Genomic DNA, 55179 nt, shown 5'->3' on the forward strand with positions numbered 1-55179 from the left:
GGCCTCGCTGATCGTCCTGGACCTGGCGCCGGTCTTCGCCCTGACGGGACAGGACACCGACACGACGATCGCTCTGGATGTGGAAGAGAACGACGATCAGGTTCTGGCCGACCGCATTCAAATTCAGCAGGCGCTGGCCAATCTGGTGCGCAACGCCGTGGACGCCGTCATCGGACGCGAGGGCGCGCGCGTGACGGTGACCGGCCGGACGCTGGGCGCGGACGGCTATGAGATCGCGGTGTGCGACAATGGCGACGGCATCCCCGAAGACAGAATCGACAGCATCTTTCATCCGATGGCGACGACTAAGGCCGGCGGCATGGGTCTGGGGCTGTCGGTCACGCGTTCAATCGTCGAAAGCCACGGCGCGACCCTGGTCGTCAGCCGGAATTCTCAGGGTGGAGCGACCTTTTCGTTTCGTTTGCCGCGTCCCACGGAGTCCGAAATCTGATGAGCCCGCACTCCGTTTTCATCATCGACGACGACCCCGCCATGCGCGACGCCTTGGTGCTGATGCTGCGCGGGGCTGGGTATCGGGCGCGCAGTTTCCTCAGCGCCGACGACTTCCTGACCAATCTGCCCGAAGACCGCAGCGCCTGCGTCATCACCGATGTGCGGATGCCGGGGCTTCAGGGTTCTGAGCTGGTCGGGCGTCTGAAAACCCTGCGCGGCGACACCTGGCCGGTGATCGTCATCACGGGTCATGGCGAGGTGACGCTGGCGGTTCAGTTGATGAAGGCGGGCGTCGTGGATTTCGTCGAAAAGCCGTTCGATCCGCAGCGAATGCTGGACGCGGTTTCCAGCTGTCTGGCCTCCCTGACCAGTCTTGAGGCCGAGCGGATCGCGCGAGAGGACGCCAAGGCCCGACTGGACACCCTGACCCCGCGCGAGCGTCAGGTGTTCGACGCCCTGATCGACGGCTGCTCCAACAAGGAGATCGCGCAGAGGCTGGAGATCAGCCCGCGTACGGTGGAAATCTTTCGCGCCAAGGTGATGACGAAAATGCAGGCCGCGAACCTGTCCACCCTGGTCCGGATCGGAATGCGCGCCGGCGACGCTTGAGCCGGACGAGATTCGTCGCCACCTTAGTCGCGACATGAGCGACCGGTCCGCAGGCCTCGCCCCGTCCCGCGTGACTGCGGTCCTGGGGCCCACCAACACCGGCAAGACCCATCTGGCGGTCGAGCGGATGCTGGGTCACGCCTCGGGCATGATCGGCCTGCCGCTGCGCCTGCTGGCCCGCGAGATCTATGAGCGGATCGTCAAACAGCGCGGCGCGGCGGCCGTCGCCCTGATCACGGGCGAGGAAAAGATCGTCCCACCGCGCCCGCACTATTTCGTCTGCACCGTCGAGGCCATGCCGCTGGAGCGATCGGTCGAGTTTCTAGCCATCGACGAAATCCAGCTGGTCGCCGATCCCGAACGGGGCCACGTCTTCACCCAGAGGCTGCTGCACGCGCGCGGCCGGTTCGAGACGATGTTCCTGGGCGCCGGAACCATGGAGCCGCTGATCCGCCGCCTGGTCCCCGGTGTCGAGATCGTGACGCGCGACCGGCTGTCCACCCTGTCCTATGCGGGGTCCAAGAAGCTGACCCGCCTGCCCCGCCGCAGCGCCATCGTCGCCTTCTCGACCGATCGGGTCTACGCCATCGCCGAACTGATCCGGCGTCAGCGCGGCGGCGCGGCTGTGGTGATGGGCAGTCTGTCGCCCCGCACCCGCAACGCCCAGGTGGCCCTGTATCAGTCGGGCGAGGTCGATTTTCTGGTCGCCACCGACGCCATCGGCATGGGGCTGAACATGGACGTGGACCATGTCGCCTTTGCGGGCCTGAGAAAGTTCGACGGGCGGCGCACCCGCTGGCTTTACGCCCATGAAATCGGCCAGATCGCCGGGCGGGCCGGCCGGCATCTGCGCGACGGCACCTTCGGCGTCACGGCCGAGGCCGAGGATCTGGACCCCGATCTGGTCGAACAGGTGGTCGAGCATCGGTTCGATCCGATCGAGGCGGCGGAGTGGCGGAACGCCCGGCTGGATTTCGACACCCTGCCCGATCTGCTGCGCTCGCTGACGGTGACGCCCCAGCGATCGGGGCTGAGCCTGACGGCGGAGGCGCTGGACGAGACCCTGCTGCGTCGTCTGATCAAGGACGAAGAGATCGCGCGGGTGGGCCGTTCGCGCGGGGCGGTCATGCGTCTGTGGGAGGCGTGCCAGTTGCCCGACTTCCAAAAGACGACGCTGGATGAACACGCCCGGCTGGCCAAGGACGTCTTCCACGCCCTGACCGGCAAGCGGGGTCGGCTGACCGACGACTGGATGGCGCCGCGCTTCGCCTTCGTGGATCGTGACGACGGTCAGATCGACCAGCTGTCGGCGCGGCTGTCGGCGGTGCGTACCCTGTCCTACATCGCCAACCGGCCGGACTGGGTCCACGACGCGCAAGGCTGGCGCGACAAGACCCGCGCGCTGGAGGACCGGCTGTCCGACGTGCTGCACGAGCGGCTGACCGCGCGGTTCGTGGATCGCCGCACCACCGCCCTGATGCGGGCGCTGAACGTGCGCGAAGACACTTTTGCAGGCGTCGCCGATGACGGCGAGGTCACGGTCGAGGGACAGGTCGTCGGCCAACTGGAAGGCGTGCGCTTTCAGATGGAAAAGGGCTCTTCGGCCCGGGAAGACCGCACCCTGCGCCAGGCGGCCGTGCGTGCGGTGACGCCCGAGATCAATCGACGGCTTGGGCGCCTGGCGGCCGAGACCGACGACGGCTTTTCGGTCACGCCGGACGGGGCGGTGCTGTGGCGCGGCGTGCTGACGGCGCAGATCGCCGCGACGCCGCAGGGCGTCGATCCGTTTACGCCCTCCGTGCGCCTGCTTGGCGATCTGGGACCGACGCCCGCCCGCGAGCGCGCCCAGCGCCGGATCGAGGCGTGGCTGGCGGCGGAAGCGGGCCGTGCGCTGCGCGATCTGCGACGGCTGCGTCAGGCGGTGGAGTCGGGGGCATTGAAGGGCCTGCCGCGCGGCGTCGCCTTTCGCCTGATCGAGGCCGGGGGTGTGATCGACCGGCGCGAAGTCGAGCGCGATCTGGCCGCGCTCAGTCAGGTCGAGCGCCGTACGCTGCGCAGTTTCGCCATCCGCATCGGGGTGCATTCGGTGTGGCTGCCCGGCCTTCAGAAGCCGCGCGCCCGACATTTCGCCCAGGCCTTCGTCGCCGCGCCGTTGATCCCGGCGACGCCCGATCTGATCCCCGCGCCGGTGGAGCCGCCCTCGGCGCGGCTGTTGTCCGCGCACGGATTGCGATTGGCGGGACGGTGGCTGGCGCCGGTCGAGACGTTGGAGAAGATGGCCGAGCTGCGGGCCGCCAATCACGGCCGGCTGTCCGACGAGGCCCTGACCGATCTGGGGTGGCGCGCCGATCAGGCCAAACAGATCATCGCCGCCCTGAAGGTCGAACGCGCCCGCCTGCCCGACAAGCCGGGCGCAGCGCCGAAGATCGTCAAGGACTCACCCTTCGCTGCGCTCGCCGCCCTGAAGGAGGCGCCGCCGGCGCGGCCCAAGCGTCGTCGTCCGCGTCGAAAGGCGAAGGCTTGAACGAGAACGCCTGTCGCATCGACATCTGGTTGTGGCGGGCGCGGTTCGTGAAGACGCGCGGCCTGGCGGCCGGTCTGGTGGAGCGGGGGGCGGTGCGGCTGACGCATCAGGGACGAGAGACGCGGCTCGACAAGCCCAGCCGGTGCGTTCACGTCGGCGACCTGCTGACCTTCGCCCAGAACGGACACGTCACAAGCCTGAAGGTCGAGGGGCTTGGCGAAAGGCGCGGACCGGCCGAGGAGGCCCGCGCCCTGTATTCTCTTACGGTCTAAACGGCCTCAAGTCGCGCGCAGCGCGGCAGGCCTACTTCTGGATGACGAACTCGCCTTCGATGTGCAGCTTCACCTCGTCGGAGACGGCCGGCAGGGCGTAGTTGATGCCGAAGTCCGAGCGCTTGATGGTCGCCTCGCCGTCGAAGCCGGCCTTGTACGCGCCCATGACGGTTCCGGCGCCGTTGAACTCGACCTCGATGGTGACGGGCTTGGTCACGCCCTTCAGGGTCAGATCGCCGACCACGGTCGCTTCGTTGGCGTCATCGGCGTCGACCGTGACCGAGCGCGAGACGAAGGTCGCAGTCGGATATTTGGCGGTGTCGAAGAAATCGGCGGTTTGCAGGTGGGCCTTCAGACGGTCGTCGTTGGGCGCCACGTCGGTCAGCGGGATCGTCGCGGTCAGCGTCGAGGCCGAGGGGTTGGCCGGGTCCAGCTTCAACACCGCCTTCACGTTCACGAACTGGCCCGTATAGGTCGACAGGCCGAAGTGATTGACCGACCAGGTGATCTTGCCGTGGCCGGAATCCAGATCGTAGTTCCCGGCGGTGACTTCGGCGGGGTTCTTGGTCAGAGCGGCCTGGGCCACGACCGCGCCGCCTGCGACCAGGCTGAGGGCGGCCGCGCCGACGACGGCGTATTTCATGAAGGGGGTGCGCATGGAGAACTCCTGTCGATGGGGCAGATATGCAATCAATACAGTTGCGATTAGGCGTCGTTCTGTCAAGGCGCTGCGAATGGCTCTCGCCTTAAGCCGCGCTGTTGACAGTTGGTTGCGTGGCCGCCATGTCGCAGGCCTCCCGCCCACAGACCGACACCCGTTTCTCGCCCAATGACCTACATCGTCACCGACGCCTGCGTGAAATGTAAGTTCATGGACTGCGTCGAGGTGTGTCCGGTGGACTGCTTCTACGAGGGCGAGAACTTCCTGGTGATCGCGCCGGACGAATGCATCGACTGCGGCGTGTGCGAGCCGGAATGCCCGGTCGACGCCATCGTGCCGGACACCGAGGACGAGCCCGACGGCAAATGGCTTCAGGTCAATGCCGAATACGCCAAGGTCTGGCCCAACATCACCGTCAAGGGCACGCCCCCCGCCGACCGCGAGCAGTACGAGCGCGAAACCGGCAAATACGAGAAATACTTCAGCCCCAAGCCGGGCAAGGGTTCCTGATTTAAGGACTGGCGGCGCTCAAGCCTTGCCGTATTTGCACGTCCGCCCTGTGGACGTTTTGAAATTCCGCAGATTTGTGATAGGTTCTGTTTCATTGGATCGGGCGGTCCGCGAAATCTTCGCGCCGCCCGTGTTTGCGACAGAATCCCGCCCTAGACGGGATCGGCCAGAGGTTTGGTGATCCGTTTCCGCTTTTGACGCCCAACATCATCCCCTCCGACGGAGCGATCCGGCGGATGAGATCCTGTTTGCGTTTCCTGCGCCTTCGTTTCGCCCGGCCCTGACCGGGAAAGGACGATTATGACGAGCAAGACTGGTCTGGAGTTCAAGGTTGGCGACGCGGTCGTCTATCCGGCGCACGGCGTCGGCAAGGTGGCGGCGATCGAGACCCAGGAAGTCGCGGGCATGTCGCTGGAGGTCTATGTCGTGACCTTCGACCACGAGAAGATGACCCTGCGCGTCCCGACCAAGAAGGCCGTCACGGCCGGCCTGCGTTCGCTGGCCGCCGACGACGTCGTGACGAAGGCCCTGACCACCCTGAAGGGCCGCGCGCGCATCAAGCGCACCATGTGGTCGCGTCGCGCCCAGGAATACGAAGCCAAGATCAACTCGGGCGACCTGATCTCCATCGCCGAAGTGGTTCGCGATCTGCACCGCGCCGACACCCAGCCGGAACAGTCCTATTCGGAGCGCCAGCTCTATGAATCGGCTCTGGACCGCATGGCGCGCGAAGTCGCCGCCGCCAACAAGATCGACAAGGACGCCGCCGTCGAGCTGCTCGCCAAGTCGCTCAGCGCCAAAAAGCCGATCCCGACCGCCGAAGCCGCCTAAGCTTCGAGTCTCGGACTAAAGTAAAGGCCCCGGAGCGATCCGGGGCCTTTTTTGATGCGTCGCAGAGCCGGGGTCAGAAGTATTCGGCGTTGGCCGGGCACTGGGCGCTGATGCGGCGCGCGGTGATGCTGGCGGGAATGTAGGGGGTGCCGCGCACGATCTGGGCGCCGCCGCGGAAGCTGAAGCTGGTTTCCGTGTAGGTCCCATTCAGGCGAACAGCAATGCGACGGCCCTTGCGGTCCTGGCAGGTTCCCTCGAAACGGGCATTGCCGTTGCCGACCACGCGGGTCGGATAGGTGCAGCGCCACTTGTTGGTCGACAGGCCGCCGAAGAATCGGTTGATCTCGCTGGGCCGCACGCACTTCTGCTCGGTGTCGCGCTGGCCCACCGCGCTGGTGGTGTATTCCCAATAGCCGGGCAGGACTTCGGACTGAGCCGCAGTCTGGGCCGGGGCGATGGCGGGCGAGGCCAGCATGAAGCCGCCGGCCATCACCGGGGCCAGGACGGCGAGCGCGCGCTTGGGCAGGCGATCGATCAAGGACGGACGGGACATGGAAGCCTTCTGTTCTGCTTGGGTCTCTTTTGAGGTCGTCATCATATGGGTCATACAGGGCGGCGTTTGAATGACGGCTGAACGAGGCGTGGGGACGATGGGTCCAGACTCGGCTTGACGGCGAACCGCCTCTTCCCTTATACGGCCCCCTCTCGCGCGGGCTGGTTCCCGCGCGCAACTGTTTCATGCGTCCTCTCCCACGCTCGGGCTGGACGCCGCACCTTAAGGATCTGACGATGTCGCGTCGTTGCGAACTCACCGGTATCGGCCCCATGGTCGGCCACAACGTGAGCCACTCGAACATCAAGACCAAGCGCCGCTTCCTGCCGTCGCTGAAGACGGTCAAGGTCACGTCGGAAGCCCTGGGCCAGACGTTCAGCCTGCGCATCTCAAACGCCGCGCTGCGCACCCTGGACTACAAGGGCGGCCTGGACGTCTTCATCGTCAAGGCCCGCGACGAGCAGCTGTCGATCGCCGCTCAGCGCATCAAGCGCCAGATTCGCGCCAAGCTGGCCGAACAAGCCGCCGCCTGATCGGCGACCGCGACATAGAGTTCTGGAAGAGGCCGGTGGAAACACCGGCCTTTTTCTTTGCGCCATTGCCCGCTCGCGCTAGCCTGTCACCTAAGAGAGGGACGGCTTTATGCGCATCAAGATTTTGCTTTTGGCCGCAGCCAGCGCCCTGACGCTGTCGGCCTGCGCCACCGTCGCCCAGCCGGCGCCGACGCCGCGCGAATCGACCGCCTTCACCTTGGCCACCGATCAGCCGCTGACGCCGGAACAGCAGGCGATGCAGTTCGACAAGGCCGATTTGTCGATCAAGGTCCTGCCCGACGACAAGGCCATCGACGCGGTCGCCGTGCTGGACTTCACCGCAAAGGCGCCCCTGACCGCTCTGGTCGTCGAACTGGACACCCTGCTGACCATTTCCTCGGTCCAGATCGACGGAGTCGAGGTCGCTGTCGATCGCTGGTCCAACCCCGAAGGCCGGCTGACGGTGCAGTTGCCCCACATGTTGGCCACGGGCCGGTCGGTAGCCCTGCGCGTCGCCTACGCCGGCCAGCCGCGCGTGGCGCCCCGTGCGCCTTGGGACGGCGGCTTCGTCTGGTCCACCGCGCCGTCGGGCGAGCCGTGGATCGCCACGGCGGTTCAGGGCGAGGGCTGCGACATCTTCTGGCCCTGCATCGACAGCCCGCACGGCGAACCGGGCCGGGTCGATCTGCACATCACCGTGCCATCCGCCCTGTCGGCGCCGTCCAATGGCCGCTTCCTGGGTACGGTCGATCACGGCGACGGCTGGACCACCTGGAACTGGTCGGCGAAATCGCCCAACACCTACGCCATCGCCTTGAACGTGGGGCCATACGAAGAGGTCTCGGGCGACTACGCCAGCCGGTTCGGCAACACGATCCCGATGCGCTACTGGCATCTGAAATCGGACACCCCCGAACAGGTTCAGGCCCTGTTCGCCCAGTTTCCCAAGATGCTGGACTTCTTCGAAGCCACCGTCGGCCCCTTCCCCTTCGGCGACGAGAAGATGGGCGTGGTCGAGACCCCGCACCTGGGCATGGAGCACCAGACCATCAACGCCTACGGCAACAGCTACAAGATCGACGGTCGGGGCTACGACTGGCTGTTGCAGCACGAGTTCGCCCACGAATGGTTCGGCAATCAGCTGACCAATCAGAACGCCGACGACATGTGGCTGCACGAGGGGTTGGGGTCATACATGCAGCCGCTCTATGCCCGCTGGCTGCTGGGCGACCGCTATATGCAGCGCGAACTGGCCAATCAGCGCGAGGGTTTGATCAACAAATATCCTGTCGTTTCAGGTACGCCCAAGACCGAAGACGAGGTCTACAAAGGCGACGTCGGGCCGGGCAATGACATCTATTCCAAGGGATCGCTGATCAGTCATTCGCTGCGGATGTTGATCGGCGACGCCGCCTTCCACGATGCGGTCACGCGTCTGGTCTATGGGCGAGCCGACCCCAGACCAGGCAACTTCGCGCCGCTTTATCGTTCGACTGGAGACTTCCTCGCGATCATCAACGATGTTACGGGCCGGGACTACGGCTGGTTCTTCCGCGGCTATCTCTACAACGCCGCCCTGCCGATGCTGACCCAGACCCGCGACGGCGATGTGCTGAAGCTGGAGTGGACGACGGGCGACGGCGGCGTCTTCCCCATGCCGCTGGAGGTCGAGATCGACGGGCGCGTTCAAACCGTGGCCATGACCGGCGGGCGGGGCCAGATCGCGGTTGCGGCCGGCGCCCATGTCCTGATCGATCCGCAGAACAAGGTGCTGCGCCAGATGGACGTGATCGACGAGCTTCAGGCCTATAAGGCGGCGCAGAAGCCGAAGTAGCGGCCGGTCAGGCCTCGGCCACCGTCACCGACTGGCGCACCATCTGACAGCGCTCCTGCGTCGTCAGGAAGGCGATGTCCGCCGCATCGCGCCCGCAGGCGATCCGCACCAGGCCTTCGACCGGCGCCAGGCCCGTCGGATCGACCAGCCACCAGCCGTTATCCAGCCAGACCTCGAAGATGGCGTGAAAGTCGGGCGGGCTGAGTTGGTGGGCGAAAGCGCTGACCGCGCGCGCAGGAATGCCCGACGCCCGACACAGTGTCATGCCTAGATGGGTGAAGTCGCGGCACACGCCGGCCCGGTCGATGAAGGTGCGCGCCGCCGTGGTTTCGGTGTCCGACACGCCGTGCTCGTAATCGACGTTCTCGGTGATCCAGTTCAGGATCGCCAGCACACGCGCGCCGCCCGCCGTGTCGCCGAACTCGCGCGTCACGAAGCGGCCGAACTGATCCGACGGGCAATAGCGGCTGGGCTGGAGATAGGGCAGGACCTCGGCGGGCAGCTCGCCCCAGTCATGCTGGGATACGCTAGGCGGCAGGCCCTTCAGCACGCCGTTTTCGACCACCGCCTCATAGGTCAGCTTGACCTCGCCCTCGACATGGCAACGCAGGGTGCGGGCGCCGAAGTCGACGTCCTCGTCCTCATGGAAATCAACCGGCGGGTCGAAGGTCAGGGTTTCTTCCAGAATGTCCTGACCCGGCCAGTGCGCGACCTGGATCTTGTAGATGGCGTCCGTCGGCGGATCGAAACGATAGACGAGTTCGGCGCGGACGCGCAGTTTCATGAAAATCTGCCGATCAAAGGGAGATGAGAAGGTTGCTGGTGAACGCCACGCGGTCTGGGCCGTTCCGTGGTGGTCCGCGCCTTCTGGCCTGTGCAAATCGACAAGACAAGACAGTGTGTTAATCTGAGCCCCATGATCGCTTCCCCTGTCCTTCTCGCTCTTCGGGAAGCCACCGCCTCAGCCCACGAAACCCTGGAAGTCCAGGCCCACATCGAGCCGCGTCTGGCGGACCACGCCACGCGGCCGGCGACCGTGGCGGCCTTTTACCGCTTCCATGCCGGACTGGAGCCGCTCAGCCATCCGCTGGTGGCGGCGTTGAACGCCGAACTGGGCGCCGGCTTCGAACCGCGATCACGTGCGAACGGGATCGCCCAGGACCTGACGATACTGGGTCAGCGCATTTCTCCGCCCGCGCGTCCGGCTGCGCCCGCCTCGGCCGGCGAAGCCCTGGGCTGGGTCTATGTGGCCGAAGGTTCGATGCTGGGCGGTCGGATCATTCGACGCCGGCTGGCCGCCGAGGGTCGCGATCTGGACGGCCTCGGCTTTCTGGATCCTTATGGCGAAGAGACCGGCGCACGCTGGCGAGCCTTCATGGATTTGCTGGACCGGGCCTGCGTTAGCGGCCACGTCACGATCGATCAGGTGGTGAAGGGCGGCATCGACGGTTTCGCCTTCGCCCACCGCACCTTGCAACCCCAGCCGCAGGAGGCCGCGGCATGACCGAGACGCTCGACCTGGCCGACGCCGCGCTGAACGAGTGCGATCGCGAGCCGATCCACATTCCTCAATCGATCCAACCGCACGGCTTCATGCTGGTGCTGGATCTGCAATCCCTGACCATCCGACAGGGGGCGGGCGCGATCGAGGAGTTGACGGGCCGCAAGGTCTGGATCGATCGCACCGTCGCCGACGTGTTGGGCGATGTCGCCGACCGGGCCGTGCGCGCCATGGCCGCGCATCAGGAGGCCGGCTTCGCCTGTCGCTGGCGCGCGACCAATCGTCTGGAATACGACGTCGTGGTGCATCGTGCGCCGGGAACCACTTCTGGCACGATCAACGATCTGATGATCATCGAGGTCGAGCAGAGCTCGCAGCAGGCCCGCCTCGGCGTCGATCTGATCGCCAACCTGGACGCCGCCGGCGCCGCGCTGGAACGGGCGGTGACGATCCAGACGGTGTGCGAGCGGGCGGCGGACGCCTTCCGTCGCCTGACCGGTTTCGACCGGGTGATGATCTATCGCTTCCAGGACGACGAGGCGGGTCAGGTCGTGGCCGAAAGCCGCGCCGATGGGTCCGGCTCCTTCCTCAACCATCATTTCCCCGCCACAGACATCCCACAGCAGGCGCGCGCCCTTTATCTGCGCAACCCGGTGCGGGTTATTCCGGACAGCCGCTATACGCCCCAGCCCCTGCGCCCCATTGCGCCCGGCGAGGCGCCGCTGGACATGAGCGACAGCGGCCTGCGCTCGGTGTCCCCGATCCATCTGCAATATCTGCGCAACATGGACGTTCGGGCCTCGGCTTCGGTTTCGATCATCGTCGATGACGCCCTGTGGGGGCTGGTGGCCTGCCACAACGCCTCGCCTAAACTGCTGCCCTATGAGCTGCGCGTAGGCTGCACGGCCCTGGCGCGTAATCTGGCGCGACAGCTGAAGTCCAGGACCGACGCCGACCTCTATCGCGAGCGCACGCGCCTGCGCCGGATGGAGGACGAACTGCTTTCGCGGCTGTCGCCAGACCGGCCGATGCGAGAAGCGCTGGCCGAAAAGGCCGACGCCCTGATGCAGCTGACCAGCGCGGACGGTCTGGCCATCGTCAGCGACGGGGACATCCAGACCTTTGGCCATACGCCGCCCGAAGACGGCGTGCGCGCCATCGCCGCCTGGGCGGCGGGACGGCCGGGCCTGCGCCCCGTCTCGTCGCACAACCTGGCCTCGGTTCTGCCCGCCGCCGAGGCCTGGAAGACACACGCCAGCGGTCTGCTGGCGGTGACCCTGCCTCTGGATCAGCCGGTGTCGCTGCTGTGGTTCCGTTCGGAGGTGCTGGAAACGGTGCGCTGGGCCGGCAATCCCGCAACGGCGGAGAAGACTGGCCCCAACGCCATTCTGACGCCCCGCGCCTCGTTCGAGAGCTGGTCGGACACCGTCTCGGGCCGCGCGCACCGCTGGGGCCCCGCCGCCGTGGAATCCGCCGCTCGGCTGAGGGACGCGCTGGCCGACTACGCCGCGGTCCATCAGATCCGACGGCTGAACCGATCGCTGCAGGACCGCCTGTCCGAGCGCGACTTGCGGCTGGAGCAGCAGCAGTATCTGATCCGCGAGGTGAACCACCGGGTTCAGAACAGCCTGACGCTGGTGTCCAGCTTCCTAGGCCTTCAGGCGCGAGAACAGGCGGGCGGCTCGGCCGCGACCGCGCTGAACGAGGCGCGACGTCGCGTGCGCGCCGTCTCTGCGGTCCACAGCCGGCTGTATCTGAGCGATCAGGTCACGACCATCGACATGAGCCGCTATATCGGCGAGCTGATCGGCGATCTGGGCTCCAGCATGGGGCCCGACTGGGCCGCCGCCATCGAAACCGATCTGGACCCGGTCTGCATCGAGCCAGGGCGCGCCATCACCATCGGCCTGATCCTAACCGAACTGATCATCAACGCCCAGAAATACGCCTATGGCGGCAAGCCTGGTCCGCTGCGGATCGCATTCCAGGAAGACGGTGCCTTCTTCCGCATGACGGTGGAGGACGAGGGCGCCGGCGGGCATCTGGCCGGCAAGGGTTTCGGCTCGATGATGATCAAGAGCCTGGTCGGTCAGTTAGACGGAACGATCGACTATCGCGACCGCGCGCCAGGCCTCAGCGTCGTGTTGCGGTCGCGGATCGACCCGCTCGTTTAAGGGGCGGCCTGACGGCGCCTGTGGCGTCAGGTCGCAGGGCGCCGTAAGAGCCGGGCCATGTCCGCTATGGCCTTTCGTCCCTCCTCGCGCGCCTTTGCGCTGATCGTTCTGCTGATCGCGGCCAGCGTGCTGGGCCTGGCGCCCATTCTGGTGCGGTTGACCGAGACGGGGCCGGCGGCGGCGGGGTTCTGGCGGTTCCTGTTCGCCCTGCCCCTGCTGACGATCCTGGCGGCGCGCGAGCCAGGCGGCGTCGGCGCGCCGTCGAAATGGGCGCTGCTGGCGGGCCTGTTCTTCGCCCTGGACCTCAGCTTCTGGCACTACGGCATCGTCATGACCTCGGTCGCGAACGCCACGGTGCTGTGCAACCTGACGCCGGTCGTCGTGACCCTGTTCGGCTGGTTTGTGCTGAAGGAGCGGCCGCACCGGCTGTTCATCCTAGCCCTGGCCCTGGCCATGGGCGGCGCCTTCGCCATGGCGGCGGGTGCCGATGGCGGCCAAGGGACCAATCCCATGCTGGGCGACCTGTTCTCACTGTCGGTGGCGGTCTGGTACTCGGGCTATTTCCTGGCGGTGCAGGCGGCGCGGCGCACGGCCGGCGCGATGCGGGTGACCTTCTGGGCGACCCTGCTGGGCGCGCCCCTGCTGTTGATCGTCGCCCTGGCGCTGGGCGAGGCCGTCATCCCCGCCGGACCGGCCGGCTGGGCCGCCTGCATGGCCATGGGCGTGATGCACGTCTTCGGACAAGGAGGCGTGGCCTGGGCGCTGGGCAAACTGCCGGCATCGGTCACAGCCGTGACCATCCTGATCCAGCCGGTTGTCGCGGGCCTGCTGGGCTGGTGGATCTTCGGCGAAACCCTGACGCCGGTTCAGGCCCTGGGCGGCGCCCTGGTGCTGGGCGCCATCGTCCTGGCGCAGCGGTCCCAACGCAGCAAGACCGTCCAAGCCGCCGAGACCAAGCCGCAGGACGCATCAAACGGGCTCAAGTAGCGCGAGGCGGGTAGCCCGAAAAAACAAAACGGGCGCGGGAGAAACTCCCGCGCCCGCCTCTAAGCCTTGAAGGCTGGATCGACTTAAAGGACCTTGAGGTCGATCGCCGAAGTCTTGCCGCGCTGGTTTTCCAGCTCGTATTCGACCTTGGCGTTCTCATCGAGGCCCTGAAGTCCGGCCTTTTGAACGGCGGTGACGTGAACGAACACGTCGGAGCCGCCGCTATCGGGCTGGATGAAGCCGTAGCCCTTGGTGGGGTTGAACCACTTGACCGTGCCGGTCGCCATGTCTGCGTCTCCGTAAACGCGCTTTTCCAGGCGGATCCCCCTCGAGGTGACCCGACAATCCATCTGGACAGCTCGTTCAGGCGAAGGAGCGAAACGCGGGTTTGGACCCCACGCGAAATCCGGACTGCAGCGATGTTGTCACCCGGCTTTTCCAGACGGTCAACAGCAAAGCGAGTCGCACCGGACGCATTCAGGCTTAACGACAGAGGCCCCGCGCAGCCCCGTCGATGTGGAGATGGTTGGCGTGGGCGGCGTTGTAGTCGGGGGTCAACACCGTCGAGAACAGCTGGCAGGCCCCGTCGCGCAAGGCGTGCAGGAAGCGGCCGCCCGGCTCGCCTGCGGGCCCATCGCCGCGCCAATCGTTCAGAACGCTGACGGTCCGACCGTCCTTCAAGGTCACCGCTGCGACATCCAGCGCATTGGCCTTGGCATGTTCGCTGGGCCGCTCGGCCTCGTCCTGCGAGCCGTAGATGCGGCGGCATGAATAGGTGCCGTAGTTCTCCACCCGCGCGGGCGCCGAGCCCATAATGTCGCGCGAGGCCGGGCGCAGCACCTGTCGATCCCAGATAACGTAGCGGACCGCCAGCGGGCACTGCATGACCACATCGGCGGGGGCCAGCGGCGTCACCTCGCCGCCCGTGATCCGCACCGCCCCGCGCACCACGCAGAAGCCGCCGTCGTCGCGGTCAGGCGCGCGTTCGACCTGAACCCCCGCATTGCGCAGCGCCTGCATACAGGCCTCAGTCGCGCCCTCCACGGCCTCGGGCGTGGCGGCGGTCGGCATATCGAAGGCGGCGACCTTTGCGGTGGTTGCGCGGCCCAACGGACGATCCAGATCCAGCGGCTTCCACGGCAGGTCCTGGGGCGGAGCGAAGGCGTTCAACAACGCAAAGCCGGCGCAGACCAGCAGCGCCAGCTCCCACACCAGATTCCACATGTCCGCCAGATCGCGCTTCATTCGGCCCCTCGCAGGCCGGACGGGCCCGCCGCCTTAACGCCCAGCTTCGCAGTCGGCTCCCTCGCCCTTGCTCTCTGCCGGCCCTCGGCCCACTCTCTTGCTATGGGAAAGAAATCCGACGCCTATGACGCCGAGCTGGAGCAGATTCAGCTGGCCATCGTCCAGACCCAGGCCTGGAGCATCGAGCATGGCTCGCGCGTGGTCATCGTGCTGGAGGGGCGCGACACCGCCGGCAAGGACGGCGCGATCAAGCGCCTGACCGAACATATGTCGCCGCGCCAGACCCGCGTCATCGCCCTGCCCAAACCCAGCGACCGCGAGACTAGCCAGTGGTATTTCCAGCGCTATGTCCCGCACCTTCCGGCCGCGGGCGAGACGGTGATCTTCAACCGGTCCTGGTACAACCGCGCCGGGGTCGAGCCAGTCATGGGCTATTGCACGCCCGAGCAGTACGCCCAGTTCATGACCGACGCCCCGCGCTTCGAGCGGATGCTGACCGACGACGGGATCATCCTGATCAAGATCTGGCTGGATATCTCGCGCAAGGAGCAGGCCAAGCGGCTCAAGGAACGCCGCGAGGATCCGTTGAAGAAGTTCAAGCTGTCGTCGCTGGACGCCGAGGCCGAGGCGCGGTTCGACGCCTATTCCGACGCCCGCGACCGGATGCTGGACGAGACCGACCGCGACTATGCGCCCTGGACCGTCGTCGCCACCGACGACAAGAAGACGGCGCGGCTGAACATCGGCCGCTACATCCTGTCGGTGCTGAGCCACACCAGCATCGACATCAAGAAGCCAGATCCCGACGTCGTGTTCAGCGCCGGAAAGGCCAAGGGCAAACTGGCGCGCTGAAGCGCCTCAGGCCGTTCTGACGATCCCACCAGAGGCCGCCACCGGCCAGGGCGTCAGCCGCCCGCCCGCGCAGGGGCCGCCCTTGCATTCGCCGGTCAGCGGCTCGAACACCGCCCCGTGCCAGCCGCACAGGATCAGCGCGCCGTCTGGCGTCAGATAGCGGTCGATCTCCATGGCGATGGGAAAGCCCGCATGCGGGCAGCGATCGACCCAGCCCGCGACCTGACCGTCCTTCCTGACCACGAAGCCGTGGAAGAAGGCCTCGCCGATCTGCAGCACAAAGCCGCGCGAGCCGGGGTCGGCGATGTCGCCCTCGGCGCACAGGGCCACGCCGGGCGGTGTCTTCCAGACCCGTTTGCGCTCGGCCGGCGCCTCGGCCGCTTCAGACACGCTCGGCCTTCAGCGGGCGCGACAGCAGGCCGTCGATCAGACCATCGACATCAATCTCACCGGCCAGCAGCGCGGCGACCCCTTCCGAAATCGGGATTTCCACGCCCAGACGCGCGGCCAGTTCGCGAACCGCCGGCGCGCTTTCATAGCCTTCCGCCACCGACCGTTTGCCGGCCAAGGCCTGTTCGACCGTCTGGCCCTGACCCAGGGCCAGACCCAGGCTCATGTTGCGCGACTGGGGGCTGGAGCAGGTCAGGACGAGGTCGCCCAGGCCGCACAGGCCCGCCACCGTCTCCGCCTGCCCCCCCATGGCGACGGCGAGGCGGGTCATTTCCGCAAAGCCGCGCGTGATCAGGGCGGCGTGGGCGCTGCGGCCCAACTGACGGCCCTCGGAGATGCCGCAGGCGATGGCCAGCACGTTCTTCAGCGCGCCGCCCGCCTCGGCGCCAACCAGATCGGTCGCCAGATAGGGCCGGAAGCCCGGCGCCGACAGGGTGTTGAGCAAGGCCTCGCCCAGCCCCTGATCGGCGCAGGCCAGGGTCACTGCGGTCGGCAGGCCGCGCGACACCTCGCCCGCGAAACTGGGACCGGACAGGACGGCGGCGGGGGCGTCCGGCAGGGTCTCGGCCAGCACCTCGGTCATCAGCTTCATCGTGCCGCGCTCGACGCCCTTGGAGCACAGCACCACCGGCACGCCGGCGCGATAGTGTGGCGCAAACGCCGTCAGCGTGGCGCGCATATGCTGGGCCGGCGGCACCGCCAGGATCACGTCGCAGTCGCCCAGATCAGCCAGATCGGCGGTGAATTTCAATTCGTCGGCCAGCGCCACGCCGGGCAGATAGAGGTCGTTGGCCCGCGTCGCCCGCAGCGTCTCGACCAACTTCTGCTCGCGCGCCTGCAAGGTCGTGTCCAGTCCGGCCCGAACGCACACCTGCGCCAGAGCCGTGCCCCAGGCGCCCGCGCCGATGACCCCTGCCGTGCGGAATTCCATGCGCCCTCCCGAGGCTTGTTTATCGTTCACGCCTTGGCGCCCTTGCGGCCCGGCTTGTGCGAAGGATCGGACAGGGCGCGCGCTTCGTCCAGCGGCCATCGCGGCCGGGCGACGACGTCAATGTCGCTGGTCAGGCCCAGCGCCAGCCGTTCCGCCCCCGCCAGGGCGATCATCGCCGCATTGTCGGTGCAATAGGCCATGGGCGGCGCCAGGAAGTCGAAGCCGTATTTCGCCGCCGTCGCCTGCAAGGTCGCGCGGATGGTCTTGTTGGCCGCGACCCCGCCTGCCACCACGAACAGACGGTGGTCATGCGTCTCCGCATAGGCCGCCAAGGCTCGCTCAGACCGATCCGACAGCTGGCGCGCGATGGCGTTTTGCACCGCGTCGGCCAGATCCGCCCTGTCCTGCTCGGTCTGGCAGGTCTGGGCGATACGGAAGGCCGCCGTCTTCAGGCCCGAGAAGGAAAAGTCGCAATCCTTGCGGCCCAAGAGGGCGCGCGGCAGATCGATCTTCGACCCGTCGCCCTGCATGGCCAATCGTTCCAACGCCGGTCCGCCCGGATAACCCAGGCCCAAGGCCTTGGCGATCTTGTCGAAGGCCTCGCCGGCCGCGTCGTCGATGGTGGCGCCGATCCGGCTCATGTCACCGACGCCGCGCACCTCCAGAAGCTGGCAATGGCCGCCCGACACCAGCAGCAGCAGGAAGGGATAGGCCACCTCCGCCCCCAGCCGGGCCGACACCGCATGCCCCTCAAGATGGTTGACCGCCACCAGCGGCAGGCCGCGCGCGAGCGCCGCCGCCTTGCCAAAGCTGAGGCCCACCATAACCCCGCCGACCAGACCCGGCCCGGCCGTCGCCGCGATCCCGTCCAGCCCGTCATAGCCCATATCGGCCTCGGCCATCGCGCGTCGCGTGACCTCGGCGATCATTTCGACATGGCTGCGCGCCGCGATCTCGGGCACCACGCCGCCATAGGCCGCGTGATCGTCGATCTGGCTGTGAACGACCGAGGACAGCACCTCCGCCCGCCCGCCGGTCAGGCGCACGACCGAGGCGGCGGTTTCGTCACAACTGGTCTCCAGGCCCAGCACCGTCAGCGGACCGGGACGAGGGAGGACATCCCGTCCAGTTGCTGACTTGGCACCGCTGCTATAGTCGGCGGACATCTCCATCGGGTCGAGGTAGCGACCCGGCGACCGGTGCGCAACGCTCATGACCTTTCCTCTCCGCATCGGCACCCGGCGCTCCAAGCTGGCGCTCGCCCAATCCGGCATGATGCAGCGCGCCATCGGCCGCGCCCTGAACGTGCCCGAGGCCGAGATCGAGGCCGCCGTTCCTCTGGTCGAAATCGTCACCACCGGCGACCGCATCCAGGATCGCCGCCTGCTGGAAGTCGGCGGCAAGGCTCTGTTCACCAAGGAGATCGAGGAAGCCCTGCTGGCCGGCCGGATCGACATCGCCATCCATTCGATGAAGGACGTCCCCGCCGAACAGCCCGAGGGCCTGTGCATCGCCGCCATCCCCGAGCGCGAGGACGCCCGCGACGCCTTCATCAGCCGTGACTTCGACAGTTTCGACGCCCTGCCCTTCGGCGCGCGCCTGGGCACCGCCAGCCTGAGACGGCAGGCCCAGGCGCTGGCCCTGCGGCCAGACCTGAGGGTCGAGATGCTGCGCGGAAATATCGACACCCGCCTGCGTCGCGCGGCCGATGGCGATTTCGATGCCATCCTTCTGGCCGTCTCGGGCATGACGCGCCTGGGCGTCACCGACCATATCCGCGAGAAACTGTCGCTGGACGCCTTCCTGCCGGCGCCGGGCCAGGGCGCCCTGGCGATCCAGACCCGCGCCGCCGACATCGACGCGCCCCTAAACGCCCAATGGGTCGCCGCCCTGAACCATCCCGAGACCGCCCTGTGCATCGCCGCCGAGCGCGGCGCCATGACGGCGCTGGAGGGGTCGTGCCGCACCGCCGTCGGCGCCTTTGCCCGCATCGAACACGACACCCTGCATCTGACCACCGAAATGCTCAGCCCGGACGGCTCCGCCCGCTGGCGCCGCGTCGGCGACCTTTTCCAACCGACCGAAGCCGACGCCCGCGCCCTGGGCCAGCGCTTGGGCGGCGAGGTCCACGCCTCGGCCGGCGATCAGGAAGTCGATCCCGCGACCCTGGACGGATGAGCCCTTTAAACGAAGAAGTTGGAGCCGCCCGCGTCTGGATCACCCGCGCCGAACCAGGCGCCGCGCGCACCGCCGCCCGCCTGCGCGACATGGGATACGAACCGATCGTAGCGCCCCTTCTGACCATCCAGAACCTGACCCCGCCCGTTCCCGATCTGGCGCCGTTCGCCGCCCTGGCCTTCACCAGCATCAACGGCGTGACCGCCTTCGCCGCCCTGACGCCCCGCCGCGACCGTCCGGTCTTCGCCGTGGGCGATGCGACCGCCCAAGCCGCCCATGATGCGGGGTTCACAAATGTCCGCTCAGCTTCCGGCGACCTGCACGCCCTCGCCCGCCTGACCGCCAGCGCCATCGCCAACGCCGCCGTCCTGGTCCCTCAAGCGGAAACCCCCGCCGGCGATTTCACCGCCGCCCTCACCACCGCCGGCGCCCGTAACGTGTCGGTCCATTCGCTGACAGTCTATCGCGCCATCGAAACGTCAGTCGCAGCGCCCGCACTGTTCGACGCCGTTCTGATCCACTCCCCCCGCGCCGGAAAAGCCCTCACCAAGCTTCATCACGCCCCCTTGGCCCAGGCCGTCCTCGCCTGCATCTCTCTCGCCGCCGCGGCCCCGCTCGCCGCGCTGGGCCTGACGCCCGTTGTGGCAAAATCGCCCGACGAGACCTCATTGCTCACGATCTTGAACGCGGCGCTTGGCAAGCGCGATCCGGCCGTATAAAGACCCCGTCTCGCGCGGACAGCTTCGTCCGTCGCAACCGGGCCGCTTTAGCTCAGCCGGTAGAGCACATCATTCGTAATGATGGGGTCAGGTGTTCGAGTCACCTAAGCGGCACCACTTTCTTCTGAATGGAATTTCGGCCCGTCCGGGCTGGCTTACCCCAGTATATGAACGGACGTGCTGGTTATCCGCACGCCGAGAATGCTGATGTCCAATGTCTTCAGAGCTCTGGAGACATCGTCAGGAATTGGAAGATCGCTGGGGCAAACGAGATATTTCTTACACTCAGCCGCCCCGCCATGAACGAGCAACTGCCCGATGGCGGCATAAAGGTTTTGCCTGCCCGTCGAGGTCTTTATTTCATACGCTTCCAAGAGCTGTCCGCTGCGCCCGACGCCGAGGTCCAATAAAACGCTTTTGACGATCCGACCGTCGTTTGGCCCCAACGTCTTGCTTCGCCAGTCCCGAACAGCACGCACAATATCGCCATGCCTCGACACATAGTCGATCCGGCTAGAACGCTTTCCCGTTCGACGGCCTGACGCTTCGTCGAAATAGTCAGAGTAAGCCTGCACCCGGTTTCGAAACTGCAGATTATCTGCCCCGCCTGCCGATACGAAGGCCTTGAAGGCGGCGACCTCATCAACGTAGCTCACAACAGACTGGGCGGCTGTTGCACCATCAAGTGGCGTGACCACGATGCCCAATCGCACTCGCCCGTCGCTATCAATAGCCCGCTCCAGCGGCCGGTCCGACCAAGCCAGAAAGGCCGTTCGGCCCACCCCTTTCTTGCCTCCGCCCACCCGGCCTGAATGAAGAAGATAAGCTTCTCCACTCTCGACATGTCGTGCGAAGAACCCCGCAACCATGTCGTCACGCCCAACCAGAGGCGTGTTCACTTCCACGGCTATATGCAGTGACCCGGTGGGCTTCATCAGCCCGAACCAATTCAGCGTTCTAGGATGGCTAGCGTCTTCAATCTTATGCTCCCGAAACCAATAATTCTCGTCGGTGTGAATCCGAGCATCGAAAACCGTTGCGGATGGGTAGCCGATATTGCGAAGGCGGTTGGTATCGAACGTTTTGCGCAGGGTACGTGATAGCGACAATTGAGCTTTGGCTATTTCCCTTCGCCCCTCAATCAATGTGAACGTCATATGTTCTACAACCTACCCAGCCTCGCCTACGGTGCCAGACCCATGGGCCAATGCAGCTTCAACTTCAACTTTCAGTTGCGAAATCAAAACTTTTGAACGGCAACGATAAAATGGTGTTCGATGTCAGGCCTAGGAGAAACTTTCAGCCGCTGATCGATTATTTGAACCGTCAGACTGCAAGAGAAATACCGCTCACGTTTTCGGAAATCGAAGCACTTATCGGTCTCTTTCCGCTTTCGGCCCAAACCCGCTATCAGTGGTGGGAGAACGGCAATCCCACAAACAATCGTCCACAACGGCAAGCTTTGTTGCAGACGCCCTACGACTCCAGGCTGGAGCCAGAGCGACGTGTCGTGTTCTTCAGGCGGCCCCTCTAACCGCTGCGGCAACGCCCAGTTCGTCTCCGTCCACGTCCAGAAGCTCCCACGTCTCGGCTCCGAGGGCCCTGGCTATCCCCTGCATTGTTGTGATGGTGGCAGCGACTTTTCCCGCTCGATCTTGCCGAGATAGCTGACAGAGATTCCCGCCAATCCCGCCAAATCGGCCTGAGACTGATTGACAGATTCACGCCATTCCTTGACCCGATCACCAACGGCGGCGGTGAACAAATCAGCGGCGGTAGGTCCGTTTGACATTGGCAGCCTCCGTGAGGCTGCCCGTCAGCCTTCTCGGGCCGCTTCCTCGTCGGGGGCGATGAGGGCAACAGGCGTGGTGCCGAGCGCCTGAGCGATTTCGTACAAGCTGACGATGGTCGGGTTTCGTAGCCCCCGCTCCATGTCGCTTATGTACTGCTGAGCGAAGCCTGACTTAACCGCCAACTGCTCCTGCGTCAGTCCGGCCAGCAAACGAGCCCTCTTGGCATTTCGGCCGAGCAGCCGCCGCATATCCATGCGGCCACCGTTGACCCGCCGGCACGACCAAGTTTATCAACTATAATATGTGTTCCGTGATGCTCGCCGTTGTCTGACCCTTATGGACAGGGGACAAAGCCTGCTCACAGCCAGGAGGGGACGGATGACGATCAAGAAGAGCGACGACCAGGAACCTGAGCACCCGGCGTTGTTCGCCACGATCCACCACCGCAGTGACGAGCGGCCAGACGGCTACACCCAAGAAGACATTGCCGAGCTCAATCGAGCAGCGAACGCCGGAAGACGCTCGAACAAACAACGCAACATTTGGATCGCCGTCGGCACGGGCGTCACGCTGTTGGTTTTGGCGGGAACTCCCTGGGCGTTAATGGCGTGGGACAATATTGAGGCCGAGCCTGCCGTCCCAATGGTCGATATGAACGTGGCGGCACCCGATGTCCCAAGCGTTGCTCCGCCCCCCGAGGACTATCCCGCCGCATCCTACTTGGAGGTGCGTGGTCTCCACATCGGCCAAAGCAGGGATGAGGTCCTATTCAACACCGAAAACAGAGGCATGATCGCCGTTGAGAACAGTGGAAGCCCCCTGATGGAGATGCATTTTGGGCTTCCTTCCCATGAAAGCGGAATGACACTCTACCCGGCGACCCCAGAGTGTAGCGAAGAACTCGACCGGCGAGACGCAATGACACCGGACGAGAGGAACTCTCTGGCAGCCATGCAAATGAACGCCTGCAAGTTAGCCGGGAGGGTGCTTTTCGACGCCAACGGCAATGTGGAAGCCTTCTATCTCACGCCTCGGGGATTCGAGATTGAACAGATATCCCTGCAGGATTTCGCTCAGGCTGTTGTCGATAATCACGGCATCGATAGCCTCAAGCCCGAGCAGCAGCGACTGAGGACATTGGGTTTCGATGGCTACTGCACCAACATGCGGGGTGTTGGGTTGGCGGACGTCCGTGTGAACGTCTCGGACTGTGGCTTCATGCGAGTTCAGGTCGAACGGTCCTCGACCAGCGCCGCCAACTTCTCCTGAGTCATCCTTACGGCGAAAATCGATTCTCCGGCGTTTTGAACCGCCTTTAAGAGATGATGCGGAGCGTCTGACCGCCAGCGTCTCATGCGAGTTCAGAGCGGAGAAAATCGTCCTGCGACCAAAAAATAATTCTCTTCGACATCGTACATGAGGGGTCAAGGACGGTGTTGCCGCAAAACCACGGCCCGTTTTGCCGCTCCGCACCCTTACGCCACGGGCATTTGCGGCTCTCTTAAAAACCGAACATGAGGGGTTGGCGGGAGGCATGTCTCGGAGCGCCCGTCAAGACCACACCTTGCTATTTGCTCAGTTTTGAAGTATATTCTGCAAGTCAAGTGAGCATCTCGACCCCTTAAATCCCGCTACTTCAATACCGCTTGGGCCAAAATCCTGGCGCTCACTTCCACACGTCCAATTCCAACCAGTCAGAGCAAATTTTAACTTGTCGAAAGACGAGAGCGAAGACCTATGCCTTGAGCCTTACAATGAAGAACGCCACCATTACATTCTCAGTAGCGGCAACCGCCACTATAGCTGACGGCGAGGCAAGGGTTCTCATTGGCCAGAACAAGCCCCGAATGGTGGTGGACTATCGGGATCGCCTGAGAAAACACTGCGAACCATTTTTTGGCAGCACACCGCTCAGCAAAATCGACTCTCGGAAACTGCGAGAATTCCGTGACGTTCTGGCCGCCAAGGGGCTTAAGGCGACATCGATCGCAGCCATCCTATCATTCGTCAGCAAGGTTCTGCGGATGGCCCACGACGACGGGCTGATCCGTCAAATGCCGGCGATCCCGAGGCCGCCTCAGAAGCCAAGCCCACGTCCAGCATTCAATCGGGACCAATATCATCGTCTTTTGGCAGCGCTCAAACTTATCGAGAAGGGCAAGCCGACGATCAGTTGGAGAGCTGCGCCTATTGATCGTGAGCTGCGTGACTTGGTGACCTTCATGGTCAACGGCTTTTTCCGCCCTGGCGACAGGTTTGCGCTCCAGCACAAGCACGTCACCATCGTCCCGGGCGACAAGGACGGTCCAGCCTATCTGCGAATAGACGCCCCAGCTTCGAAGGGACATTCCGACCCGATCATCACCATGCCGGTCGCCGTCTTCATCTATGATCGGATTCTCAAGGGGCAGAAGTTGCGAGGCCTGGGCAGGCCAAACGACTACTTGTTCCTTCCGGCCCGCTTGAACCGATCATACGCTCACGAGATCATACGTCGGCAGTTCCGGCTCACCCTTATTCACGCCGGTCTTCTGACGGCGGTGAACGGCGACGAGCACAGCCTGTATTCCCTCCGCCACACGGCCATCACCATGCGTCTCCAGCAAGGGGATGTAGATCTCGTCACGCTGGCCCGTGCCTGCCGAACCAGCGTGGAAATGATCGATCGCTTTTACGCCAGCTCCCTCACCGCCGAGTCCAACAGGGACAAGCTGTTCAGCTTCAGACGGCCCACCCGATACCTCGATGTCAGCGCCCCTCCGGCCTGACGTGGACGTATGCCCGGCCTACCCAGGCCAGAACCATCAGCTTCACATTTCAGGAGATTTCCAATGAAGCACACTTGCGACTTCATAGACCCACATTGCCCGCCATTTCGTCACCAAGACAAATTGACTGTAAAAATTTTAGATAGCAGGGCGGGACCGCCGCCCGGCGAATACCTGCGCCCCCTCCAACGCCTTGGGTATCTCCCGCTCACGTCGTCAGGTCCCCTGCCCGCCTCAGCCAAGCTGACCCGACTCATGCCGGTGGAGACCAGTGGCGATGCAGTCGATTACGTTGCCATGGCGGCAAATCAGCTGACAGCAGAACTGGGAAAGCCGCACCTCGCAATGGAGAGCAACGGTGAGAAAATGGCGCTTGTAGCCGAATGGACGAGCGACCCTCTTTGGGTCTTATCCATCGCCGCTGCGAAGGCCGGAACGATTCACGCCTCCCCAGCCGCAATTGTCCAAGTCAGCCTCCGCTCCCAATAGGAAGTGATCAGACCAGCGGGTTTCGCCTGCCGGTCTGACCAGGCCTCCCGCTTTAACCGCCCGCTTCACTTTGAGCGCCACGGAAACGGGCTTGCAATGCGTCCGCTGCAATAGCGAGGGCACTGTCGAGTTCACCCGCCAACACTTCCTGCCGCAGTGGTGGGAGAAGTTTCTGTAGGTGAGCGAGCGACGGCACGATCAAGACATCCTTTCCGTCTTTCACCTGTAACCGGGCAGATCCGTATCGGATCGAAAACTTCACAACTCCATCGTCGTCAATCCACCACCAGGGCACCACCCGCCGACGCTGTTCGATGTCCACGACCTCATCAGATTCAAGATCTCGGGCTCGTTTCATTCGGACCTTCTGATAGACGCCGCCTGCTTGAGCCGCCTCCAAAAGCTGAAGTTGGTCCGATAGAGCTGCGGCTAGCTTCTTCCTGCGAACTCGAACTGGGTCGTATCCCTTCGTCCGATCGTCGCTCACCGCCAATTTCAAGTTGCTCAAAACACTCATGTGACCTCCTTCGTTCGGCGGCCCTCTCCATCCCTCACGGATGAAAGACAACAGTCGGAACGCACCTCCGAACCGTATTTAGCCGTCGCCCCCGTACTCACGTCCCAAAGGTTCGAAGCCATTTTTATGGCGTTGATTCATCCTCCCGCTGGCCGGAAGTCGGCAAAACCGCCTGACGTTGGTTAGGCGGTTTTGTACGGCGCTCATGGAGGTACGGATGAAGGCGGTCGCCTACTATCGGGTTAGCACAGCATCGCAAGGACGAAGCGGTCTCGGCCTAGAAGCTCAGAAATTGGCCGTGGCCGATCTGGTCGCACAACGTTGCATGGTGCTCCTAGGAGAGTTCATCGAGGTCGAAAGCGGAAAGCTAAACGCTCGTCCTCAGCTAAGCCACGCCCTAAGTCAGGCCAAACTCACTGGGGCCGTTTTGGTCATAGCCAAACTGGATAGACTTTCCCGTAATGCAGCCTTCCTATTGGCGCTCAGAGACAGCGGCGTCCGGTTCATCGCCGCCGACATTCCCGACGCCAACGACCTTACAATTGGGGTGTTAGCTGTCATTGCTCAGGCCGAACGAGAGGCAATTTCTCGTCGGACAAGAGAGGCGTTGGACATGGTCAAACATCGTCTTTCCGATGGCCGATCGTACGTGTCCTCACGCTCAGGTCGCAATGTGTCCCATTTGGGCAATCCCAACGGGATCGCGGCGATTCAGAGAGCAAACAAAGGAAACACTGCCGCCGTCGCAGCCGTGAGGGAAGGAGCGGAACAAAGAGCCAGAGACTTTAGGTCAACGATGACCCATTTGCCAAAAGGCGACGTGACTTCGCCGTCCCTAATAGCTCGTCATTTAAACGAAATGGGAATATTAACGGCGAGGAGAAAAACCTGGCACCCCTCAACCGTCATCAACATTCTACGGCGCATTGGTACCTAATAGTCAATTGTAACAGATGCCTGTGGCAACTAACTACCGATAAGCTAGACTTTCCAAAGCTGGCTGATACCGTGCTATAAGTCCGGCTGCCGGGTCAGCATCACGGAAGAAGGCAGCGGAATCCACACCTTTCTTATGTGTTAAATCAGCCGCCTTACGAATTTTGTCGACGGTTTCAGTGTTAACTTGCTTAGACCATCCTGGAAAACCAACTGTAACTATTTTTACGTTCACAGATTCTTTCGCACCAAATCCGAAAAGCTTTCTTCTTTCGGACCGGCGCACCACATCAATATAGTTTCCCGATGGATTGCTTAGCTCAAGTCCATACTTAGACAGTATGGAACTAAGCTCCCTGAATGTAACAATATATTTCGTCTTGTCTACTCTTCGAAAATTTTTCTTAAAGTATTCCGCTATGAATATTACGGCGGCATCCGATTTCGATCGGGTTTTAAGCAACGATAAATATTTTGCCCGTTTACTGTATCCGCCCTTCGCTATTTCAACGGTGAAATCCTCGAACGCTTTAGATGTAATTGTAGGAGTAAAACCCTTCAAATGCAGGGAATATAGAGCGATCAGAAATGCGGTGCGTTTATTGGCATCGTGGAACGGGTGATCTTTGACGAGACCATAAAAAAGCGAAGCGACCTTCTCAAATTCCGTCTTCCACTTAGTGACGTTGAAGAATGTCGCCTGCTGACGCCCGACAGCGGACTCAAGTAGCCCTAAATCTCTCGGCCCCGGCTGGAACAGCCCCGTCCCTGCCTCTGTGAAAAAATCGCATATGAGGTAGTGGGCTCGCAGCACATCAAAAAGACCGATCACGCAGTGGTCTGCAAACGGATCCTTATCCTCATACGTCTCGCAAATTCTAGCTATCGCCTCACGGCTTAGCTCGGAGAGAGCGGCTTCCTTCTCAAGAACCGTAGCAATCACGAACACACCCCTGCTTAGCCTCGGCGCAGGAATATATTCCGCAAATCAACCGCTGGCCCCGAATCAAATCCAACGCCAATCATCTCAGACAAGCCGAGGTTGCGGAACCTAGAAAAAGGCGAGGACTGATCAACAAGTCCCAGTGATAAAAAATCCGCACCCGCTCGATGAACGGCAATTTGTGGAATTACAGCCGCTTACGATCGCAGGCGGGCCTCCCCGCGACTTTTACGGCCCTCCCCGCAGGAAAAGTTGCGGGGAAAGCCATTTACACCGTCAAAACTGGCGAGTAGACGTTGTTTCGGACGAGGCCAAAGAGCTTCCAGGCAAATCCGGCCTCGCCCGATAACGTTAACCATTGAAAGCAAGTACAATGATCGAACATGTGAGACCTACCGCTAGAGTCCCCGCCATTCAAGGTCAATTCGGACCTAGGCTTCTTACCTACACCACCCAACTGCCTGCCGGGTCGCTTGAGACGATAATTGGTCACGACCCCCGCTCTAGGCACTGGAAGAAGTTGAGTGATGACCTTTCCCACATCTACACCCACCTCCAGCGAGCTACGACTAAGGCTAGACTTGAGTCCCTTGTCCGCTACATCCGCTATAGGTTCATCGAACGGCCAACTATCATTGGAGCGTTCCCGGCTATAGCTGTGGCTGTTCAGAACCCCACCCGTTTTGAAAAGACGGAGGGCGAAAGTGGAATGGGTGTGCTTCACTTCGACCTCTCCAAACGAAATCGCCGGGTATTGGTCGATGGTTTGGGACGAGCCTCAGCAGCACTGGAATTGGTCGAGATGTCCGAGGCCTCGGACATCTCGATCGACGCACGAGAGGCTATACAAAAACTTCTGAGCGAGTTCACTCTCCCGACCGTGTTCTATGTTCCAGCGGAGGGAACATCTCCCCTCACGCTGAACGAGATGCAGCAGCTGTTCCACGACTTTAACTTCCGGGTAGCGAAGGTCACTGAGCGGCACGCAATCGCTCTCGACCATTCCGATGTCTACATCGCTCTCGCCAACAGAATTGGCGACAGTGACGTTATTAGGCGTCTTGGCGGCATGGAAAGAAAGGCTGCGTCACTTGGGAGCAAGTCTTCCGCAATAATCGTGCAGCAAAATATGCTGCGCTTCGTGCGGGCAGCTACAGAAGGTGAACGATTTGCCGACAGCTCTAACAATCAAGATCTAGCCAATCCCAAGTTGACGGAAGAGACCGTTGAATTCTTTGAAGATCGGATCATTGCCTTCTTGGAGGCAATGGTTGGATCGATGGGCGAAGACGCATTCAGAGATCGAGAAAGCATCCATCTTAGCTCTCCAGGTTGGACAGCGATGGGCGTGGTATTTAACGACTTGGAGGTCAGGCTCAATGTCCCGGACCTCGAAGCCGCAGCCGCTCGCCTAGGCGCTCTGAGCTGGGATAGAAGTGATCCACTTTGGGCTGAAATTGTCCGACCAAAGGTCAACAAGAACGGCGAAACCGTCTTGGGCTTGCTGGGCGGTGGTGGTGCCCAAAACCGGCGCCTAATGACAGACGTTGTACGAAGAGCCCTTCATATCGACGACCTGCTTCGGGACAAGGGCCTGCTTGATGAGGATGGTGCGCCTGAAAACGAGCAGGTTGATCAAGAATCGATCGATCCGCACGAACGGCAGGAGTAGCTCATCAGCTAGAGATAGGGCCTGACGGAAGTTTGGCTCTATCCGCCTGATTGGCCGTTGAGGGGATCCAGCTTTCCAAGTACCCCGGCGCTAGATAGAATCTGGCGATTCGGGACATTGCGCTTGGTAGACGAACAAGACAACGACTTGGCAGTCAATCGGCCGCTGGCCGTCGACCTATTTGCCGGCGGTGGGGGCCTTACCGTTGGGCTTAAGGCCGCCGGCTTCGAGGTGGTCGCTGCCGTAGAGTTGGACCCCAGCGCTGTCGCTACCTATCAAGCCAACCATCCAGACACAGTCGCTTTCGCAGATGATATCCGGACGGTGTCGGGCACTGACATCCTGAAGGTCGCTGGGGATCGTCCAATCGACCTCATTGCCGGGTGCCCGCCTTGTCAGGGCTTCACTTCCCTAACCTCAAAGTGGAAACGAGAGGATCCGCGGAACGAGCTGATCGATGAAATGGGCCGTTTGATCGAAGAGCTTCTGCCAAAAGCAGTTATGATGGAAAATGTTCCAGGCCTTGCGAAGAAGGGTCGGGCACGGCTGGATGCCTTTATAACTAAGCTAGAGGCGTTAGATTACGTTGTAACTTATGACGTGCTGCAAGTCGCTGACTTCGGTACCCCACAGCTCCGAAAACGTCTCGTCCTGATGGCTGGGCGAGGATTCAAAATCGAACTTCCCAAACCGACACACAGTAAGACTGGCAGCGCCGATCTGAAACGCTGGGCATCAGTACGAAGTGCCATTGGCGGCCTTCCTGAGCCATCGTGCTTCCAAGACGTACGAGCTACGAAGGCAAACGACCTAACTGGCTGGCACGTCGTTAGAAGGATGTCGCCCGCCAACGTCGAACGGCTAAAGTGGATTAAACCCGGAGGCGATTGGCGAACTATCCCCGAACGGCTACGCCCCCCGTGCCACCAAGGCGAGTATTTTGGTTTTCGGAACGTATATGGCCGCATGGCCTGGGATGCCCCATCACCCACCATCACGGCAGGCTGCGCTACCTTGAGCAAAGGTAGGTTTGGGCATCCCGATAAGGATCGTACTATCTCAATCAAAGAAGCTGCGTTAATTCAGCAGTTTCCTTCCGACTACAAAATCGACACCAACAAAATTGATCAGGCATGCAGCATCATTGGAAATGCTTTGCCGTGCGGTTTTGCTAATATAATGGCGTCAGTTGTTAGTGAATCATTAACGCAATATCCAGCTCAAAATTACGTTTCTTCTTAGAAGATTTATCGGATAGTTAGCCATTAACACCGGCAACTTTTACATTTCTATCGATTTATTAGCCGTCACTACAAAATAAATATCTAAGTCAATAATTTTATATGCCCAGGTACACGACCACTGCCTGCATCAAGAAAGATTAGTCTTCCCAGCCTTAGAGATATTAGATAGCGATATTCCAATACTTTAATACGGACAACACATCGGCGGTGGGATAGTGCGGTCCAGGATTTGCGATCTCCCGTCGGATGACGGCCAATCTGCGGTAAGCCGATTTTTGAATAGCTGGCGTTAGAGCCACCATGCCAGCCGGCGTTCTTTCCTCGGCACGTGCCGGCCAGCTTTTCGGATAAGCGCTACCGAACTGACCAATCGAAGCCTCCTCTATGTCCGCAACGGCCGTGTGGTCGCACTTCCAACCGTAGAGATTAGTAGCGCAGAAGCGAAGCATAGCCTTGACCTCCGGCATGGTATCCGTGAAAGCCTTTAGAGGAGTAGGCAACAGCACCATGTTAGCCACGCATGAATAGAACCTACGGTCCTGCACGACGACGTTAGACTTTTGATAGGCCCCATCATCCACGCCCCATATATGGCAGCAGGACCAATTTGGTCGATTGGCCTTCCTTAATCCCAGCGCCAAAGTGAGCGCTTGGTTGGCGTAAACATTGCCTTCGACCTTGTGGACCACCGAACCGCTGGAGCGGCTCTTGTTGAGTTGCGGCTCCGACCACCGGCCTTTGTAGAAGGGCTGTCTACGTGCATGCTCAGGGAACCAGACCGGTAATAACCTGAACGTCTCAGGATCAACCCAGCGGGCAGTGCGCTCGATCAACGACATAATCTCTGCGACCCCGATCTCACGCCGCAGGGCATCTAATCCATCATCAACATCCTTAATCGCCATATCCGCCCCTCATCGACTTTGCAGCTCTCAAATTAACCTCCTCGCTTTGCTCGTCGGTGGCCTTCGGCCCTTCACCCTATTTAATAGTCAGCTTTAGACATGACTCTATAATCAAGGCGATCTGGATGGATCGCCAAGCTTGGGACACTGGGGTCAAGGGGAACCGTCTGCGCTCGGCTTTATGGATTATCCCGTCAATTACGACAGGGCAGACGACCGATATGGAAGCGAGCAGTTGTGGAGGTCGACATTGTCGAACCCCTGACTGCTGCGAATGGTTTTGCGGGTATAGCTAGATGCTCCGGCGTAGTCGTAGACATCTTGGGCATCTTGAGCGGTGTGGCGTCGAGCTTCTGGATCCGCATCCACCCACTCTGACACGATCAATGACCCAGCATCCAAAGAGGCAGGGTTGGCTTTCAGGGCCAAGCTTCCTTCCGGCACGCCGACAATAAGGTGGGTGTGCAAGCCTTCATCCAAACTGCGCTCTTGCACGGCATAGACGGCAAGCCGCACCGCCTTTTTGCGAGAATAATGCGTTCCAAAAAGTTTGCCGTTGACCCGATGCAACACCTTGCCGACTTCAGCGGTCATGATGCCTGGCGTGAATGCCCGACGGGTTGTTAGGGTCACAAAATAGCGATCTGGGCAGCTACGAATCGCCCGCTCAAGCTCTGGAAGGCGAGCGAGTTCATTCCAGTTCCGGCCACCATCACCCCGCACGGAAATAGACACACGGGTGGTGTCATAGTGGTTGAAATTTTGAGGTGTGAGGGCGGGCATGATGGAAAATGGGTGTGATGTGGAAATGAGGTTGATGTTGTTGAATTTACCCCACTATTTAGGCCACACGTCCTCCCAGTATGCCGCCCATATCAAAGAAACTTTAGGTAAAATAATCCGACCAAGACCGATTTAAATAGCTGATTTTGCTATATAAATATGCGTCTTATCGCTTTCGTAATGATGGGGTCAGGTGTTCGAGTCACCTAAGCGGCACCACCTTCTCAAGGCATCTCTAGCTTTGACGCCCGGCCGGATAGGCCGGAAGGTGTTTCCGCTTGGAACCGGCGCGGGCAATGGGAAAGGCCGATAAGCCTATAGATTTTCACACTTTCGGCCTTTGCTCGAATTTCGTCGAACTGGGTGAGCGCTCCTCAGGCCCAAGCCTCAACTTCGCGCCAGAACTTATCGGTTCGGGCCGATCAAGATGGGAGCCCTCTACGAAGCGGCTGAGCTAAAATTGGAGGGCTACTTTTCTCACCTTGACTCGTTGGGAGTGTGAAGTCGCATATAGAACAAATGATGAACAAACGAGATTTAGTCTCAAGCTTTTCGCTAGCACGCCACTCTTCTCCTCTCATAAAGCGCAGGTTTGATAGCGACTTAAACGGAGGTGATATGGCACGCGTTCTGGCCGTGCTGACGCCTGCCGGAACACACGAATTCTACGCTGAGAATGCCGCGGACGCCGTGACCGTAAACGGCTTCGGCTTGGGCATGGCTTTGTCGATCACGCCTGGTCAGGGCTTCCTGTGGGCCGTTCATGATCGAGGCGCTGGCGAGAACGGCCACCCGTATGGGGCGGGGCTGCATGAGATGGGCCTGTCACCCAATGAGGTTTTGTTGGTTCGCGCTCGCGACATCCGCACCCTTTTGGGTGTGGGTGAAGACGCCCTGCGCACGCGCGGCATAGGTGTAGTGCTGCTGAGCGCATGGGGAGAAGACCGGGCTCTAAGCCTCACGGCTAGCCGGCGGCTGTCGCTGGCGGCTCGTAATGGCGGCAAGCAGCTTTTTTTGGCGCGTGCAGGGGCCGCACCCCAGCCCAGCGCGGCGGAAAGTCGATGGTCGATAAAATCCGCAGCCTCGACCCCTCTGGAAGGCGGGGCGCCAGGTCGGCCGGCCTTTTCCGCCAAACTTTTGCGTCATCGAGGAAGCGCGGCAGTCGTAGCCTCTCTCATGGAGTGGGATCGTGAAGGACGATCATTCGTCGAGCCGGCGACGTTATCTGGCCGTGTGGTTCCCTTGGCTTCCCAGCGACAGGCTACAACTGAAAGCCTGCGCCGACACGCCTGAAGCGCCGCTTGTGCTGGTGGAGAAGGTCAAAGGCGCTCTGCGGCTGAGCAGCGTCGGCCCTGAGGCGTCGCGCCAAGGGCTGCGTCCCGGCCAGACGCTGGCTGATGCGCGTGCGCGCCTCCCTGTGCTGAAGGTCGCAGAGACGCAGCCCGAAGCGGACGACGCTTGGCTTGCTCAGGTTCTAGAGGACTTCGATCGTTTTTCGCCCATGATCACAATAGATCCGCCGCACGGTTTGATGATGGATGTGACCGGTTGCACACATCTGTTCGGCGGCGAGAAGAAACTGTTTCAACTCGTCCAGTTGCGTGGGCGCGGATTAGGTTTGCAGAGCCGTTGCGCTTTCGCATCCACACCCCAGGCGGCGCGTGCGCTCAGTCGATTTGGACAGCCGCATGACGTGTTCGATTGCGCAACCGAACGCGCAATGGTCCGTCGTCTGACTGTCTCCGCTTTGGAGCTTGATGAACGCGATGAGCTAGCTTTACGTCGGGCGGGCCTGAAAAATTTGGGCGACTTGGATGACCGCCCGCGAGCGCCCTTGGCGGCCCGTTTCGGGGCCGGATTTCCTGCGCGGTTGGCGCGTATCTTGGGTGATGAAGACACACGTATCACCCCGCATCGTCCAACGCCGCCTGTTGTGGTCGATCGGGTCTTCTTCGAGCCCATCTCGACTGACGCTGACGTAAAGCGCGTACTGTCCGACCTGCTTGAGGACACTATGGCTCGGCTGGAGAACGCAATACTGGGGGCGCGCGACTTCGAGGCTGGCTTCTATCGTGTGGATGGTGGTCTGCGGAGGGTAAGACTGAAGGTCGGACGCGCCACACGCGACGCCGGATCGGTGTTGCGCCTGTTCTGCGAGCGCCTGGCGGCCTTGAAGACTCCGCTGGATCCTGGCTTCGGCTTCGACCAGATGCGTATGGTCGCCACAACGGTCGAGCGGCTGGCGCCTATTCAAACAGGGCTGGAAGAGGAATCCGATCCGTCCGGCGACCTGAGCGCCCTGATCGACAGACTGATCGCGCGATTAGGGCCTGAGGCTGTGTTGAGGTTCCAACCTGAGGGTTCACACATCCCCGAGCGTGCAGCGCGCTGGACCTCGGGCGGCGGTGGTCCGGATATCGGTAAATCCTGGCCAGAGCTCGATCCTGATGATCCCCCTCTGCGCCCGCTGCATCTGTTCAATCCACCGCAACCCGTGGAGACACTGGCCGAGGCGCCCGACGGCCACCCCTTCCGCTTCCGTTGGCGACGCGTGGTTCATAATGTCGCTCGCGCAGAGGGACCGGAACGCATTGCAGGAGAATGGTGGCGCGCGCCAGGCCAGCGCACCCGCGACTATTACCGCGTCGAGGATGTAGACGGCCGCCGCTTCTGGCTTTTCCGCCAAGGTATTTATGGCGTCGAAGAACCGCCGCGCTGGTTCATTCACGGCCTGTTCGCATGACAGAACGAGCGCCACAAATTCAACCTGACCCACAGGGCGACTATGCCGAGCTGGCCGTGACCAGCAACTTCTCATTCCTGAGAGGGGCATCGTCGCCCAAACAGATGGTGGCGACGGCGGTCCTGCGCGGCCATGCAGGCATGGGGCTGGCGGATCGCAACACCGTAGCTGGCGTCGTGCGCGCCTGGAGTGCTCTGAAATCTCTTCGCGAACATGGTCTGCTGCCTCCCGACCTGCGACGCGAAGGCTCCGGCCCCGGCGAGACTGCGAAGGACGAAGACCAGACAATCGACCCAGCATTATCTGAAGAGGTCAAACGTCGGGCTCAGCTTTTCAAGCTGATCCTGGGCGCGCGTCTGGTCTTCAATGACGGAACGCCTGACATTCTGGCCTATCCCGAGACACGAAGTGGCTGGGGAAGGCTGACAAGACTGCTGACGCTCGGCAATCGTCGGGCGAAGAAGGGCGAGTGCGACATCGCCTTGCGCGATCTGCTGGCCGCGCCCGAGGACATCCTGCTGATCGTCATGCCGCCCGATCACTTGGAAGGGTTCGAGAGCGTCCTCGATCGTATCGCCGATGGTGCGCCGGGCGCGGTTTGGTTGGGCGTCGCCATGTTGAGACGCGGCGACGACCGACGTCGGCTGATGCGTTTAAGAGCGATGGCCGAGCGAGCAGGGGTTCCACTGCTGGCTCTCAATGATGTGCTTTATCACATCCCTGAACAGCGTGATTTGCAGGACGTGCTGACCTGCATTCGCGACGGAACTACCCTTGAGGCGGCAGGGCGTCGCCTACTGACGAACGCCGAGCGGCACCCCAAGCCTGTCGCGGAAATGAAACGTCTGTTCCATGACGCGCCTCAAGCAGTGGTCGAAAGCTTGAATGTTCTGAATCGTGTGGCGTTCGACCTGTCAGACCTCTCCTATCGATATCCTGAAGAACCTGTCCCTCCAGGTTGGAAGCCCCAAGCTTGGCTGGAGAGCCTGACATGGCGGCACGCCAATGAACGATATGGAGGCGATGTCCCCACCAAACTGGCTGAGCTTCTGCACAAGGAATTGGCCTTCATCGCCAAGAAGGAAATCGCCCCCTACTTTTTGACCATCTATGACATCGTGCGCGTGGCGCGAGACAAGAGCATTTTGTGTCAGGGCCGAGGGTCGGCAGCCAACTCCGCCGTCTGTTACATCCTCGGCATCACCTCGGTTGATCCTGCGGAATCCGAACTGTTGTTCGAGCGCTTTTTGTCGGAGGATCGCAACGAGCCGCCCGACATAGATGTCGATTTCGAGCATGAACGGCGCGAGGAGATCATCCAGCATATCTACGGCCGCTATGGACGCGAACGCGCCGGCATAGCCTCCACGGTCATCCATTTTCGACCCCGCAGCGCCATCCGCGAAGTGGGCAAGGTTTTCGGACTTACCGAGGACATCACGGCGCGCCTGGCGGGCAGCCACTGGGGCAGTTGGGGCTCTGAAATCACAAACCGCCATGTGGAACAGGCGGGATTGGATACGGCCAATCCGATGATCGGTCGCGCCGTCGCGATGGCGTCTCGGCTGCTGAACTTCCCGCGTCACCTCAGCCAGCATGTCGGCGGCTTCGTCCTGACCCAGGATCGGCTGGACGAGATGGCGCCCATCCATAATGCGGCCATGCCCGACCGCACCTTCATCGAGTGGGACAAGGACGACATCGACGAACTGCGCCTGATGAAGGTCGATGTGCTGGCGCTCGGCATGCTGACCTGCATACGCAAAGCCTTGGACTTGATGAAGGTTCATCAGGGCGTTGAGGAGCGTCTCGATACCATCCCGCAGGACGATCCCGAGGTCTATGATATGCTGTGTCGAGGCCAGTCGATCGGCGTCTTCCAAGTCGAGAGTCGAGCCCAGATCAATATGCTGCCCCGGCTAAAGCCTCGGAAACTTTATGACCTCGTGATCCAGGTGGCCATCGTCCGACCCGGGCCGATTCAGGGCGACATGGTCCATCCCTATCTGCGTCGCAGGAACCGCCTGGAGGCGATAGATCTCTCGGGACCATCACCCGATCACGGTCCGCCTGACGAGTTGAAGCAAGTGCTTCGCAAGACCCTTGGCGTCCCTCTGTTTCAGGAACAAGCCATGCGGGTCGCCATGGTCGCAGCCAAGTTCACAGATGCAGAGGCGAACGGCTTGCGCAAGGCCATGGGGACGTTCCGGGGGGACGGGACGCTACACACCTACGAGAACCGGATGGTCGGCAAAATGGTGGAGCGGGGTTACGATCCTGTCTTCGCCCAACGCTGCTTCGACCAGATCAAGGGCTTCGGCTCCTATGGTTTTCCGGAAAGCCACGCCGCCTCGTTCGCGCAACTGGTCTATGTTTCGTCGTGGATCAAGCGACACCACCCAGCGGCCTTTGCATGCGCCCTGCTGAACAGCCAGCCAATGGGCTTCTATGCACCGGCCCAGATCGTGCGCGAGGCGCGTGAGGTCGGAGGTGTCGAGATACGGCCCATTGATGTCGTGCACAGCGATTGGGACAATGGCCTTGAGCCGACGGGCGCTGAACCGGCCTTGCGTTTGGGCCTACGTCAGATCGATGGTTTCAAGGAGAGTTGGGCGAAGGCGCTCGAAGCCGCGCGGAACGAGGCGCCCTTCGCCGACGTCGAGACCTTAGCGTGGCGTGCGCGACTACCGGCTGCAGCGATGCGCAAGCTGGCCGACGCCGATGCTTTTCGATCCCTGGGGCTGGACCGACGCGAGGGGTTGTGGGCGGTGCGACGATTGCCAGACGATAATCCTCTGCCGCTGTTCGCGGCCGCCGAGGCTCTTGAAAGGGGCGCGCGTGAGCTGGGCTGCGAACCCGACGTTAGTCTGCCAATCATGCCTTTAGGCGAGCATGTCGCCGCTGACTATCAGACAATCCGAATGTCGTTGAAGGCGCATCCCATGCATATTCTTCGGCCAGTTTTCGAAGCTGAAGGCGTGCGAACCTGCCGCGATACGGAAGCCAGACGGGGTGGATCGCATGTACAGGTGGCGGGCGTGGTCCTGGTGCGTCAGCGACCAGGCAAGGGCAACGCCATTTTCGTCACCCTGGAGGACGAGACGGGCATTACCAACGTCGTTCTGTGGGCGCGTATGTTTGAACAGTTTCGTCGCGAAGTGATGTCTGCCCGTCTGATGCTGGTCGAGGGCGTGGTCGAAAAAAGCCCTGAAGGCGTGGTCCACGTGGTGGCTCGCCGCGTGTTTGATCGCTCTATTGAGTTGGAGCGGCTGTCCGAAGATCACCGAACCACAGTCCAACTCGCCCGCGCTGATGTCGTCGCCCATCCTCAAGCGCCCCGTCATCCTTCGCATCGCCACCCGCGTGACGTACGCATTCTGCCGGGTTCGAGGGATTTTCACTGAACATCGCGCGGCTTGGTGACTGGCTGACGCAAACGTCCACCAATCCAAAAATAACGCGCCTTTAAGCGGGGGCGCGAAATATCTGGATCAGAAATAGCACTGACAGCCATTCTCGACTTCGACTTGCTCTCCGAAATTATATCGAACTCGCAATCACGAAGTCAGATGTTCGGGTCGCCTATATGGCACCACTTCTCCGAGTGCGATTCGCGCTGGAGGCGGCACCCTGAGGCCAAGACATATCCTCAAGGTTGAATAGTTAACGTTGATGCACGTAGCAATCCCTAGCTGAGCAGCTTTGGCTTGACGGGATCGGTGTTTTGGGGCCATGGCGCCGCATTATCTATGCCCGCAGGCTGACATGAACGACGCAGTTGATCCCGTAGACATCGCCATCGGCGGACGCATCCGCACCCGTCGTGAGGAACTGCGCATCACCCAGGCGCAGTTGGCCGCCGGCGCGGGCGTGACCTTCCAGCAGATTCAGAAGTACGAGCGGGGCGTGAACCGCGTCTCGGCCGCCCGCCTGCTGCAGATCGCCTCGGTGCTGAAATCGACCGGCGCGGCCCTGCTGGGCGAACTGGAAACGGCCGAGGGCGACGAGCTGGCTTTGGCTGCCCCCGGCGTCGCCGAACTGCTGGCGGCCTTCCGCGGCATCAAGGACGCCGCCCAGCGCGACGCCCTTCTGACCGTGGCCAAGGGCCTGCGCGGCTGATCAGGCCCGGTTGCTGGCGCTTTTCAGCAACTGCTCAACCTCATCGCGATGGTCGGCGCCGTCGAGCGCCGCGCCTGCCAACCACGACTGGATGGCGTCCAGAGCGCGCGCATCGCGTCCGTCCGAGCGGCCGGCGTCGGACAGGCTCTGGCGAATGATCTCGATCATGCAGACGGCTTCGACGGCCGAGGTCGGGGCGTGATCGAGAAGCGTGGTTTCCGCCGCTTCCATCGGCGCCAGATCCAGTTCGACAAGCAGGTTCTCGCCGCTGGCGGACAGCGATGACGATCCGACCTGTTTCGCCAGATTGGCCGTTTCCAGCCACGAGCGGAAAAGCGGCATGAAGGCGGGGGTGGTTTGGGTATTCATGACATTCAGACTTTCTGCAGCGCCCGGATCGATCCGGGCGCTGATTTGGGACGGGCGTAGGGGGCGCACTGAGCCTCCCAGACGCCCAAGAGGGCGAGGAGCAGCAGCTCGAACCAGACGACCATTCGGGTCGATACGATCGACCACAGCAGGGCGTCAGAACCAGCGATGCCGGCCAGATGGGTCGAGACCGCGATAAGCTGGGCGCCGGCGGCAAGAAGCAGCCACCATCGGTCGTAACGGAGCGCCAGACCGACCAGCAGACAGAACATGGACACCGACAGGATCGCCACCCCCCATCGGAAATGCCCGATGAACAGGTGATCGACCAATGGCGTGCCCCAGTTGAGCACGACCAGAGCGACCAGGGCGATCCGCTCCGGCATGCGACCCTTCCAGAGCAGAAGCGCCATGACGCCGTAGGTCAGGCACATCAGAAACAAGGACAGCGGCGACCCCATTCCGACGGCGGCGATCAAGCGGCGACGGCGAGAACCGGGGCGAACCCAGTGGGTTTGACCGTCTTGTCTTCGTGCGCACCGTCCATATGCCAGCCGACCTGATGGTCGTCAGCGACCTGGGCCAGCTCGCAGTGACTGGCGATCACGGCGCTACGAACCTCGGCCAGTTGGCTTAGGCCACGCACCATATTGGCCAGGGCTTCCTGTCCAACTTCCGCCGCCAGACGCGCCTCGACCCGACCTTCCAACGCGGTCTGAACCAAGCGGCTGACTTCGATCATCGCCTGATCGACGGCGTGTTCTGCGGTTCTGACCTGCCGCGCCACCCGGACGCCGACGTGCATGTTCTTCATTGGCTCACCTTCCTTTAAGCCGTTTGGTCAGCGCATTTCAGCGGGAGCAAGCCGGTCGAAAAGGGATGGAACCACCATGCCCGCCGTCACGATCCCGATGGCGAACAGAAGGGCGATAGCGGCCCCGGCGACGATGATCCCCACTCTCGCCAGAGCGCCCCGAGGAGGCGCAGGCAGAAGCCAGGAAGTCGTTGGGTCGGAAACCGCATCGTCCGACTGTTCGGCCGACGTGGGATCATTGAGCGTATGGGGGCCGGTGTCGGGAATGAGTATCGACGCCTCTGAGTAGCCAATACTCAGTCGACGCGCCGCCAGTTTGCGGTCCGAAACGCCCAGCTTGGCGTAGGCGCGATGCAGGTGGTTGCCGACCGTGCGCGGCGAGATGCGCAAGCGCGCAGCGATTTCCTTGTCCTCAAGACCTTGGCCGGCCAAGCGGACGCATTCGCTTTCTCTCGTCGTCAGGCCATCTGGCATGGGGACCCCCTGACGCTTATTTACCCTAAAATGGGAGGGAGTCAGCCGATATGCTTACGCCGCAAAGCAGTTTCCAGCCGAAGAGCGGCGCTTCAGATCACTTGAACATATAAGCATATCTTTATATGTCTGTCGGTCTGACACTGACAGGAGCCTCTCTTGGCCGCTCGTTCTTCCTTCCTCTTCACCTCGGAAAGCGTTTCCGAAGGCCACCCCGACAAGGTCGCAGACCGCATCTCCGACACGGTCGTGGACGCCTTCCTGGCCAAGGATCCCGAGGCGCGCGTGGCGTGCGAAACCCTGGTGACGACCCAGCGCATCGTGCTGGCCGGCGAAGTCCGCGCCACCCAGCCGGGCAACACCAAGGAAGAGAACGAAGCCTTCACCCAGAGCATCATCGACAGCCTGGAGCCGCTGGTCCGCGCCGCGGTCAAGGACATCGGCTATGAGCAGGACGGCTTCCACTGGGAGACGGCGGACTACGCCTGCTTCCTGCACGCCCAGTCTGCCGACATCGCCGTCGGCGTCGACTCGACCAATGAGAAGGACGAGGGCGCAGGCGATCAGGGCATCATGTTCGGCTATGCGTCGAACGAGACGCCCGAGCTGATGCCGGCGACCCTGCAATACAGCCACAACATCCTGAAGCGGCTGGCCGAGGTTCGCCACGCCGGCGGCTCGCAGCTCGAGCCCGACGCCAAGAGCCAGGTCACGATCGAATACAAGGACGGCAAGCCGGTCCGCGCCACCTCGATCGTCCTGTCGACCCAGCACGCCAAGGGGCTGAGCTCCGAGCAGGTCGCCGAAATCGTCAAACCCTATATCCTGGAAGTGCTGCCTGAAGGCTTCACCGACGAGAACACCGTCTGGCACATCAACCCGACCGGCATCTTCGAGATCGGCGGACCGGACGGCGACGCCGGCCTGACCGGCCGCAAGATCATCGTCGACACCTACGGCGGCGCGGCGCCCCACGGCGGCGGCGCCTTCTCGGGCAAGGATCCGACCAAGGTGGACCGTTCGGCCGCCTACGCCTGCCGTTATCTGGCCAAAAACGTCGTCGCCGCCGGTCTGGCCGACCGCTGCACGATCCAGATTTCCTACGCCATCGGCGTGGCCAAGCCCCAGTCGATCCACGTCGATCTGCACGGCACCGGCAAGATCTCCGAAGCGGTGCTGGAAGACAAGATCCTGGACCTGATCGGCGGCGCTACGCCGCGTGCAATCCGCCAGCACTTGCAACTGAACAAGCCGATCTACGCCCGCTCGGCCGCCTACGGCCACTTCGGCCGCGAGCCGGACGCGGACGGCGGCTTCAGTTGGGAAAAGACCGATCTGGTCGATCAGCTCAAGGCGCTGGCCTAAGGCTTCAAGCGGCCTGATCGATGGTCAGGCCGCGCACGCCCGCCAGATTGGCGTCGGTCAGGTCGGCCTGACGGGTCTGGGCGCCGTGCAGCGTCGCACGGCCGAGATCCGCGCCGGCCAGAACCGCGCGCTTCAGATCGGCCCCAGACAGGTCCGCGCCCCGCAGGACGGCGCCCGTCAGATCGGCCGGCATCAGTCGGTCAGCGGCGATCAGCAACGGTCCCAACTGCGCCTCGCGCATGTCCGCTCCGTTCAGTCGCGCGCCACGCAGACGCGCGCCGCGCAGGTCGGCGCGCCGCAGCTTGGCCGAGCGCAGGTCGGCGTTGTCGAGCTGCGCGCCCTGCAGCTGCACCCCCTCCATATCCAGGCCGTAGAAGACCGCGCCCTTGGCCGACAGGGCGGTCAGGTTCAGGCCCGTGATCGACTTCAGCGGACGCAGATCGACGCCGTTGAAGACCGACGGCTGCCCCTCCGCGCCGCCGGTCTCGCACCAGCGCGCATGTTCGCGCAGCATCTCGGCGGCGGGCATCTTTTCCACGGACTCGCAGGACGACTTGTTGTCGGTCAGCGCGCCCTGCATGTCGGCGCCGTCGGCGCGCCACATGGTCGTCTTACAGCCCACCAGGATGGCGTCGCGCAGGTCTGCACCCGACAAGTCCGCCCCTGACAGGTCCGCGCCGGCGAGGTCGGCCCCACGGAAATCCGCCTGTTTCAGATTGGCCCGCACCAGTTTGCAGTCCTTCATCACCGCGCCGGAGAAGTCGGCCTTCACGGCGATTACGCCGGCCATCTTGGAGCGTTGAAGATTGGCGCCGGCCAGGCAGGCGCCGCTGGCCTCGGTTTCGTCACGGTGGCGCGGTTCGATGACCTTGAAGCCCAATCTCGCGTCGGCGGCGGCGATGGTGCCCTCGCGCAGGTCGGCCTCGAACAGATCGGCCCCCGACAGGTCCGCCCCCCGCAGGCAGGCGCCGCGCAGGTCGGAGCGGCGCAGGCTGGCCTCGGCCAGGATCGCATCCTGCATGTCCGCGCCGAAGAAGTTGGCGTTGTCCAGCTTGGCCCCGGTCAGATCGCAGCCTTCCAGACAGGCGGCCGCGAAATCGGCGTCGGCCAGATTGCGGCCTTTCAGGCTGAGGCCCGACAGGTCCATCCAGGCGAAGACGGCGCGCGCGCCGCCGGGTCGGGCCTGGAACAGCCGATCGTGCCGGGCGCAGACGACGTCCAGCTCCGCCTGCGTCAGGCGCTTTCTCACGAGGGGTTCAGCGGCGAGGGCCATCAGGGCACATTACGCGGCCTGACTTAAGAAACCTTTGAACGGCGAAGCCGCCTCAGACGGTCAGCAGCCCCTGGGCCTGAAGGGCCTCGGCCAACTCGCCCGGCCCGGTCCACAGGCGCGTGTAGCCCGCTTCGCCCAGACGTTTCAGCTCAGTGACCAGATCAGCCTTGGGCGAGGCGACGAACCGGCCGTCGAAACCGGCGCCATCCTCGCTGATGCGCACCATCGGACGGCCGGTTTCCAGCCGATGCAGGAAGCCTTCGCACAGGGCCGCGCCCTCTTCGCACATCAGGCCGGTTTCAACGGTCAGCCCTTGCGCGCGCAGCCGCTCGGTGCCGCGCCCGGCCGCAAACGGCGACGGGTCCATACAGGCGATCACGACCCGCGCCACGCCCGCCTCGGTCAGGAAGTGGGCGCAGGACTTGCGGCCCGACGACCGGGCGCCGCAGGGTTCCAGCGTGACGTAGACGGTCGAGCCCACGACATCCGCGCCGGCGGCGGGCACGGCTTGCTCCTCGGCATGGGGACGACCGCCCGGCGCGGTGGCGGCCTGGGCGATGACCCGGCCGTCCTTGACGATGACGCAGCCGACCGCCGGATTGGGCCAGGTCTCGCCCATCCGGCCGGTCGCCAGGGCGATCGCCTGGGCCATGAAGGCCTGGTCGGCTTCGCTCCAGCTCATGATGCGGTCGGCAATGTCTCGGCGCGAGCGGCGTCGAGGTAGCGGGCGGCGGTCGGCTTCAGATCCGCGTCCAGATCGATCTCCAGCGGATTGCCCGTGGGGATTTCGACGCCGACGATCTGATCGTCCGGCACGCCGAACAGCAGTTTGACGATGGCGCGCAGGGAGTTGCCGTGGGCGGCGATCAGCACGTCCTCGCCCGCCTTCAGGCGCGGCGCGATCTCGGCGTCCCAATAGGGCTTCACCCGGTCCAGCGTGGTCTTCAGGCTTTCGGTGTCGGGAATGGCCTTACCGGCGTAGCGCGGGTCGGCGTTGAAATCGAACTCGCCGCCGGGGGCCAGCGGGGGCGGCGGCACATCATAGCTGCGGCGCCAGATCTTGACCTGGTCTTCGCCGTGTTTATGGGCCGTCTCGGCCTTGTTCAGACCCGTCAGACCACCGTAGTGGCGCTCGTTCAGCCGCCAGTCCTCGATCACCGGCACATCGGTCAGGCCCGCCGACTGCAAGGCCAGGGCGCCAGTGCGCTGGGCGCGCGTCAGGACCGAGGTGAACATCACCGTCGGCTTGAACCCGGCCTCGGCGATCAGTTCGCCGCCGCGACGCGCCTGGGCCTCGCCCTCCGCCGTAAGATCGACGTCGACCCAGCCGGTGAAACGGTTCTCGAGGTTCCACTGGCTCTGGCCGTGGCGGAGCAGGATCAGGCGCGGCATTCGGTCGGTCCTTCGGAATACGGCCTTTGGGGGTAGGACGCCCTCCGAAGTCGGTCAAGGCTCGCGGGCCTCGCCATTGCTTGTCGCGCCGCGCAGGTCGGGGTAACGGTCGGATCGATGTCCGATCGTCTTTTCTTTCCCCTGGCGCTCGCCGCCGCCGTCGTGATGATCGCCCTGGCGACCGTCTGGCCCTGATACTCTAGAAGAGGATCTTGCGCAGATTGATGCGGAAGACGCGCCCCTGCGGATCCAGATAGTCACGCTGGTAGTTGACCGGCGTCTGGCCGTCGCTGCTGGTCACCGAGACGCGGTCGTCAAAGATGTTCTGAACGCCGAAGCCGATCCGCGTGCCCTTCAGGATCGGGAAGCGCTCGACCCACGACGTGCGTTGGGTCAGGTCGGCGAAGGCGAACAGATTGACCGTGGTCCGCCCCGAGAAGTCCAGATCGGGCGACCCCAGCGCGTCGCCATTGACCGTCGTGCCCGAGCGCCAGTTGGCGTTGACGAAGGCGCCCACGCCGTTTCGGGAGAGCCCGGTCTGAACCTGGACCTCGTGCCGCGACTGACCGCCCGAGCCGGAGATGGAATCGCCGTCCAGCAGATCCAGCGGCGCCAAACCGTCGCGAATGGTGACCTCGTCCTGGACACGCCAGGTGTGGGTCAGCGAAAGGTTGAAGATGCCTTGGCCGGGCTGCATTCCCGATCCCCGCCCGCCGCGCATCCGCCCGCCGCCGCCGGGGCCGCCCGGTCCGCCCGGTCCGCCCGGTCCTCCCATCATCATCATTCCGCCGCCGCCAGGACCGCCACGTCCGCCCGGACCACGACCGCCCGCCGCCGCCGGGTTCGGCTTGCCGAACGGGCGCGAGAAGTTGAAACCCCACTGAACGTCCTGCTGCTCGCGCTTGAAGAAGTTTAGCGGACGGGCGTCGATGGACACCAGATTGCCGTCCGCATCGCGAACGAACCGATCCGGCAGGGCCGCTTCCAGATCGGGCGTGATGGCCGGGAAGCTGGAGATTTCGTTGTCCGCCTCGGTGCGGGTGTAGGCCAGGTTCAGGCGGAAATCCTTGTCCGACACCGGCTGCCAATTCATGCCCAGCTTCAGGATGCGCCGATCCTCGGCCTGCAGATTGGGATCGCCGCCGGTGATGCGGTTGATCTCGACGGTCTGGCCGGTGCGGAAGTCGAAGACGGGCGTATTCGGCGTTCCAACCGTCGGGTCGTTCAGCTGCTGGACCGTCGGGGCCTTGCCCTCATCGGAATAGTTGGCCGAGAAGGACAGCCGCTCGACCGGCGACCAGTTCAGCCCGGCCCCGACCGAGGATACGCCGCCGAAGTCGGACAGTTCTTGGTAGGCCAGGTTCAGATTGGCCGACAGGTCGCCGATCTTGGGAAGGACGCCGCGCTCGACGTTGGAGATCGGCAGATCGAAGTTGGCCTGCACGCTGCCCGAGTTGCGCGACTGCGACCGATCCACGGCCACGCCTGAACGCAGGCTCTCGGAATCCAGCGATTGATAACCGGCCCCGACCTTGAAGGTCGAGGTGATGTCGCCGGCCGGCAGCTCATAGGGACGCCCGTTCAACACCAGTTCCGCCGTCGCCGTCTGGGCCACGGAGTTGGCAGTGTCGCGCGGATTGACGATGGCCCGGTCGGTCAGGTCGCCGAACGGATTGACGGTCAGATCGCCCGCGATCAGGGCCCGCAACGCCGTCGCGTTCACGCCTCGTCCCGTCGTGGTGTCGGTCTCGACGCGGCTGTATTCCCCCGTCGCCGTCCAGCGCCAATCGCCGACATAGCCGTCGAACACCGTGCCTAGTTCGGCCGTGCGCGTATCGGTCTTGCGCGTCAGGGCACCGGGCAGCTCCAGATAGCTGAAGAGGGTCACCTCCTGACCGGTCGGCGAAAACGGATTGGTCCCCGGCACGGTCAGCTGAACATTGGGCAGCCCCTGGTAGCTGAAGCTGTTTGAGTCCTCCACGCTGCCGCTCAGCGTCATGCCGACCTTGTCGTTCAGGTCATGCTTGTAGGTCCCCGACACCGACAGCTCGTCCGTCTTGGGCAGCAGGGTGCGATAGGCGTTGGCCAGTTCGCTGTCGCCGCCGGCTGTCGTGCTGCGGTCGATGTCGCGCTCCGTCTCGAACAGGGTGTTGGCGGTCGTGCCGTTGATATCGACAGACCAGCGGTCCGAGCCGGCGATGCGCAGGACGTTGTTCTCGCTGGCGGTGGTCGTGCGACCGCCCTGCTCCGGCCGGCTGACGTTGACCGAGGCGGTCAGGGACTTGAAGTCCGCCTTCAGCACGATGTTCACCACCCGCTGATTGGCGCTGTAGCCATAGGACAGCGCAGTCTCCTCCGGCAGGACGTCGAACCGCTCGATGGCCTCGGGCGGAATGCCGCGGATCTCGCGGAAGCCCGAGATACGCCGCCCGTTGACCAGGAAGACCGGAGACCCGCCGCGCGCGCTGCGGGTCTGGGCCTCCAACAGGGTGATCAGTTCGCCGATGTTGGTCGCGCCGAACGCCTGGATCTGGGCGGCGTCATAAGAGACGATCGGTTCCTGCCCGCCCAAGGCCACCCCGCGCCGCGCCGCCGTCACCTCCACGTCCGGCAGAACCACCGTCTGCTCTTCCTGCTGGACCTGCGCCTGGACTTCTACGGGTTGAGCCGCGTTGGTTTGGGCCTGAACAGGCTGGACGACACCGGCGGCGGGGGCCAGCGCAAGCAGGAGAAGCGCGGTCTGGGTCATGGAACGACGATCCGGGAGATGATTTCAGCCCTTGTCAGGACGGGACAAACATGGCCGTAAAACGACACAATTCATGAACAAAGTGAAAGCGTTGCGCACTTTCAACACGACGCAAAAACCTGCGACGGAAAGTCCGCTAGGATGCGTTAAAGCCTGTTGGGTTGCGTTCTGAAGGCAGCCCGCAAGACACGCTTAAACCGGCGTCTTAGCCCAACCTCGGAGTCCAGCGATGAAGACTCCGCGTTGACCGCCTCCGGGCTTTCGGCTATAGGCCCGCCCTCTTGAGATTTCCGCGCCGTGGACGTGTGCTCCGCGGCGTTTTCCGTTCGAAGGTTTGACATGGCCAACAACCCCGGCGCCCGCAAGGCGATCCGCAAGATCGAAGCGCGTACCGAAGTGAACAAGGCGCGCCGCTCGCGCGTCCGCACCTATCTGCGCAAGTTCCAGGAAGCTCTGGCCGGCGGCGACGCCGCCGTCGCCAAGACCGCCTTCATCGAGGCTCAGTCCGAGCTGATGCGCGCCGTCTCCAAGGGCGTCGTTCACAAGAACACCGGCTCGCGCAAGGTCTCGCGCCTGGCCGCCCAGCTGAAGAAGCTGTCGGCCGCCTGAGCCAAAATTAATCCAACAGCGGACGGAGCAGCTGTCGCTGTTTCGTTGTGGGATTATAAAGCAATATCAACGGCGAAGGCGCGCAAGCTCCTTCGCCGTTTTGCGTTGTGTCGCTAACTGTCAAAATCGAAAACACCGATCGTCGAGCCATGATCCGGCCGAAATTCCAAGCGGTGTCAGGGTTTGACGGAGTCAAACAATTTAACTGCGAATCGACCAACGAATCAGCGTTGACCCACCCGGCTCGCGGCGTAAGTTTTGGCCTCTAACGCACTTCCATCCCAGCACGGATGAAGACGGCGCGAGGCCTATGTTTCGCGTCGGCGGGAGATGTCTGTTCAGAGGTTAGACCCCGTCCGAAAAGCATCGCTTTTCGGCGCAGGAGAAGTCGTCCCTGAACCATCGCCCTGAAGCGCGGAAGGTCGGAATGGTTCTTCTAAGGTGGGCGGGCAAAGATGGTTGGGGGCGCAACGGCGATGGCAGGCGGAACGAAGACGTCGGGACTGACGGATCCGGACCGCATCTGGAGCGAGGCGTCCGTGCGCCTGCGCGCTGAAATCGGCGATGGCCCATTCTCCTCCTATATCGCCCCGTCAGCCGTCCGCCTGGACAACGCCGGCCACCTGATCCTGGTCACCCCGACCGCATACGCCCGCGACTGGGTGCGCAAGAACGCCCTGCGTCGCATGAACGAGTTGTGGCTGGGCCTGGACGGCCTGTCGCGCCGCCTCGAGGTGCGCTGCCGCGCCGAAGTGGGTTCGGCCCCGCCGGCCTCGGCCGTGATGCCGGGCAATGTGGTGGACGCCGCCCCGCGCCTGGCCGCCTTCGCCGCCACGCCGCAGATGGCGCCCGCCGCCCCCATCAGCGCAGACGGCGCCCGCGCCGTACGCGCCGCCGGTCTGCAGGATCGCCTGACGTTCGACAGCTTCGTCGAGGGTCAGGGCAACGCCTTCGCCCTGGCCATCGCCAAACAGGTGGCCAGCTGGGCCGACGGACACTTCAACCCCGTCTTCTTCTGCGGCCCCTACGGCTACGGCAAGACCCACCTGCTGAACGCCATCGCCTGGGAGGCCCAGCGTCTGCGTCCCGAGGCCAAGGTCGTCTATCTGACCGCCGAACGCTTCCTGTCGACCTTCGTCAAGGCGATGCAGGACCGCTCGACCGCCGCCTTCAAGGAAAGCCTGCGCTCGGCCGACATGCTGCTGCTGGACGACGTCCAGTTCGTGGGCGGCAAGACGTCGACCCAGGAAGAACTGCTCTCGACGCTGACCGCCCTGATCGAGGACGGCAAGCGCATCGTCTTCTCGGCCGACCGTGCGCCCATGGCCCTGACCGAGGTCGAGCCGCGCCTGCGCAGCCACCTCGCCGCCGGCCTGACCTGCCCGGTCGAGGCAGGAGACCGCGAGTTGAAGATCGCCGTGGCCCAGAATCGTCTGAAGGCGCTGTCGGCCCTGGGCGTCGTCCAGGGCGAGGCCAACCCGGAGGTCCTGGCCCAACTGGTGGACCGCACCCCAGGCTCGATGCGCGAACTCGAGGGCGCCGTGAACACCCTGGCCGCCGCTGCGGGCGCGCGCCTGTCGTCGGTGTCGGTCGACGAAGCCTCGACCCTCTTGAGCATGGCCATGCGCGGCGGGCCCGAGCGCCGCATCACCGTGGACGAGATTCAGAAGACGGTCGCCGACCACTTCAACATGAAACAGGCCGACCTGCTCAGCGAGCGCCGCACCCGTTCGGTCGCCCGCCCGCGCCAGATCGCCATGTATCTGTGCAAGCAGCACACGACCCGCTCCTACCCCGACATCGGGCGTCGTTTCGGCGGACGCGACCACACCACGGTCCTGCACGGCGTGCGCAAGATCGAGGAGCTGATGCCGCAGGACGATCAGATCGCCCGCGATGTCGAGGCCCTGACACGCAAGCTGCGGGGCTGAAGCTGTGGAGCAGCGGGTCTGACCCGTTGCTCCCGCCGCGCAATCCGCTAGTGTCCCAGGTCACTTAACCGCAGCCGCCTTGCGAGTCGGCCGCGCCGGGCGAGACGACATGCAGCTGACCATCGAACGATCCGCGCTCCTGAAGGCCCTGGGCCACGTGCAGAGCGTCGTCGAACGTCGAAACACCATTCCGATCCTGTCCAACGTCCTGCTGAGCGCGGGCCGCGACCGGCTGGCCTTCGCCGCCACCGATCTGGACATGGAAATGGTGGACGAGGCCGAGGCCCAGGTTCAGGTCGAGGGTCAGATCACGGCCCCCGCCCACACCCTGTACGAGATCGTGCGCAAGCTGCCGGAAGGCGCCGAGGTCTCGCTGCTTTATTCGGGCGACGATCCGCGCCTGGTCGTCTCGGCCGGCCGGTCGCGCTTCAACCTGCCGGTCCTGCCGGCGGGCGACTTCCCCGTGATGTCCACCGACAGCGCCGGCGCCTCCTATGTCCTGCCCAAGGAGGACCTGGCCCGCCTGATCGACAAGACCCGGTTCGCGGTCTCGACCGAGGAAACGCGCTACTATCTGAACGGCCTGTATCTGCACACGGTCGCCGAACAGGGCATCCCCCTGCTGCGCGCCGTCGCCACCGACGGCCACCGCCTGGCCCTGGCAGAGACCCCGGCGCCCGAGGGCGCGGCTGGCGGCCCCGGCGTCATCGTGCCGCGCAAGACCGTGGATCAGGTTCGTCGCCTGCTGGACGATACCGGCGGCCCGGTCGAGGTCACCGTCTCGGCCCAGAAGATCCGTTTCCAGATGGGCGAGGCGTCCCTGACCTCCAAGGTCATCGACGGCGCCTTCCCCGACTATCTGCGCGTGATCCCGAAGGGCAACGACAAACAGGCCGACATCGACAACGCCCTGTTCGCCAAGGCCGTCGACCGCGTCGCCACCATTTCGGCCGAGAAGAGCCGGTCGGTGAAACTGGCCTTCGACAACGACCGGGTGAAGCTGACCGTGCGCAACATGGAAGCCGGCCAGGCCGAGGAAGAGGTCGAGATCGGCTATTCCGACGAACCGTTCGAGATCGGCTTCAACGCCCGCTACCTGCTGGACGTCGCCGGCCAGATCACCGGCGAAAACGCCGCCTTCCGCTTCGCCGACCCGGCCAGCCCGACACTGGTCCTCGATCCAGGCGATCCGGGCGTTCAGTATGTGCTGATGCCGCTGCGTGTCTGACAAAGGCCATGCGCCGGTCCTCATAATCAGAAAGGCGCGATGGCGCGTTTACAGCGCGATCGCAATTTCAGCCTTAGGTCTCTTGGTTCAGGCCAGCGCCTACATTTGGGTCGGCAGCATCGTAGGCCTCGGCCAGGCAGTGCAGTTCCTCGCCGAAGAGCCCTTTCAACTTGTCTTGATGGCCGCGCCTCTTTTGGTGACGATTTTTCTGCTTGGGAGTTCTCTGGCCGCCCTATGGCGTGGGGACTTCATCAAGCTAACCGACAAGGGATTTAGTTTTCGCATAGGCTATCGCGCCCGGACCGTCCGGTGGACGGATGTGAAGCAGTTCCGCTCCGAGCGGCCGTCCGACAGCATGCATCTATCGGTCGGCTGGGACCATCAAGACGACGCTTTCAACGGCAATCCGATTTGGGAAGGCTCCAAATTGGAGGGAAAGCGGACGACGACGTTAGATTCCGACATCGGGTGGGGTTGGCAGGGCGGATCGGAAGAAGTCTCCACGACTTTGGAAGAATGGCGCCGTCGATACGGCGACCGTTGAGCGGATAGTTTTGAGCCTAACCTCCCTCACCCTTACCGACTTCCGCTCCTATGCGGGCGCGCGGCTGGAGATGACCTCCGGGCCTGTGGTGTTGCATGGGCCGAACGGGGCGGGAAAGACCAATCTTCTGGAGGCGATCAGCCTGCTGACCCCCGGCAAGGGGCTGAGGGGCGCCACCGCCGCCGAGATGGGCCGGCGCGAGCCGGGCGAGGCGACAGGACGCGCCTGGGCCGTCATGGTCGAACTGGACGACGAAACGCGGCTGGGCACCGGCGTTCAGACGGCGGGCGCTGCGCGGCGCATCGTGCGGATCGACGGCGAGACGGCCCAGCCCGGGCGGCTGCTCGACTATCTGCGTCCCGTCTGGGCGACGCCGGAACAGGACCGGCTGTTCTCGGACGCGCGCGCCGAGCGGCTGAAGTTCTTCGACCGGCTGGTCTTCGCCGCCGATCCCGACCACGCCGCCAGCGTCTCCGCCTATGAAAAGGCCCTGCGCGAGCGGCTGCGCCTGCTGAACGACGCCCAGGACGGGCGTGAGGCCGACCCCGTCTGGCTGGACGCCCTGGAGGTTCGGCTGGGCGAGGCCGGCGCCCGCGCCGCCCTCGCCCGCGTCGCCGCCCTGCACGCGCTTCAGGCCGCCATCGACGCCCGCAGCGATCGTCCCTTCCCCCAGGCCGACCTGGGCCTTGAAGGTCTCGCCGAACAGATGGCCGAAGCGGGCGCCGAGGAAGACGAGATCGCCGCCGCCATCCGCGACGGACTGGCCAAGGCGCGAGTCCGCGACGGCGCCGCCGGACGTTCCCTGTTCGGGCCGCACCGCACCGACCTGACCGCGCTTCACCGCGAGAAACAGCGCCCTGCGGCCGAGGGCTCTTCGGGCGAGCAGAAGGCCTTGGTCCTGAACCTGATTTTGGCCCAGATCGCGCGGCTTTCAGATCATGCTGCGCGCCCCATCCTGCTGCTGGACGAAGCCCCCGCCCACCTCGACGAGGCGCGCCGCACGGCCCTGTTCGACGAGATCACGGCGCTGGATCTGCAGGCCTTCATGACCGGGACCGAACGCGACCTGTTCGCCGGTCTGGAAGGCCGCGCCCAGTTCGTCCGCGTGGCCGGCGGCGCGCTGGAAACCGACTAGGCTCCAATCGCGGAATTCCTCGCTTTTTCGCCGGAATTTCCTATATGTTGCGGGCTTCGGCGCGGTGCGATCCCGCCGTCGATTCGAGCGCCGGGTCCGGCGCTCCATCCCCGTCCCGGTCGGGACTTCAGAGCCAATGACTTCATGACCGATCCGATTGCCGACCTGCCCGAATACGGCGCCGATTCCATCAAGGTTCTCAAAGGCCTGGACGCCGTACGCAAGCGCCCCGGCATGTATATCGGCGACACCGACGACGGCTCGGGCCTGCACCACATGGTCTATGAAGTGGTCGATAATGCCATCGACGAGGCCTTGGCCGGACATGCCGACCTGGTCCAGGTCATCTTGAACAGCGACGGCTCGGTCACCGTCACCGACAACGGCCGCGGCATTCCCACCGGCATCCACGAAGGCGAAGGCGTCTCGGCGGCCGAGGTCATCATGACCCAGCTGCACGCCGGCGGTAAGTTCGACCAGAACTCCTACAAGGTGTCTGGCGGTCTGCACGGCGTGGGCGTGTCCGTGGTCAACGCCCTGTCCGACTGGCTGGAGCTGAAGATCTATCGCGACGGCAAGGCGCACCAGATGCGGTTCGAGCGCGGCGACACGGTCAAGTCACTGGAAGTCACCGGCGACGCCCCCATTCGCGAGGACACCGGCAAGCCGCTGAGCGGCACCGAGGTCACCTTCTTCCCGTCCGTCACGACCTTCAGCCACATCGACTTCGACCTGAAGACGCTGGAACACCGTCTGCGCGAACTGGCCTTCCTGAACTCGGGCGTGGTCATCAAGCTGGCCGACCAGCGCCACGCCGAGCCGGTCGAGATGATCCTGCACTACGAGGGCGGGGTCGAAGCCTTCGTGCGCCACCTCGACAAGTCCAAGACGCCGATCCTGAAGGACGTCATCGTCATTCGCGGCAAGAAGGAAGGGATCGAACTGGATCTCGCCCTGTGGTGGAACGACAGCTATCACGAGACCATGCTGTGCTTCACCAACAACATCCCCCAGCGGGATGGAGGCACCCACCTGTCGGCCTTCCGCGCCAGCCTGACGCGCGTCATGGGCGGCTATATCGAGAGCTCGGGCGCCGGCAAGAAGGAGAAGGTTTCCGTCACCGGCGAGGACGCCCGCGAGGGTCTGACCTGCGTCCTGTCGGTCAAGGTGCCGGATCCCAAGTTCAGCTCCCAGACCAAGGACAAGCTGGTCTCCTCCGAAGTGCGTCCGGCCGTCGAAAGCCTGTGCTCGGAAGGCCTGGCGACCTGGTTCGAGGAGCATCCGGTCGAGGCCAAGCAGATCGTGGCCAAGATCATCGAGGCGGCGTCGGCCCGTGAGGCCGCCCGCAAGGCCCGCGACCTGACTCGGCGCAAGTCCGCGCTGGAAATCTCGAGCCTGCCGGGCAAGCTGGCCGACTGCCAGGAACGCGATCCCGCCAAGTCCGAACTGTTCATCGTCGAGGGCGATTCCGCCGGCGGCTCGGCCAAACAGGCCCGCAACCGCGAGAACCAGGCCGTTCTGCCCCTGCGCGGCAAGATCCTGAACGTCGAGCGCGCACGCTTTGACCGGATGCTGTCGTCGGATCTGATCGGCACGCTGATCCTGGCGCTCGGCACCGGCATCGGCCGCGACGACTTCAACGCCGACAAGCTGCGCTATCACAAGATCATCCTGATGGCGGACGCCGACGTCGACGGCGCCCACATCCGCACCCTGCTGCTGACCTTCTTCTATCGTCAGATGCCCGAGCTGATCACGCGCGGCCACGTCTATATCGCCCAGCCGCCGCTCTATAAGGTCTCAAAAGGCAAGCAGTCGCGCTACCTGAAGGATCAGGCCGAGATGGACGCCTATCTGATCGAGGAAGGTTCGTCGGAGGCCGAGCTGGATCTGTCCACGGGCGAGCGTCGCCTGGGGCTGGACCTGCAATCGCTGGTGCGCGAGGCCAAGGCCTTCAGCGCCAGCGTCGATCGCCTCAGCCAACGCGCGCCCGCCTTCGCCATCGAACAGGCGGCGCTCGCCGGTCTGTTCGCCGAGCATTCGGACATGGCGACCGCCTCGGCCGCCGCCGCCGTGCGCCTGAACCTCTATGCCGAAGAGGGCGATGGCGAGTGGACGGGCGCGCCGGGCGAACAGGGCGCCGTGGTCTTCACCCGCACCCGTCGCGCGGTGCAGGAGACCATCGTGCTGGAGGAGACCCTGATCCGTTCGCTGGACGCCCGTCGTCTGGCCGAACGCGCACAGGCGTTCGACGGCGTCTTCGTCGCCCCCGCCACCTACCGCCGCAAGGACAAGTCCACGACCATTCGCGGTCCGCTGGACTTGCTGACCGCCGTTCTGGACGCCGGTAAGAAGGGCCTGTCGATCCAGCGCTACAAGGGCCTGGGCGAGATGAACCCCGAGCAGCTGTGGGAGACGACGCTGGACGTCAACGCCCGCACCTTGCTGCAGGTCTCGGTCGAGCACGAGGAAGACGCCAACGACCTGTTCGCCAAACTGATGGGCGACGTCGTCGAACCCCGGCGCGAGTTCATCCAGGACAACGCTCTGGACGCGGCCGTCGACGT

General features: G+C 63.4%; 54 protein-coding genes and 1 tRNA gene (2 of these 55 running past the window's edge). 32 read left to right on the top strand and 23 right to left on the bottom strand.

From position 1 onward, the window contains the following. The 4 genes in view from AC3WRC_RS05740 to AC3WRC_RS05755 are tightly spaced (at most 34 nt apart) and all read left to right on the top strand, a layout consistent with a single transcriptional unit that may run on beyond the window. Window positions 1-451, top strand: the 3' end of a protein-coding gene (locus AC3WRC_RS05740) for a two-component system sensor histidine kinase NtrB (RefSeq protein ID WP_316408648.1). It extends 980 nt beyond the left edge of the window; the window shows 451 of its 1431 coding nt (coding positions 981-1431); the start codon falls outside the window, past its left edge; the stop codon is at window positions 449-451. After that, window positions 451-1062 (top strand): response regulator transcription factor, encoded by a 612-nt coding sequence (locus AC3WRC_RS05745; protein ID WP_091750122.1) that lies wholly within the window; start codon window positions 451-453, stop codon window positions 1060-1062. The genes AC3WRC_RS05740 and AC3WRC_RS05745 overlap by 1 nt, the downstream gene beginning before the upstream one ends. A 34-nt stretch (window positions 1063-1096) precedes the next feature. Then, entirely contained in the window at window positions 1097-3586 is a 2490-nt protein-coding gene (locus tag AC3WRC_RS05750) for a helicase-related protein (protein WP_492303199.1), read from the top strand. Then, window positions 3583-3858 carry an RNA-binding S4 domain-containing protein gene (locus AC3WRC_RS05755; RefSeq protein WP_492303200.1) on the top strand — a complete coding sequence of 92 codons (276 nt, stop codon included), beginning with the start codon at window positions 3583-3585 and terminating at the stop codon, window positions 3856-3858. Before AC3WRC_RS05750 ends, AC3WRC_RS05755 begins: the two co-directional genes overlap by 4 nt. Window positions 3859-3889: 31 nt before the next feature. Here AC3WRC_RS05755 and AC3WRC_RS05760 read toward each other — a convergent pair whose 3' ends face one another. After that, window positions 3890-4516, bottom strand: coding sequence for a YceI family protein (locus AC3WRC_RS05760; protein ID WP_265151042.1), 627 nt, complete (start codon window positions 4514-4516; stop codon window positions 3890-3892). A gap of 171 nt (window positions 4517-4687) precedes the next feature. On the opposite strand from AC3WRC_RS05760, the gene fdxA reads away from it, so the two are divergent. Continuing rightward, on the top strand, window positions 4688-5029 hold the full coding sequence (gene fdxA, locus AC3WRC_RS05765) for a ferredoxin FdxA (protein ID WP_017505910.1): 342 nt from the start codon (window positions 4688-4690) through the stop codon (window positions 5027-5029). Window positions 5030-5329: 300 nt separating this feature from the next. Continuing rightward, on the top strand, window positions 5330-5860 hold the full coding sequence (locus AC3WRC_RS05770; protein WP_055753908.1) for a CarD family transcriptional regulator: 531 nt from the start codon (window positions 5330-5332) through the stop codon (window positions 5858-5860). A 73-nt stretch (window positions 5861-5933) separates the two neighbouring features. Here the strand turns inward: AC3WRC_RS05770 and AC3WRC_RS05775 are convergent, their stop codons facing one another. Beyond that, on the bottom strand, window positions 5934-6413 hold the full coding sequence (locus AC3WRC_RS05775) for a DUF3617 domain-containing protein (protein ID WP_038294089.1): 480 nt from the start codon (window positions 6411-6413) through the stop codon (window positions 5934-5936). Between the two features lie 236 nt (window positions 6414-6649). Here AC3WRC_RS05775 and rpmB point away from each other — a divergent pair, with 236 nt between their 5' ends. After that, window positions 6650-6946: a 50S ribosomal protein L28 gene (gene rpmB, locus AC3WRC_RS05780; RefSeq protein WP_026108540.1), complete on the top strand. Its 297-nt coding sequence runs from the start codon at window positions 6650-6652 to the stop codon at window positions 6944-6946. A 109-nt stretch (window positions 6947-7055) separates the two neighbouring features. Beyond that, entirely contained in the window at window positions 7056-8780 is a 1725-nt protein-coding gene (locus AC3WRC_RS05785) for a M1 family metallopeptidase (RefSeq protein WP_492303201.1), read from the top strand. A gap of 7 nt (window positions 8781-8787) precedes the next feature. Here the strand turns inward: AC3WRC_RS05785 and AC3WRC_RS05790 are convergent, their stop codons facing one another. Beyond that, window positions 8788-9564 (bottom strand): transglutaminase-like domain-containing protein, encoded by a 777-nt coding sequence (locus tag AC3WRC_RS05790; RefSeq protein WP_066628713.1) that lies wholly within the window; start codon window positions 9562-9564, stop codon window positions 8788-8790. Window positions 9565-9696: 132 nt separating this feature from the next. Between AC3WRC_RS05790 and AC3WRC_RS05795 the strand changes: the two genes are divergently transcribed. The 3 genes from AC3WRC_RS05795 to AC3WRC_RS05805 are packed head-to-tail and all read left to right on the top strand — an operon-like array spanning window position 9697 to window position 13442. Continuing rightward, window positions 9697-10284, top strand: coding sequence for a biliverdin-producing heme oxygenase (locus AC3WRC_RS05795; protein WP_492303202.1), 588 nt, complete (start codon window positions 9697-9699; stop codon window positions 10282-10284). Next, entirely contained in the window at window positions 10281-12455 is a 2175-nt protein-coding gene (locus tag AC3WRC_RS05800; protein WP_492303203.1) for a histidine kinase dimerization/phosphoacceptor domain -containing protein, read from the top strand. Before AC3WRC_RS05795 ends, AC3WRC_RS05800 begins: the two co-directional genes overlap by 4 nt. A gap of 57 nt (window positions 12456-12512) precedes the next feature. Beyond that, entirely contained in the window at window positions 12513-13442 is a 930-nt protein-coding gene (locus AC3WRC_RS05805) for a DMT family transporter (RefSeq protein WP_492303204.1), read from the top strand. Between the two features lie 83 nt (window positions 13443-13525). Here the strand turns inward: AC3WRC_RS05805 and AC3WRC_RS05810 are convergent, their stop codons facing one another. Both AC3WRC_RS05810 and AC3WRC_RS05815 read right to left on the bottom strand, forming a co-directional pair. After that, window positions 13526-13729 carry a cold-shock protein gene (locus AC3WRC_RS05810; protein WP_017505920.1) on the bottom strand — a complete coding sequence of 68 codons (204 nt, stop codon included), beginning with the start codon at window positions 13727-13729 and terminating at the stop codon, window positions 13526-13528. A 196-nt stretch (window positions 13730-13925) separates the two neighbouring features. Then, window positions 13926-14687, bottom strand: coding sequence for an extensin-like domain-containing protein (locus AC3WRC_RS05815; protein WP_492303205.1), 762 nt, complete (start codon window positions 14685-14687; stop codon window positions 13926-13928). A gap of 102 nt (window positions 14688-14789) precedes the next feature. Between AC3WRC_RS05815 and ppk2 the strand changes: the two genes are divergently transcribed. After that, window positions 14790-15539 (top strand): polyphosphate kinase 2, encoded by a 750-nt coding sequence (ppk2, locus tag AC3WRC_RS05820; RefSeq protein WP_055753901.1) that lies wholly within the window; start codon window positions 14790-14792, stop codon window positions 15537-15539. Window positions 15540-15545: 6 nt separating this feature from the next. Here ppk2 and AC3WRC_RS05825 read toward each other — a convergent pair whose 3' ends face one another. Genes AC3WRC_RS05825 through tsaD form a run of 3 tightly spaced genes read right to left on the bottom strand, consistent with a single transcriptional unit; the run spans window position 15546 to window position 18086 of the window. Beyond that, complete coding sequence (locus AC3WRC_RS05825; RefSeq protein WP_055753900.1) at window positions 15546-15929, bottom strand: Rieske (2Fe-2S) protein; 384 nt, start codon at window positions 15927-15929, stop codon at window positions 15546-15548. After that, window positions 15922-16920, bottom strand: a complete 999-nt coding sequence (locus AC3WRC_RS05830) for an NAD(P)H-dependent glycerol-3-phosphate dehydrogenase (protein WP_492303206.1) — start codon at window positions 16918-16920, stop codon at window positions 15922-15924. The genes AC3WRC_RS05825 and AC3WRC_RS05830 overlap by 8 nt, the downstream gene beginning before the upstream one ends. 26 nt (window positions 16921-16946) lie before the next feature. After that, on the bottom strand, window positions 16947-18086 hold the full coding sequence (gene tsaD, locus AC3WRC_RS05835; protein ID WP_369814634.1) for a tRNA (adenosine(37)-N6)-threonylcarbamoyltransferase complex transferase subunit TsaD: 1140 nt from the start codon (window positions 18084-18086) through the stop codon (window positions 16947-16949). Window positions 18087-18132: 46 nt separating this feature from the next. On the opposite strand from tsaD, the gene hemC reads away from it, so the two are divergent. The 3 genes from hemC (at window position 18133) to AC3WRC_RS05850 (ending at window position 19934) form a co-directional block, all read left to right on the top strand. After that, window positions 18133-19098 carry a hydroxymethylbilane synthase gene (gene hemC / locus AC3WRC_RS05840; RefSeq protein WP_492303207.1) on the top strand — a complete coding sequence of 322 codons (966 nt, stop codon included), beginning with the start codon at window positions 18133-18135 and terminating at the stop codon, window positions 19096-19098. Next, window positions 19095-19817: a uroporphyrinogen-III synthase gene (locus AC3WRC_RS05845; RefSeq protein WP_492303208.1), complete on the top strand. Its 723-nt coding sequence runs from the start codon at window positions 19095-19097 to the stop codon at window positions 19815-19817. The genes hemC and AC3WRC_RS05845 overlap by 4 nt, the downstream gene beginning before the upstream one ends. A gap of 41 nt (window positions 19818-19858) precedes the next feature. Beyond that, window positions 19859-19934, top strand: a tRNA-Thr gene (locus AC3WRC_RS05850). 38 nt (window positions 19935-19972) lie between these two features. Here the strand turns inward: AC3WRC_RS05850 and AC3WRC_RS05855 are convergent. After that, window positions 19973-20974, bottom strand: a complete 1002-nt coding sequence (locus AC3WRC_RS05855) for a hypothetical protein (RefSeq protein WP_492303209.1) — start codon at window positions 20972-20974, stop codon at window positions 19973-19975. A 50-nt stretch (window positions 20975-21024) separates the two neighbouring features. Here AC3WRC_RS05855 and AC3WRC_RS05860 point away from each other — a divergent pair, with 50 nt between their 5' ends. Then, the gene (locus AC3WRC_RS05860; protein WP_492303210.1) at window positions 21025-21351 is read left to right on the top strand and encodes a DUF7662 domain-containing protein; all 327 of its coding nucleotides are present in this window, start codon (window positions 21025-21027) and stop codon (window positions 21349-21351) included. 72 nt (window positions 21352-21423) lie between these two features. On the opposite strand, the gene AC3WRC_RS05865 is transcribed toward AC3WRC_RS05860, so the two are convergent. Then, window positions 21424-21609: a helix-turn-helix domain-containing protein gene (locus AC3WRC_RS05865; protein WP_492303211.1), complete on the bottom strand. Its 186-nt coding sequence runs from the start codon at window positions 21607-21609 to the stop codon at window positions 21424-21426. A 24-nt stretch (window positions 21610-21633) separates the two neighbouring features. Beyond that, a complete protein-coding gene (locus AC3WRC_RS05870) occupies window positions 21634-21864 on the bottom strand; it encodes a helix-turn-helix transcriptional regulator (RefSeq protein WP_333780224.1) in 231 nt (76 codons plus the stop codon). Window positions 21865-21988: 124 nt separating this feature from the next. Here AC3WRC_RS05870 and AC3WRC_RS05875 point away from each other — a divergent pair, with 124 nt between their 5' ends. Then, window positions 21989-22879, top strand: coding sequence for a hypothetical protein (locus tag AC3WRC_RS05875; protein WP_492303212.1), 891 nt, complete (start codon window positions 21989-21991; stop codon window positions 22877-22879). A gap of 485 nt (window positions 22880-23364) precedes the next feature. Beyond that, on the top strand, window positions 23365-24378 hold the full coding sequence (locus AC3WRC_RS05880) for a tyrosine-type recombinase/integrase (protein WP_492303213.1): 1014 nt from the start codon (window positions 23365-23367) through the stop codon (window positions 24376-24378). Between the two features lie 541 nt (window positions 24379-24919). Here the strand turns inward: AC3WRC_RS05880 and AC3WRC_RS05885 are convergent. After that, complete coding sequence (locus AC3WRC_RS05885) at window positions 24920-25384, bottom strand: hypothetical protein (RefSeq protein ID WP_492303214.1); 465 nt, start codon at window positions 25382-25384, stop codon at window positions 24920-24922. A gap of 217 nt (window positions 25385-25601) precedes the next feature. Here AC3WRC_RS05885 and AC3WRC_RS05890 point away from each other — a divergent pair, with 217 nt between their 5' ends. Next, window positions 25602-26321: a recombinase family protein gene (locus tag AC3WRC_RS05890; RefSeq protein WP_492303215.1), complete on the top strand. Its 720-nt coding sequence runs from the start codon at window positions 25602-25604 to the stop codon at window positions 26319-26321. A gap of 33 nt (window positions 26322-26354) precedes the next feature. Here AC3WRC_RS05890 and AC3WRC_RS05895 read toward each other — a convergent pair whose 3' ends face one another. Then, window positions 26355-27263 carry a type II toxin-antitoxin system death-on-curing family toxin gene (locus tag AC3WRC_RS05895; RefSeq protein ID WP_492303216.1) on the bottom strand — a complete coding sequence of 303 codons (909 nt, stop codon included), beginning with the start codon at window positions 27261-27263 and terminating at the stop codon, window positions 26355-26357. A gap of 373 nt (window positions 27264-27636) precedes the next feature. Here AC3WRC_RS05895 and AC3WRC_RS05900 point away from each other — a divergent pair, with 373 nt between their 5' ends. Together AC3WRC_RS05900 and AC3WRC_RS05905 are read left to right on the top strand one after the other, a co-directional pair. Continuing rightward, the gene (locus AC3WRC_RS05900) at window positions 27637-28935 is read left to right on the top strand and encodes a DNA sulfur modification protein DndB (protein ID WP_492303217.1); all 1299 of its coding nucleotides are present in this window, start codon (window positions 27637-27639) and stop codon (window positions 28933-28935) included. A 123-nt stretch (window positions 28936-29058) separates the two neighbouring features. Then, entirely contained in the window at window positions 29059-30177 is a 1119-nt protein-coding gene (locus AC3WRC_RS05905; RefSeq protein WP_492303218.1) for a DNA cytosine methyltransferase, read from the top strand. A gap of 163 nt (window positions 30178-30340) precedes the next feature. Here the strand turns inward: AC3WRC_RS05905 and AC3WRC_RS05910 are convergent, their stop codons facing one another. Then, the gene (locus AC3WRC_RS05910) at window positions 30341-31084 is read right to left on the bottom strand and encodes a hypothetical protein (protein WP_492303219.1); all 744 of its coding nucleotides are present in this window, start codon (window positions 31082-31084) and stop codon (window positions 30341-30343) included. Between the two features lie 198 nt (window positions 31085-31282). After that, window positions 31283-31867, bottom strand: coding sequence for a hypothetical protein (locus AC3WRC_RS05915; RefSeq protein ID WP_492303220.1), 585 nt, complete (start codon window positions 31865-31867; stop codon window positions 31283-31285). Window positions 31868-32485: 618 nt separating this feature from the next. Here AC3WRC_RS05915 and AC3WRC_RS05920 point away from each other — a divergent pair. From AC3WRC_RS05920 to AC3WRC_RS05935, 4 genes are all read left to right on the top strand, one after another. Beyond that, window positions 32486-33160 carry an ImuA family protein gene (locus AC3WRC_RS05920; RefSeq protein WP_162233944.1) on the top strand — a complete coding sequence of 225 codons (675 nt, stop codon included), beginning with the start codon at window positions 32486-32488 and terminating at the stop codon, window positions 33158-33160. After that, the gene (locus AC3WRC_RS05925; RefSeq protein WP_492303221.1) at window positions 33057-34610 is read left to right on the top strand and encodes a Y-family DNA polymerase; all 1554 of its coding nucleotides are present in this window, start codon (window positions 33057-33059) and stop codon (window positions 34608-34610) included. Before AC3WRC_RS05920 ends, AC3WRC_RS05925 begins: the two co-directional genes overlap by 104 nt. Then, a complete protein-coding gene (locus tag AC3WRC_RS05930) occupies window positions 34607-38014 on the top strand; it encodes an error-prone DNA polymerase (RefSeq protein WP_492303470.1) in 3408 nt (1135 codons plus the stop codon). Before AC3WRC_RS05925 ends, AC3WRC_RS05930 begins: the two co-directional genes overlap by 4 nt. Before the next feature lie 361 nt (window positions 38015-38375). Then, entirely contained in the window at window positions 38376-38729 is a 354-nt protein-coding gene (locus AC3WRC_RS05935; protein ID WP_039246365.1) for a helix-turn-helix domain-containing protein, read from the top strand. Here the strand turns inward: AC3WRC_RS05935 and AC3WRC_RS05940 are convergent, their stop codons facing one another. The 4 genes from AC3WRC_RS05940 to AC3WRC_RS05955 are packed head-to-tail and all read right to left on the bottom strand — an operon-like array spanning window position 38730 to window position 40386. Then, entirely contained in the window at window positions 38730-39098 is a 369-nt protein-coding gene (locus AC3WRC_RS05940) for a hypothetical protein (RefSeq protein ID WP_055806745.1), read from the bottom strand. 5 nt (window positions 39099-39103) lie between these two features. Next, a complete protein-coding gene (locus AC3WRC_RS05945) occupies window positions 39104-39577 on the bottom strand; it encodes a hypothetical protein (protein WP_492303222.1) in 474 nt (157 codons plus the stop codon). After that, the gene (locus AC3WRC_RS05950) at window positions 39574-39912 is read right to left on the bottom strand and encodes a hypothetical protein (RefSeq protein WP_295174466.1); all 339 of its coding nucleotides are present in this window, start codon (window positions 39910-39912) and stop codon (window positions 39574-39576) included. The genes AC3WRC_RS05945 and AC3WRC_RS05950 overlap by 4 nt, the downstream gene beginning before the upstream one ends. Window positions 39913-39939: 27 nt before the next feature. Beyond that, on the bottom strand, window positions 39940-40386 hold the full coding sequence (locus AC3WRC_RS05955) for a helix-turn-helix domain-containing protein (RefSeq protein WP_313008322.1): 447 nt from the start codon (window positions 40384-40386) through the stop codon (window positions 39940-39942). Between the two features lie 159 nt (window positions 40387-40545). Here AC3WRC_RS05955 and metK point away from each other — a divergent pair, with 159 nt between their 5' ends. Next, window positions 40546-41751, top strand: coding sequence for a methionine adenosyltransferase (metK, locus tag AC3WRC_RS05960; protein WP_492303223.1), 1206 nt, complete (start codon window positions 40546-40548; stop codon window positions 41749-41751). Between the two features lie 4 nt (window positions 41752-41755). Here the strand turns inward: metK and AC3WRC_RS05965 are convergent, their stop codons facing one another. The 4 genes from AC3WRC_RS05965 to AC3WRC_RS05980 form a co-directional block, all read right to left on the bottom strand. Continuing rightward, window positions 41756-43024, bottom strand: a complete 1269-nt coding sequence (locus AC3WRC_RS05965; RefSeq protein ID WP_284877003.1) for a pentapeptide repeat-containing protein — start codon at window positions 43022-43024, stop codon at window positions 41756-41758. Between the two features lie 52 nt (window positions 43025-43076). Continuing rightward, the gene (locus tag AC3WRC_RS05970) at window positions 43077-43706 is read right to left on the bottom strand and encodes a bifunctional diaminohydroxyphosphoribosylaminopyrimidine deaminase/5-amino-6-(5-phosphoribosylamino)uracil reductase RibD (RefSeq protein WP_039246330.1); all 630 of its coding nucleotides are present in this window, start codon (window positions 43704-43706) and stop codon (window positions 43077-43079) included. After that, complete coding sequence (gene gpmA / locus AC3WRC_RS05975) at window positions 43703-44416, bottom strand: 2,3-diphosphoglycerate-dependent phosphoglycerate mutase (protein ID WP_492303224.1); 714 nt, start codon at window positions 44414-44416, stop codon at window positions 43703-43705. The genes AC3WRC_RS05970 and gpmA overlap by 4 nt, the downstream gene beginning before the upstream one ends. 199 nt (window positions 44417-44615) lie before the next feature. Then, complete coding sequence (locus AC3WRC_RS05980; protein WP_492303225.1) at window positions 44616-47165, bottom strand: TonB-dependent receptor; 2550 nt, start codon at window positions 47163-47165, stop codon at window positions 44616-44618. A 339-nt stretch (window positions 47166-47504) separates the two neighbouring features. On the opposite strand from AC3WRC_RS05980, the gene rpsT reads away from it, so the two are divergent. The 6 genes from rpsT to gyrB form a co-directional block, all read left to right on the top strand. Next, window positions 47505-47774 carry a 30S ribosomal protein S20 gene (gene rpsT, locus AC3WRC_RS05985; protein WP_017505938.1) on the top strand — a complete coding sequence of 90 codons (270 nt, stop codon included), beginning with the start codon at window positions 47505-47507 and terminating at the stop codon, window positions 47772-47774. A 455-nt stretch (window positions 47775-48229) separates the two neighbouring features. After that, the gene (dnaA, locus tag AC3WRC_RS05990; protein ID WP_492303226.1) at window positions 48230-49705 is read left to right on the top strand and encodes a chromosomal replication initiator protein DnaA; all 1476 of its coding nucleotides are present in this window, start codon (window positions 48230-48232) and stop codon (window positions 49703-49705) included. Between the two features lie 109 nt (window positions 49706-49814). Next, a complete protein-coding gene (gene dnaN / locus AC3WRC_RS05995) occupies window positions 49815-50933 on the top strand; it encodes a DNA polymerase III subunit beta (protein ID WP_492303227.1) in 1119 nt (372 codons plus the stop codon). Beyond that, on the top strand, window positions 50926-51477 hold the full coding sequence (locus AC3WRC_RS06000; protein ID WP_492303228.1) for a hypothetical protein: 552 nt from the start codon (window positions 50926-50928) through the stop codon (window positions 51475-51477). Before dnaN ends, AC3WRC_RS06000 begins: the two co-directional genes overlap by 8 nt. Before the next feature lie 4 nt (window positions 51478-51481). Next, window positions 51482-52612, top strand: a complete 1131-nt coding sequence (gene recF / locus AC3WRC_RS06005) for a DNA replication/repair protein RecF (RefSeq protein WP_492303471.1) — start codon at window positions 51482-51484, stop codon at window positions 52610-52612. A gap of 144 nt (window positions 52613-52756) precedes the next feature. Further along, a protein-coding gene (gyrB, locus tag AC3WRC_RS06010; RefSeq protein ID WP_492303229.1) for a DNA topoisomerase (ATP-hydrolyzing) subunit B crosses the window boundary here: on the top strand, window positions 52757-55179 show its 5' portion. Its footprint extends 4 nt past the window's final position; only the first 2423 of its 2427 coding nucleotides appear in the window; it begins with the start codon at window positions 52757-52759; its stop codon lies off the right edge, out of view.

Source organism: Brevundimonas sp. EU05-FHT14B07 (assembly GCF_058790795.1).

What these genes read in the sequence shown, in the direction of transcription:
- AC3WRC_RS05745 (WP_091750122.1), top strand. Translation starts at nt 451, where the DNA reads ATGAGCCCGCACTCCGTTTTCATCATCGACGACGACCCCGCCATGCGC.
- AC3WRC_RS05750 (WP_492303199.1), top strand. Translation starts at nt 1,097, where the DNA reads ATGAGCGACCGGTCCGCAGGCCTCGCCCCGTCCCGCGTGACTGCGGTC.
- AC3WRC_RS05760 (WP_265151042.1), bottom strand. Translation starts at nt 4,516, where the DNA reads ATGCGCACCCCCTTCATGAAATACGCCGTCGTCGGCGCGGCCGCCCTC.
- fdxA (WP_017505910.1), top strand. Translation starts at nt 4,688, where the DNA reads ATGACCTACATCGTCACCGACGCCTGCGTGAAATGTAAGTTCATGGAC.
- AC3WRC_RS05770 (WP_055753908.1), top strand. Translation starts at nt 5,330, where the DNA reads ATGACGAGCAAGACTGGTCTGGAGTTCAAGGTTGGCGACGCGGTCGTC.
- AC3WRC_RS05775 (WP_038294089.1), bottom strand. Translation starts at nt 6,413, where the DNA reads ATGTCCCGTCCGTCCTTGATCGATCGCCTGCCCAAGCGCGCGCTCGCC.
- rpmB (WP_026108540.1), top strand. Translation starts at nt 6,650, where the DNA reads ATGTCGCGTCGTTGCGAACTCACCGGTATCGGCCCCATGGTCGGCCAC.
- AC3WRC_RS05785 (WP_492303201.1), top strand. Translation starts at nt 7,056, where the DNA reads ATGCGCATCAAGATTTTGCTTTTGGCCGCAGCCAGCGCCCTGACGCTG.
- AC3WRC_RS05790 (WP_066628713.1), bottom strand. Translation starts at nt 9,564, where the DNA reads ATGAAACTGCGCGTCCGCGCCGAACTCGTCTATCGTTTCGATCCGCCG.
- AC3WRC_RS05795 (WP_492303202.1), top strand. Translation starts at nt 9,697, where the DNA reads ATGATCGCTTCCCCTGTCCTTCTCGCTCTTCGGGAAGCCACCGCCTCA.
- AC3WRC_RS05800 (WP_492303203.1), top strand. Translation starts at nt 10,281, where the DNA reads ATGACCGAGACGCTCGACCTGGCCGACGCCGCGCTGAACGAGTGCGAT.
- AC3WRC_RS05805 (WP_492303204.1), top strand. Translation starts at nt 12,513, where the DNA reads ATGTCCGCTATGGCCTTTCGTCCCTCCTCGCGCGCCTTTGCGCTGATC.
- AC3WRC_RS05810 (WP_017505920.1), bottom strand. Translation starts at nt 13,729, where the DNA reads ATGGCGACCGGCACGGTCAAGTGGTTCAACCCCACCAAGGGCTACGGC.
- AC3WRC_RS05815 (WP_492303205.1), bottom strand. Translation starts at nt 14,687, where the DNA reads ATGAAGCGCGATCTGGCGGACATGTGGAATCTGGTGTGGGAGCTGGCG.
- ppk2 (WP_055753901.1), top strand. Translation starts at nt 14,790, where the DNA reads ATGGGAAAGAAATCCGACGCCTATGACGCCGAGCTGGAGCAGATTCAG.
- AC3WRC_RS05830 (WP_492303206.1), bottom strand. Translation starts at nt 16,920, where the DNA reads ATGGAATTCCGCACGGCAGGGGTCATCGGCGCGGGCGCCTGGGGCACG.
- tsaD (WP_369814634.1), bottom strand. Translation starts at nt 18,086, where the DNA reads ATGTCCGCCGACTATAGCAGCGGTGCCAAGTCAGCAACTGGACGGGAT.
- hemC (WP_492303207.1), top strand. Translation starts at nt 18,133, where the DNA reads ATGACCTTTCCTCTCCGCATCGGCACCCGGCGCTCCAAGCTGGCGCTC.
- AC3WRC_RS05845 (WP_492303208.1), top strand. Translation starts at nt 19,095, where the DNA reads ATGAGCCCTTTAAACGAAGAAGTTGGAGCCGCCCGCGTCTGGATCACC.
- AC3WRC_RS05855 (WP_492303209.1), bottom strand. Translation starts at nt 20,974, where the DNA reads ATGACGTTCACATTGATTGAGGGGCGAAGGGAAATAGCCAAAGCTCAA.
- AC3WRC_RS05860 (WP_492303210.1), top strand. Translation starts at nt 21,025, where the DNA reads ATGCAGCTTCAACTTCAACTTTCAGTTGCGAAATCAAAACTTTTGAAC.
- AC3WRC_RS05865 (WP_492303211.1), bottom strand. Translation starts at nt 21,609, where the DNA reads ATGTCAAACGGACCTACCGCCGCTGATTTGTTCACCGCCGCCGTTGGT.
- AC3WRC_RS05870 (WP_333780224.1), bottom strand. Translation starts at nt 21,864, where the DNA reads ATGGATATGCGGCGGCTGCTCGGCCGAAATGCCAAGAGGGCTCGTTTG.
- AC3WRC_RS05875 (WP_492303212.1), top strand. Translation starts at nt 21,989, where the DNA reads ATGACGATCAAGAAGAGCGACGACCAGGAACCTGAGCACCCGGCGTTG.
- AC3WRC_RS05880 (WP_492303213.1), top strand. Translation starts at nt 23,365, where the DNA reads ATGAAGAACGCCACCATTACATTCTCAGTAGCGGCAACCGCCACTATA.
- AC3WRC_RS05885 (WP_492303214.1), bottom strand. Translation starts at nt 25,384, where the DNA reads ATGAGTGTTTTGAGCAACTTGAAATTGGCGGTGAGCGACGATCGGACG.
- AC3WRC_RS05890 (WP_492303215.1), top strand. Translation starts at nt 25,602, where the DNA reads ATGAAGGCGGTCGCCTACTATCGGGTTAGCACAGCATCGCAAGGACGA.
- AC3WRC_RS05900 (WP_492303217.1), top strand. Translation starts at nt 27,637, where the DNA reads ATGATCGAACATGTGAGACCTACCGCTAGAGTCCCCGCCATTCAAGGT.
- AC3WRC_RS05910 (WP_492303219.1), bottom strand. Translation starts at nt 31,084, where the DNA reads ATGGCGATTAAGGATGTTGATGATGGATTAGATGCCCTGCGGCGTGAG.
- AC3WRC_RS05915 (WP_492303220.1), bottom strand. Translation starts at nt 31,867, where the DNA reads ATGCCCGCCCTCACACCTCAAAATTTCAACCACTATGACACCACCCGT.
- AC3WRC_RS05920 (WP_162233944.1), top strand. Translation starts at nt 32,486, where the DNA reads ATGGCACGCGTTCTGGCCGTGCTGACGCCTGCCGGAACACACGAATTC.
- AC3WRC_RS05930 (WP_492303470.1), top strand. Translation starts at nt 34,607, where the DNA reads ATGACAGAACGAGCGCCACAAATTCAACCTGACCCACAGGGCGACTAT.
- AC3WRC_RS05935 (WP_039246365.1), top strand. Translation starts at nt 38,376, where the DNA reads ATGAACGACGCAGTTGATCCCGTAGACATCGCCATCGGCGGACGCATC.
- AC3WRC_RS05940 (WP_055806745.1), bottom strand. Translation starts at nt 39,098, where the DNA reads ATGAATACCCAAACCACCCCCGCCTTCATGCCGCTTTTCCGCTCGTGG.
- AC3WRC_RS05950 (WP_295174466.1), bottom strand. Translation starts at nt 39,912, where the DNA reads ATGAAGAACATGCACGTCGGCGTCCGGGTGGCGCGGCAGGTCAGAACC.
- AC3WRC_RS05955 (WP_313008322.1), bottom strand. Translation starts at nt 40,386, where the DNA reads ATGCCAGATGGCCTGACGACGAGAGAAAGCGAATGCGTCCGCTTGGCC.
- AC3WRC_RS05965 (WP_284877003.1), bottom strand. Translation starts at nt 43,024, where the DNA reads ATGGCCCTCGCCGCTGAACCCCTCGTGAGAAAGCGCCTGACGCAGGCG.
- AC3WRC_RS05970 (WP_039246330.1), bottom strand. Translation starts at nt 43,706, where the DNA reads ATGAGCTGGAGCGAAGCCGACCAGGCCTTCATGGCCCAGGCGATCGCC.
- gpmA (WP_492303224.1), bottom strand. Translation starts at nt 44,416, where the DNA reads ATGCCGCGCCTGATCCTGCTCCGCCACGGCCAGAGCCAGTGGAACCTC.
- AC3WRC_RS05980 (WP_492303225.1), bottom strand. Translation starts at nt 47,165, where the DNA reads ATGACCCAGACCGCGCTTCTCCTGCTTGCGCTGGCCCCCGCCGCCGGT.
- rpsT (WP_017505938.1), top strand. Translation starts at nt 47,505, where the DNA reads ATGGCCAACAACCCCGGCGCCCGCAAGGCGATCCGCAAGATCGAAGCG.
- dnaA (WP_492303226.1), top strand. Translation starts at nt 48,230, where the DNA reads ATGGTTGGGGGCGCAACGGCGATGGCAGGCGGAACGAAGACGTCGGGA.
- dnaN (WP_492303227.1), top strand. Translation starts at nt 49,815, where the DNA reads ATGCAGCTGACCATCGAACGATCCGCGCTCCTGAAGGCCCTGGGCCAC.